The sequence below is a fragment of the Pseudomonas sp. GW821-FHT03E01 genome (assembly GCF_059420765.1).
In genome coordinates, this window is sequence record NZ_JBWKUI010000013.1 from 1 (window position 1) to 55,350 (window position 55,350).

A 55,350-nucleotide genomic window follows, 5' to 3' on the forward strand; every position below is an offset into this window, starting at 1 on the left:
GGCGATGGCGTTCTCAAGATCGCCATCGCCAGCAAGCCGGCTCCTACAGGGCGCGCGGCGCGATTTACTGCGGGCGCACGCGCAGGGTCAGGCCCTTGAGGAAGTTGCGCAGCAATTGATCGCCGCACGGGCGGTAGTTAGTGTGGCCGAACTTGCGGAACAGCGCGCTCAGCTCAGGCTTGGACACCGGGAACTCGGCGGCCTTGAGGATGGCGTGCATGTCGTCTTCCTTCAGTTCGAAGGCGACGCGCAACTTCTTCAGGATGATGTTGTTGGTCACCGGCACTTCGATCGGCTGCGGCGGACGGCTTTCGTCCTTGCCACGCTTGAAGATCACCAGGCCATCGAGGAAATGCGCCATGACTTCGTCCGGGCAGCGTACGAAACCTTCCTCGTCTTCTTCTTTCTTGTCGAGGTATGTCACCAGGTCTTCCAGAGTGACGTCCATGCCGCCGAGCTTGATGATCTCGATGACTTTCTTGTCGCTGATGTCGAGCATGTAGCGCACGCTGCGCAGTACGTCGTTATGAATCATGTGTGCAGTCCTGATATTTCGCTGTGGGCGCCGCATGAAGCTGCGGCGCCGAAATGTATGGCGGCGGGAAAAGCCTTAGAACTTCTCTTTGCCGGACAGGTAGCGCCATTGCCCCACGGGCACTTTGCCGATGGACACACCGCCGATGCGGATGCGGCGGATGGCGACGACCTTGAGGCCGACGGCCTGGCAGAACAGGGCGATCACGCCCGGTTGTGGGTTTTTCATGGCAAAGCGCAGACGGTTTTCGTTCTGCCAGCTGGCCTTGACCGGCGGCAGTTCCTTGCCCTTGTACGTCAGGCCGTGGTTCAGGCGGTTGAGGCCGTGAGCCACCATGTCGCCTTCGACCTCGACCACATATTCCTGCTCGATCTTGCTGGCATCGGCGGTGAGTTTGCGCAGAATCTTCCAGTCCTGGGTGAACACCAGCAGACCGCTGGCGTTGGCCTGCAGGTCGGCGCTGGCGGTCAGGCGCAGAAAGTGACCCTTGAGCGGACGTTTGCCGTAGCGGTGTTCTTCGCTCAGGGTCGCGGCGCTGAGGGTCGCCATGGCGCTGTCCGCGTCCATGCCCGCCGGGACGTTCATCAGGATGGTCACCGGCTCCGGCGCAGTGGCCTTGGCCTCTGGGTCGAGCTCGACTTTCTGGGTGTCGACCTTGAACTGCGGCTCGTCGATGACTTCACCGTCGACGGTGACCCAGCCGCCCTCGATGAACAGCTCAGCCTCCCGACGGGAGCAGCCGACGAGTTCGATGAGGCGTTTGGAGAGACGAATCGGGTCAGTCATGACAGGGCCGTAACAAAAAAGGGGTGGGCATTGTACCTGCCTGGCGCCGGTTAATCGCGGGTCCATTTGCCTCATGTGTTTTTAATGTGGGAGCGAGCAAGCCCGTTCCCACATGGCGCCATGGTGTGTCAGCCATTGCGCGCCAGTTGCTGGCCCTGGCGTAAACGCATGTGCAGCAACGGGTAAGGCTGGCCCATGCCGTCATGCTCCGAACGACCAATCACCTCGAAGCCCTGCTTGAAATAAAAACCCAGGGCCTGTGGGTTCTGCTCATTGACGTCCAGCTCATCGGCGTTCAGGTGTTCCAGGGCATAGCGCAGTAATTGCTTGCCCAGGCCTTGGCCACGGTGATCCGGATCGATGAACAGCATTTCGATCTTGCCCGCTGCCACGCCGGCGAACCCGGTGATGCGCTGGCGCGAGTCTTTGGTGCAGATCAGCATGACGGCGTCGAGGTAGCGGGTCAGGACCAGGTTCTTCAGCAGTTCGATGTAGCTGTCGGGCAGAAAGTCATGGGTAGCGCGCACCGAGGCTTCCCACACGCGGGTGAGTTCTTCGTAGTCGCTCTGTTTCGGTGTGTAAATGACCGAATGTTGGCGCATGGCCGCTTGCTCCTTCTGTTAAGAGCCGTTCCCGTAAGGCTGCGAGTTTTTTCTCCCACAAAACGATAGACGTAAAAAAGCCCCGCATCTCGTCAAGAGAGCAGGGCTTTTCGTATTTTTTGCGTTTAGATCTGTTCTGCCCACAGGTCGTATTCGTCGGCGTCAGTCACTTTGCACCAGACCTTGTCGCCCGGCTTCAGGTTGCTGCCGTTGTCGATGAACACGTTGCCGTCGATTTCCGGGGCATCGAAGAAGCAGCGGCCAACCGCGCCTTGCTCGTCGACTTCGTCCACCAGCACTTCGATCTCACGGCCGATGCGCATTTGCAGGCGTGCCGAGCTGATGGCCTGCTGGTGCGCCATGAAGCGATCCCAGCGGTCTTGCTTGACGTCGTCCGGAACGATCTCCAGGTCCAGATCGTTGGCCGGTGCGCCTTCGACCGGCGAGTACTGGAAGCAGCCGACGCGGTCCAGCTGGGCTTCGGTCAGCCAGTTCAACAGGTACTGGAAGTCTTCTTCGGTTTCGCCGGGGAAGCCGACGATGAAGGTCGAACGGATGATCAGGTCCGGGCAGATTTCGCGCCAGTTCTTGATGCGCGCCAGGGTCTTGTCTTCGAAGGCCGGGCGTTTCATGGCTTTGAGGACTTTCGGGCTGGCGTGCTGGAACGGGATGTCCAGGTACGGCAGGATTTTCCCGGCGGCCATCAGCGGGATCAGCTCGTCGACGTGCGGGTACGGATAAACGTAGTGCAGGCGAACCCAGACGCCGAGGGTGCTCAGGGCTTCGCAGAGTTCGGTCATGCGGGTTTTCACCGGCGCGCCGTTCCAGAAACCGGTGCGGTATTTCACGTCGACGCCATAGGCGCTGGTGTCCTGGGAAATCACCAGCAGCTCTTTGACGCCGGACTTGACCAGGCGCTGGGCCTCGTCGAGCACGTCACCGACCGGGCGGCTGACCAGTTTGCCGCGCATCGACGGGATGATGCAGAAGCTGCAGCTGTGGTTGCAGCCTTCGGAAATCTTCAGGTAGGCGTAGTGGCGCGGGGTCAGTTTGATCCCTTGCGGCGGCACCAGGTCGATCAGCGGGTTGTGATCCTGACGCGGCGGCACGACGTCGTGCACGGCGTTGACCACTTGCTCGTACTGCTGCGGACCGGTCACGGCCAGCACACTCGGGTGCACGTTACGGATATTGCCTTCTTCGACGCCCATGCAGCCGGTCACGATGACCTTGCCGTTTTCCTTGATGGCTTCGCCGATCACTTCCAGGGACTCAGCCTTGGCCGAGTCGATGAAGCCGCAGGTATTGACCACCACGACGTCGGCGTCCTGATAAGTGGACACAACGTCATAGCCTTCCATGCGCAGCTGGGTAAGGATGCGCTCGGAGTCGACCAGTGCTTTCGGGCAACCCAGGGATACGAAGCCAACCTTTGGATTGGCCGGCGCAGGAGTGGTGGACATGTCTAACCTCGGTATTTGTGACGCCTCCAGCCGATGACGGCAAGGCGACAGACGGGCGCTATGTTGCACCCTCTGGTCAAAAAGTGCGCAATTCTAACGATGGGCGGCGCACTTGACCAGCTTTATGCAGGGAAATACGACGAGTGCTGCGCTATGCTTCGCGCCTTTACGCTTTACCGATTTTTTACAGTCAATAAATCGTCTGTAACAACAAGTAAAACAGTGCATGCTGCACCACAAATCATAGTGCTTCTTTGAAGAAGCCCGGATCTGAGTAGTAGGAGTGATGGATGGGGCAGGCAAGTAGTCAGGCGATAGCCGGCGGACATTCGGCGGCGAAGCCGATCAGCATGCTGGTTGCGGCGGTCGGAGTGGTTTATGGCGACATCGGCACGAGCCCGTTGTACACCCTAAAAGAAGTGTTTTCCGGTGGCTATGGCGTGCCCGTCAACCATGACGGCGTGCTGGGCATTCTGGCGCTGATCTTCTGGTCGCTGATCTGGGTCGTGTCGATCAAATACATGATGTTCGTGCTGCGTGCCGACAACCAGGGCGAAGGCGGGATCATGGCCTTGACCGCGCTGGCACGACGAGCGGCGGGGGGGCATGCAAAATTGCGCACGCTGCTGGTGGTCTGCGGGCTGATCGGCACGGCGCTGTTCTACGGCGACAGCATGATCACCCCGGCGATTTCCGTTCTTTCGGCGATCGAAGGGCTGGGGCTGGCCTTCGAAGGCATCGACCATTGGGTGGTGCCGTTGTCGTTGATCGTGCTGGTGGCGCTGTTTCTGATCCAGCGTCATGGTACGGCCCGGATCGGCATTCTGTTCGGGCCGATCATGGTCACCTGGTTTCTGGTACTCGGCGCGCTGGGCGTGTACGGCATCAACCAACACCCGGAAGTGTTGCAGGCGATAAACCCGGTCTGGGGCGTACGCTTCTTCATGGACCATCCAGGCATGGGGATCACGATTCTTGGTGCCGTGGTGCTGGCGTTAACCGGTGCCGAGGCGCTGTACGCGGACATGGGCCACTTCGGGCGCAAGCCGATCGCTCGGGCCTGGTTCATCCTGGTGTTGCCCGCACTGGTGCTGAACTACTTCGGTCAGGGCGCATTGCTGCTCGGTGATCCGGAAGCGGCCCGCAACCCGTTCTATCTGCTGGCGCCAAGCTGGGCGCTGATCCCGTTGGTCGCGTTGTCGACCATGGCCACGGTGATTGCCTCGCAAGCGGTCATCTCCGGTGCATTCTCCCTGACCCGCCAGGCGATCCAGCTCGGCTACATTCCGCGCATGCGCATTCAGCACACCTCCAGTGCCGAACAAGGGCAGATTTATATCGGCGCGGTGAACTGGGCGCTAATGGTCGGCGTGATCCTGCTGGTACTGGGCTTCGAGTCCTCCGGCGCCCTGGCCTCGGCCTACGGCGTGGCGGTGACCGGGACCATGTTGATGACCACGATTCTGGTGTCGGCGGTGATGCTGCTGCTGTGGAAGTGGCCACCGGTTCTTGCGGTCCCGGTGTTGCTCGGCTTTCTGTTGGTGGACGGTCTGTACTTCGCCGCCAACGTGCCAAAAATCGTTCAGGGTGGCGCGTTCCCGGTGATCGCCGGTATCGCACTGTTCGTCCTGATGACCACCTGGAAACGCGGCAAGCAACTGCTGGTGGATCGCCTGGACGAAGGCGGGCTGCCGCTGCCGATCTTTATCAGCAGTATCCGTGTGCAACCGCCACATCGGGTCCAGGGCACCGCTGTGTTCCTTACCGCTCGCCCGGATGCCGTGCCCCACGCGCTGTTGCACAATCTGCTGCATAACCAGGTGCTGCACGAGCAAGTGGTGTTGCTGACAGTGGTGTACGAAGACATCCCGCGCGTCCCGCCGCAACGACGTTTCGAGGTCGATTCTTACGGCGAAGGCTTCTTCAGGGTCATCCTGCACTTCGGTTTCACCGACGAGCCGGACGTGCCGCAAGCACTGAAGCTGTGTCATCTCGATAACCTGGACTTCAGCCCGATGCGCACCACGTACTTCCTCAGCCGCGAGACAGTCATCGCCTCCAAGCTCGAAGGCATGGCCCGCTGGCGCGAGGCGTTGTTCGCCTTCATGCTGAAAAACGCCAATGGCAACCTGCGTTTCTTCAATCTGCCGCTGAACCGGGTGATTGAACTAGGTACCCAGGTCGAGATGTAAGCCCCCATGAAAAAGCCCCCGTTGCCATGAAGGTAGCGGGGGCTTTTTTGTGTCTGTGCCTTTACTTGCTTTCAGGCAATTCTTCTTCAGATTCGGTCTTTGTTCGGGCGGGTCGCGGTGTCAGCACCTTCACCACATCATCAATCACCGCCTTACTCATCGCCGTCAAATAATGCGCGGCCCAGGCGTGGCGGTCGGTGTCTTTTGCGTAGGCTGCATCCTCGGTAAATGATCTGGCGAGGAACAGCAGGTCGGAGGCTTGTGACAATGCATCAACGATGGGGACGCCGGCGCGGACGTTGAATAGCGCCTGATCCGAGCAGTAGATGAGAGGGGTGAAGCCGAGGGTTTTTAGTTCTGAAATCGCGGAAACATCAATTTTAGTCATAGTCAAAAATCCTAGTTGAGGAGCTGACTCATTCGTTTCCAAGCGAATGGGTGACAGCTGTACGCAGGTTGGAAACCGGGAACTAGGAAACCGGCACGCCCGAGGGCGTCCCACGCACAGCTGCCATAACTCATGATCACAAAAAACGCATGCAATCATGAAGGGGCGCTGTTGCGGCTAGTATCCGACGGGTTTCCAAGCCCGATCGCTGAATGGTCAGCGACGTCCGAGAGTATCCCGTCGAAGAAAAACGCAACAAGACGGCAAAGTGCCCAAAAAGAAAGATTCGGAGTTTGCCTACAAGGTCTGCGGGCGTCATCCGATATTGTGACACCTTCTGTAAACGAGACTAAACATGTCCCCATTTATCTGAGTTCAGCGCAGCCCCCTGTGGTGCGGTTAAATTGCGTGCTAATGAAAAAGCCCCCGCAACCATAAGGTGTCGGGGGCTTTTTTGTGTACGGGGACTCAGATCACTCCTGAGCCGCCGTCTCCTTCGCTTGACGCTTCACGATGGCATCCACCAATCGCTGCGCCAACGCCGGGTAGTTCTCGTCGAAGTGATGGCCGCCAGGCAGTTTCATCGCTTCGCCCACGGCGGTCTTGTCGGTGCAGCCGCTCTCGTCGACTTCTTCCTCTCCGTAGATGCACACCACTTTCGCCGGCGGCAGCTTGGCCATTTCCGGGCCGGTGGCGGCTTCTTTGCCGGCGTTGCCGAGCCAGCCTTCGACTTCGATCTCGAAGCTGCCGGTGCGGGCGAAGGCCAGCAGGATGATTGCGTCGACCCGCTGCTGTTCGGCTTCCGGCAGGCGGTTGTAGATGGCTGGCAGAACGTCGGCGCCGAATGAGTAGCCGGTCAGGATGAAGCGCTTGGTGCCCCATTTCTGCCGGTAGTGCTGCATCAGTTCGGTCAGGTCCAGGGCGCTTTGTTCCGGGCTCTTGTGCTGCCAGTAGTAGCGCAGGGTGTCGATGCCGACCACTGGGTAGCCGATCTTGGCCATCTCGCCGGCCACGTCGCGGTCCAGGTCGCGCCAGCCGCCGTCGCCGGAGAGGAATAGGGTCACGGTGTCCTTGGCTTGGCCGGCTGGCACTTCGACCACCGGAATCTGCAGGCCGCCAGCGGCTTTATCGCCACCGACGAGGGTTTTGCGCAGTTCGTTGTTCAGCACTTGCGGCAGGTTGATGTCGTAGTCGCTGATACTGGTTTCGGCGTTGGGCTGGTCACGCACGAAGCCGGCGCTGGTGTCGTCCGGGTTGTCGTTCCAGGCCACCAGCCAGTGACCGTGGGCGGCACTTTTTGGCAGCAGATGAGTGCAGCCAGGTTTTTCCAGGGCCAGGTCAACCGAAATGGCCTGGGCCTTGTCGTCCTTCTGCTCGGCCAGCCAGCGCCACGCCAGCACGGCGCCAGGGCCGATGCCGCTGACCAGGGTTGCCGGGCCTTTGAGCTCTCTGAGGCCTGCCTGCAGAGCGCGACTTTGCTGGATGCAGTCCTTGGGCAGGATCACCTGGACGATCTGCGCCGAGCCGCTGCGGCTCAGGGTCATCAATTGTTTATCGCTGAGCTTCTGCTCTTCATTGACCGCCACCAGCACCTGCGCGCGCGGCGTGGTGCCGGGGATGACGCGGGTCATCGCGGCGCCATCGGCTGGCGTCAGCAGTTCGAGGGTCGGTTCGGGTGCCGGGCGTTTCAGGTACCAGTAACCGCTACCGACAATCAGGGCCAGCACTACCAGTGTGGCCAGTACGTACCGCAGGGAGCGTTGAATCATCAGCGTTTCACCAATCCAGTCAAGCCGCCCGCAATCAGGGCGGCAGTGTCGGCCAGGGCCACCAGCGGATCGAGTCCGGCGGGCACGGCCATATAACGGGGTTCCCAGTCAGGCTGGAACTTGTCTTTGAAGCGGCGCAAACCTTGGAAGTTATACAGCTGCTCACCACGGCGGAACACCATCGAGCCCAAGCGCTGGGTCAGTGGTGCGCCGCGCCGGGGTTGCAACCCCGACAATGGCACCATGCCCAGGCTGAAGCGCGCGTATCCATGATTTTTATAATGTTGAATCAGGCCGACCATCATGAATTCCATGGTCAGCTTAGGGGCGTCGGGGTGTGCGCGCATCAGGTCGAGGCTGGCCAGTTCATGACCGTAGGTCTCGAGCAGGTTGGCGAACGCCACCGGGCGCCCTTCGAAACGAATCACCGCGACACGGAAGTGCTTGAGGTAGTCATCGCTGAAACGCCCAAGCGAGAAGCCTTTCTCGCGCACATTCTTGCCGGTCAGCCAGGCATCGGAAATCACCTTGAGCTCGTCCATCGGCGCTTGCCCCGGCTCATGGATCTCCAGCGAAAGGCCGTCACGGGTGCCACGGTTCCAGGTGTAGCGCAGGTCCTTCATCTCTTTGCCTTTGGCTTCGAGATCGAAACGCTTGAGGTCGACCCGGGCTTCTTCGCCGAGCTTGATCGCGGTCAGGCCGATGTCCATGTAGTACGGCAGGTTCTCGGCACGCACTTGATAAAACACAGGGCGAGCGTGATGGATATCGCACAGGTCACGGAACTGCCAGATCATTTCCGCCCGTTGCTGGGTCGGGCCGATCGGGTCATACAGCGCTACCAGGCTGCGGCCACGGCGGGCGTACATCAGGAACGCTTCGTCGTTGGGGTGAAACAGCAGCGCCTTGTCACCGGTCAGGGCCAGGCCGCCATCCGGTTGGGAGGAGGCCATGAGGATATTAGCCGCGCGCTCCAGTTCATCGGAGGTTGGCAGGTGGATTATCGGACGCGCGGTACGCAGCAGCCACGTCAGGGACACCACCACCAGCAGCACCGCGGCACCCAGCAACGAACGCAAACCTCGCGGGGCGTCGGCGTCGAGGGTGAACTGCCACCAGAGTTGATGGCTGTACGGAACGTCCTGATAGGCGAACAGCAGCAACCAGATCGATGCGCCGAGTACGCAAAGACTCGACACCAGATACAGCGGCGAAAACGGCAGCTCGGTCAGGCGGCTGGGACGGTAAAACGAACGCCGGAAAACCCCCAGCAAACTTGCTGTCAGGGTCATCAGGCTGGCTTCTTCCCAATCGAAGCCTTTGAGCAGAGAGAGCACGGCGCCGACCAACAACAGAATGGTGGTCAGCATCCACGCGGCCGACAGGCGGCGACGCAAGCCCTGAGCCAGCAGCAGGCAGAGCACGCCCACCAGGCTGGCGCCGAAGTGCGAGGCGTCGACCAGTCGATGCGGGATCAGAAAGCCGATGTGTTCAAGGCGCGTATCGATCTCCGGCGTTACGCCAGAGAACAGCAACACCACGCCGGACAGGAACACCAGCACCGCCAGAATCGGCGCGGCCAGGCCTGAGGCGGCGCGTAGCGTCTGGCGTGTCTGAAACAGGCGCTGGCCTTCGTTGATCAGCAGCAGTACGCAAGCCACCAGCAGCGGCAAGATCACGTAGATCAGGCGGTAGAGCAGCAGGGCGGCAGCCAGTGGCGCGGCACCGAGCTTGTCGGCGAAGGCCGCCAGCAAAATCGCTTCGAACACCCCGACACCGCCGGGTACATGACTGAGCACGCCAGCGGCCAGGGCCAATAGATAGACCAGCAGGAACGCACCGAAGGGTGGTGCTTCGGGCAGCAACAGATAGAGCACTGTCGCGGCGGCGGCCACGTCCAGGGCGGTGATGACCAGTTGCAGGAAGGTCAGGCGGCGGCCCGGCAGGCGCAAGGTGCGGCGGCCGACCTTGACCAGCAGGTTGTCCGGGTAAGGCTGTTCCGGCAAACGACGGCGGTAGATACCGATCGCCAGTACCGTGGCGAGCAGCAGCACGGCCCCTGCAATCGCACCCAGCAACGTCTCGGAGAAACCCAGGGCCAGCGAGGCGGCGGGCAGGTTGCTGAGGGTGGCGAGGGCGGCCAGGGGCGGGAGGGCGCAGCCGAGCGAGAGGCTGGCAAACAGCGTCATGTGCGCGACTTCCGAAGCCCCCACGCCATGCCGTGCATATAGACGGTAGCGAACCGAGCCCCCCGACAGCAGCGACAGACCGATGGCATTGCCGATGGCGAAGGCGGTGAAGCCCCCCAGCGCCACGACTCGCGGCGCCAGTGTCACGCCGGCATAACGGCTGGCCGACCATTCGTAACCCAGCAGAATGATGAAGCCGACGACGGTCGCGCCTAACGCTCCCAGCAAGGCCGGTCTCGGCACTTCCAGGATCGAGTCGTGCAGCGCGTACAGATCGAGTTCGCTCAGCAGGTGACGACAGGCAATCAGCGCGATGGCGAACAGCAGCAAAGTGACCGCCAGACCGATGGGTTGACGGTATTTGCTGATTCGATCCAGCAAGCGCAGACGCTCAGCTTTGATCGGTTGTGTCGCTGTGACGGTGTCTTGTGGATCAGACGAGTTGGCGCGCATCAATCACCTCTTGGATTGTGCGCGACAGGATGGGGGTATCCAGCCAAGTTACCAATCCCTGTAGAAAAAAATAATCACAAATATTAACGCGTCTCACCGGGTATCGGCGATGGCGCATCACCAGTCGTCGAGGGTTTTCCTTGCGGTTCAGCCTAGGTCTGAACTCACAGTCTGGCGACCCTGAACGGCTCACTGCACAGTGACAGATCATTGTTGCGAAAGGACTTTTTCAACAGATACAAAAAAGGCCACTCTTTCGAGTAGCCTTTTTTGATGTTTGGTTGCGGGAGCCGGATTTGAACCGACGACCTTCGGGTTATGAGCCCGACGAGCTACCAGACTGCTCCATCCCGCGTCTGTGTGGCGGCATTCTACAGGCGAACGCCGTAGTGTCAACCGTTAATCCAAGTATGGGTCAAATAAACCAGAATCAGCGCTGAACGGTCGCCGAGGAACGCTAAGTTTCGGAATCAGAAGGATTTCTCGTTTCTGCTCGGTAAAGCATGAAACGCTGATTTTTTATAAAACAGGCACGCACAAAAAAGGCCACTCTTTCGAGTGGCCTTTTTCGATGTTTGGTTGCGGGAGCCGGATTTGAACCGACGACCTTCGGGTTATGAGCCCGACGAGCTACCAGACTGCTCCATCCCGCGTCTGTGTGTCGGCATTCTACAGAGGATCGCCGGGCTGTCAACCTTCAATCTCGGTAAAATCTGTTCCTGTTCAATCGCTTAGGTGAAAACAGAGGGTGTGGATCGGGCTGAAACGCAGGCAGGGCAAGGCTTTTGGCTCTATCGGTAGGTGGCTTTCGATTGAGAAAATAAATTCCTCCGGTACTTTTCCTACCGCTTGAAAAGAAGATTCAGACTACTGGTGCTATATACAGGTGTCAGTGAGATACTGCCGGTACGACACGCCGATACTTCATTTCTTCGCCATGAACACCGCTTTTATATGACGCAGCGAAAAATCATCCACGTCGATTGTGATTGCTTCTATGCCGCCATCGAGATGCGTGACGACCCGCGCCTGGCCGGTAAGCCTTTGGCGGTGGGCGGCTCGGCGGATCGGCGTGGGGTGATTGCTACCTGTAACTATGAAGCGCGGGCGTATGGCGTGCGCTCGGCCATGTCTTCCGGACATGCCTTGAAACTGTGTCCGGACCTGACCATCGTCAAGCCGCGCATGGAGGCCTATAGAGAAGCGTCGAAGGAAATACATACGATCTTTCGCGATTATACCGACCTGATCGAGCCGCTTTCCCTGGACGAGGCTTACCTCGACGTGTCGGAGAGTGCGCATTTTGGTGGCAGCGCCACGCGAATCGCCCAGGATATTCGTCGCCGGGTGTCCAATCAGTTGCACATCACCGTGTCGGCCGGTGTGGCGCCGAACAAGTTTCTTGCCAAGATCGCCAGCGACTGGAAGAAGCCCAATGGCCTATTTGTGATCACGCCTGATCAGGTGGACGACTTTGTCAGCGGCTTGCCGGTGAGCAAACTGCATGGTGTTGGCAAAGTGACCGCTGACAAACTGGGCAAGCTCGGCATCATCGATTGCGCGCAATTACGCGAGTGGAACAAATTGGCGCTGGTGCGTGAATTCGGCAGCTTCGGCGAGCGACTCTGGAGCCTGGCCCGTGGGATCGATGAGCGGTTGGTGCACAACGACAGTCGTCGGCAGTCGATCAGCGTTGAAAACACCTATGACGTGGACCTGCCGGATCTGGTGAGTTGTCTGGATAAATTGCCGGAGCTGCTGGAGTCCCTGAATGGCCGAATGGCGCGGATCGACAGCAGCTATCGCCCGGGCAAACCGTTCGTCAAAGTGAAATTCCACGATTTTACCCAGACTACGTTGGAGCAGGCCGGGGCAGGGCGGGATCTGGGGAGTTATCAGCTGTTGTTGACCCAGGCCTTCAATCGCGGCGGGAAACCGGTGCGGTTGTTGGGGATTGGGGTGAGGCTGGAGGATTTGCGGGGCGGGTTCGAACAGTTGGAGTTGTTTGAGCGGTGAGATTTTAAAATCAAAAGATCGCAGCCTTCGGCAGCTCCTACAGGGTGTACTCCATCCAATGTAGGAGCCGTCGAAGGCTGCGATCTTTTAATAGGCCTTAATTCGGCCCCGGATCCGCCACCAGTCGCCCGGCATCCTTGGTCAGTGACTTGAGAAACTCAGCCTGCAACTCGGGATCGTTGCGGGTCAGTTCGATCAGGCTCTGTTCCAATTCGCTGGCTTCTTCTTCCAGGCCCAGTTCCGACAGGCGCTTGACCCGGTGCACCCACTGGCTCACCTCGTCGTCTTCGAGATCGTCGTAAATCAGCCCATGGGCTTCGAGCAGCTTGCCGCGCAAGTTGTTACTGATCGCCAGTGACGAGTCGGTGTGCACATCGTCCTTGTTGTCCTCGACACTGATCTGCAGCTTGCCCAGATGATTGAGGTCATGTTCGGCGAACGGGCTGTCCAGCAGGTTCAGGCGCAACACACCGTTGCGGTCGGTGCTCAGCTCGAACGTGTCCTTGCCGGCCTTGACCTGCACCGGACGCTCGCTCCAGGGCAGACTCGAGTATTCCGTGCGCTTGTCACGCTGGACTTCGTCGATGCCCGCCAGGTTCTGCTGCGCGCGACCGTGAGACTGCACGTTCATGAACGGGTTGAGCCCGGCAAAACCATAGCTGAGCCAATCCTTCGTCACGCTGTCCGGCAGATTACCGAGGGCGAACACGTTGACCACGTTCGCACCGATGCCGGCCACTACGGCCACCGCCCCCAGCGGGATCTCATAGATCTCCCTCCAGGGTTGGTAAGGCGTGTAGCGGTCATAGTGGCGTGTGACTTCGAACTCGGTGACTTCGAAGGTCTTCTGCTCGTGGATTTTCACCCGGCGTTGCGGCAGCTCCAGCACTTTGGGCTCGCCGACATCGATCTGCAGGCTGTGATCGAGCAACTTACGCTCGACCCGCTCCTCGTGCTCGCTGCGTTGTGACATGTGATTGGCACAGCCGCTGACCAGCAGGGTGCCGCACAGGGCGGCACCACCGAGGCCTAAGGTGTTTCGCTTGAACATGACGTCTCTATCTGGTGTCAGCGGCGGATACGGGCCTGGAGGAAAGACAGCACGTCAGCAACCGGCAGCGCTTGCGCCTCGGCTTCGGTACGGCTCTTGTATTCCAGATTGCCGTCGGCGAGGCCGCGGTCACTGACCACGATCCGGTGTGGAATGCCGATCAGCTCCATGTCCGCGAACTTGATGCCCGGGCTGGTTTTCTTGTCGCGGTCGTCCAGCAGCACGTCGAAGCCGGCGGCAGTCAGTTCTGCGTAGAGCTTGTCGGTGGCTTCGCGAACCTGTTCGGTTTCGTAGCGCAGCGGTACCAGAGCAATCTGGAACGGGGCCAGAGCGTCGCTCCAGATGATCCCGTTCTCGTCGTTGTTCTGTTCGATGGCGGCAGCTACTACGCGGGATACACCAATGCCGTAGCAGCCCATTTCCAGGGTGACCGGTTTGCCGTTCTCGCCCAGCACTTCGCACTTCATCGCTTTGCTGTACTTGTTGCCCAGCTGGAAGATGTGCCCGACTTCGATGCCGCGCTTGATTTCCAACGTGCCTTTGCCGTCAGGGCTTGGGTCGCCGGAGACAACGTTGCGCAGGTCGGCAACGGTCGGAACCGGCAGATCGCGCTCCCAGTTCACGCCGAAGTAGTGCTTGTCGTCGATGTTGGCACCGATGCCGAAGTCGCTCATCAGCTCGACGGAACGGTCGATGATGATCGGCAGCGGCAGGTTCAGCGGGCCGAGGGAACCGGCGCCGGCGCCAATGGCGTCGCGCAGTTCGGCCTCGGAAGCCATGACCAGTGGGCTGGCAACGCCAGGCTGGTTGGCGGCCTTGATTTCGTTCAGTTCGTGGTCGCCACGGATGATCAGGGCAATCAGCTTGCCTTTCTCTTCAGCGTGCACCACCAGGGTCTTGATGGTTTTTTCGATCGGCAGGTTGAAGCCTTCGACCAGTTGCGCAATGGTCTTGGCGTTCGGCGTGTCGACCAGACGCAGCTCTTCGGCAGGCAGTGGACGAGAGGTTTCCCGCGGTACGGCTTCGGCTTTCTCGATGTTCGCGGCGTAGTCGGAACCGTTGCTGAAGACGATGTCGTCTTCGCCGGACTCGGCCAGTACGTGGAACTCGTGGGAACCGGCGCCACCGATGGAGCCGTTGTCGGCTTCAACCGGACGGAATTTCAGGCCCAGGCGGGTGAACACGTTGCAGTACGCCTGGTGCATGCGGTCGTAGGTGACCTGCAGCGATGCCTGGTCGGCGTGGAACGAATAGGCGTCCTTCATGATGAATTCGCGGCCACGCATCAAACCGAAGCGTGGGCGGATTTCGTCACGGAACTTGGTCTGGATCTGATACAGGTTGATCGGCAGCTGTTTGTAGCTGCTCAACTCGTTGCGCATCAGGTCGGTGATGACCTCTTCGTGAGTCGGGCCGGCGCAGAAGTCGCGACCGTGGCGATCCTTGAAACGCAGCAATTCAGGGCCGTATTCTTCCCAGCGACCCGATTCCTGCCACAGCTCAGCCGGTTGAGTGCTCGGCATCAACACTTCGAGAGAACCGGCGGCGTTCATTTCTTCACGCACGATGGCTTCGACCTTGCGCATCACTCGCAAGCCCATCGGCAGCCAGGTGTACAGGCCCGAGGCGAGTTTGCGGATCATGCCGGCGCGCAGCATCAGCTGATGGCTGATGACGACCGCGTCGGAAGGCGTTTCTTTCTGTGTGGCGAGCAAAAATTGACTGGTGCGCATGGTTGGCCGTTGTCGGTTGCTGATAACGAGAAGTAATGGGGCATTGTACGGGCGAGATCTGCTGGCGTACAGGCGTGCGGCCGGCTGTGTGGCTGGAGGGCGAGAATCTGCTCGCCCTCTGCGTCCTGTATCAAAGAGGCTGCGATTCTTCCGTGACCGGGGTCTGAGCCGGTTCAGGTGTCGGGGTCGGACCGGCACGGCGGTTTTCCTGGAACCAGTGCAAGGCGATCAACAGCAGCGTCGGAACGCCCAGCAGGGCAGTGATCAGGAAGAAGTTGTGGTAGCCGAATTTTTCCACCATGACCCCTGAATAGCCGCCGATCAGGCGAGGCAACAAGAGCATGATCGAGCTGAGCAGGGCGTACTGGGTCGCGGAGAATTTGAGGTTGGTCAGGCTCGACAGGTAAGCGACGAACGCCGAAGTCGCCAGGCCCGAGCTGAAGTTGTCCAGGGAAATGGTGACGATCAGCATCCGCAGATTGGCGCCCATGTCCGTGAGCATCAGGAACAGCAGGTTAGTGGCCGCCGATGCGGCACCGCCGATGAACAGAATGGGCAGAATGCCGAAGCGCACGATGAGCAGGCCGCCCATACCGGCGCCGACCAATGTCATGATCAGGCCGAAAATCTTGCTGACACTGGCAATCTGATCCTTGGTGAACCCTTGGTCGATGTAGAACACGTTGGCCATCACGCCCATGACCGTATCGGACATCCGGTAGGTGGCGATCAGCCCAAGCAGCAGCAGGGCTTGCCAGCGGTAACGCAGAATGAAGTCGTTGACCGGCGTCAGCACCGGCGCCAGGCCACGGCGGCCCATGGCCGACAAGCACAGGGCGGTGAGCGTGGTATAGAGGATTGCCCGCAGGAATGCGCGGTCTTCGAGCAACAGGTCGAGCAGGCTGACGCCGTTGAATAGCACGCTGGCGAAGTCGGTGTTGTAGAACTGGGTGAACATGGCCGGTACGGACACCAGCAGTACGATCAGCACGAACACCGACGCCAGCTGGTGCACGAAGCTGTAGCGTCCGGCCTGAAGCTGAGTGCGCAGTGGCACCGGCGGTTCGCGCATGAAGAAGGAGGTCAGCAGCGCCGGGATCATCAAGATGCCGAACAGCAGATAGGTGCCAGTCCACGCCGCATGTTTGTAGTTGAAACCGGTGGAGCCGAAGCCTTCGGCAAAAAACAGCGCGCCCGCCGTTGCCAGCAGGGCCGCGACCCGATAACCGGCCATGTAGCTGGCCGCCAGTGCAGCCTGGCGGGTATCGTCGACGATTTCCAGGCGATAGGCGTCGATGGCAATGTCTTGCGTTGCCGAAGCAAAGGCGACTACCACAGCGATGGCGATCAGCCAGGACAGGTGTTTTTGCGGGTCGCAGAAACCCATGCCGATCAGGCCGAGGATCACCAGTGCCTGGGCCAGCACCAGCCAGGAGCGTCGTCGGCCCAGCTTGCCGAGCAGGGGTAGGCGCCACTGGTCGAGCAGCGGGGACCAGACCCATTTAAAGGCGTAGGCCAGGCCGATCAGGCTTGCATAGCCGATGGTTTCGCGGGCAACACCGGCCTCGCGCAGCCAGACTGAAAGCGTCGAAAACACCAGCATGTAGGGCAGGCCGGCGGCGAAACCAAGCAGCAACAGCACGAGCGTCGAGGGGCTGGCATAGGCGGCGAGCGCGGCGCGCCAGGTTTTACGGGGCATGGGCTGGAGTCTGCCTCAAGAATTACGGAAACAAAGCGCGCACTCTAACCGCTGTGCTCTACCGGGCGCCAGCCATGGCGCTGAATATCAACACGATTGTTCAGAACACTGATGCCTTCCATGCGCAATCGGGCCCGCTGTTCATCCCCTGAAGGGCTGCCTGCAGGCAGGCTGATCCGACCGCCGGCACCCAGCACGCGATGCCAGGGCAATTTAGTGTCACCGGGCAGTTGGCTCAATGTTCGCCCGACCCAGCGGGCGGCGCGACCCAGTCCCGCCAGTTCGGCGAGCTGACCGTAACTCACGACTTTGCCCTCGGGCACTTGTGCCAGGGTCAGGTAGAGCGCCGTGCGTCGGATTTGCGCTGCGCTTTCGGTTTCAGCGGTTGAGTCGGTCACGTCCGGGTTCCTGAAAAAAATACGCATTGACCGTCTGTAGGGTAAATCCTGGATTGTCAGTTGAGAAATGAACTCAATAGAAATAGCCGGGTCAGTCCTTGCCAGGGCCTTATTTCCAAGAATAATGCCGATTTTTTTTCGCAAAGTTGAGCTTTTGATTCGCTTATGTTGCCCAGAACCTTACTGTGCCTCGCTGTCGTCAGTGCATCCACTCCCTTGCTCGCCGATACGGTCTGGTTGAAGAACGGTGACAAGCTGAGCGGCAAGATTACGCTCTTCGATGGCGGCAAGCTGTTGATCCAGACCCCGTATGCCGGTGCGGTTCCGATTGACTGGAAAGAGGTCAAAACCCTGGAAAGCGATCAGCAAATGTTGGTCAAACAGGATGCTTACACTGGCGAGAAGGCCAAGTCGCTGCATGCGGCGGAGGACGGCAAGGTCATCCTGGCCAACGGCGATGGCCCCAAGACTGTGGAGTTGGCCAGCATTCAGCAGATGCTCAAGCCCAAGCCGGTGGTCGAGGATTTGGTGTGGAAGGGTAATGTCGACATGGCCCTGGATTATCGGCGGGCCGAAAAAGATACCGATGATTATGATGTCGGCTTCAAAACCAGCGCGCGTCATGGTCGGTGGCGTCATACGGCGGAAGGTGAGTACAACCGCGAGTTCCAGGATAGCGTCGTTACCACTGATAACTGGCGTGCCGAGTATTCTCTGGACCGATTCCTTACCGATAAGTGGTTCTGGCAAGGTCGTTTGAATTACAAGCGCGACAAGGTCGAAGAGCTGTCCCGGCAGCGCACCATCGGTACCGGCCCCGGTTATCAGTTCTGGGATGACGAACTGGGCGCCTTCTCCCTAGGGTCGCTCTTGAATAACACCGACTATGAGTATTCCAATGGCCGCAAGGAAAATTTCTATTCCTTGGCGATGAAGTGGGACTACAACCGTTATCTGGTCGGCAAGAAGGTTGAGTTCTTCACCAAGGGTGAGGTGGGTAAGCCTTTGTCGGGTGTCGCGGATTACGCCCTCGATGCCGAGGTCGGTCTGCGCTACAAAGTCACTGATTGGGCATCGCTGAATCTGAAGGCTGAGAGAGACATTATCAGCGGCAGCGATGAGGCTGACCTGAGCAAGACCCGATATACCGCAGGGTTTGGCGTGGCCTGGTAACACGCTGGAAGATCAAAAGATCGCAGTCTTCGGCAGCTCCACACTTGTGGGTGCCGCCGAAGGGTGCGATTTTTTGTTGCCTCACAAAACACACAGGCACAAAAAAGCCCCGCTTTTAAGGGCGGGGCCTTTTACTAAAGCAAGTACAAGTTAGATAACTTGAACTTCTTCAGCTTGCATGCCTTTCTGACCGCGGGTAGCGATGAAAGAAACCTGTTGGCCTTCTTTCAGGCTTTTGAAGCCGTCGGATTGGATAGCTTTGAAGTGAACGAACAGGTCGTCACCGGATTGTGGAGTGATGAAGCCGAAGCCTTTTTCATCGTTGAACCACTTAACGGTACCGGTTTGGCGATTAGACATGGTGTAACTCCTTGAACAAAGATAACTGCGACTCAGGAAGAACCCTGGCCGAGACTGAGTGCAAAGAGCAGGAAAAATTCTTGTAGATGGTTGGATCGAAATTCAACATATCGTGTAGAGATTCTCAGTGACACAAGCAGCACAGTGGCGCCACCTTAACCCTTTTTCCGGAACGTGCCAATGGTTCTTGCGAAGGTTTCTCTTTTTTAATGACTGACGGTTAATAACATGGCGGTGAGGCCCCGGAATTCACGGGGGAACGGCGAGAATTGTCTCCCAGACTTTGAACCCGGAGCGCCTGCCCGGTAAGATGCCGGACAGAATTTTTCCGCCTCGCTATTCAGGACACCCGCCATGAGCATCAAATCGGACAAGTGGATTCGCCGCATGGCGCAAGAGCACGGCATGATCGAGCCTTTCGTGGAACGTCAGGTGCGCGGCAGTGACGACAGTCGTGTGATCTCCTATGGTGTGTCGAGCTACGGCTACGATGTGCGTTGCACCAATCATTTCAAGGTGTTCACCAACATCAATTCGGCCATCGTCGATCCGAAAAACTTCGACGCTGGCAGCTTCGTCGACATCCACAGCGACGTGTGCATCATCCCACCAAACTCTTTCGCCCTGGCCAGTACCGTCGAATACTTCCGCATTCCGCGCAACGTATTGACCATCTGTCTGGGCAAGAGCACCTACGCCCGCTGCGGCATCATCGTCAACGTGACTCCGCTCGAGCCCGAGTGGGAAGGCCATGTGACCCTGGAGTTCTCGAACACCACCAACCTGCCGGCGAAGATCTACGCCAACGAAGGCGTGGCGCAGATGCTGTTCCTCGAGTCCGACGAGGAATGTGAAGTGTCCTACAAGGACCGTGGCGGCAAGTATCAGGGGCAGCGTGGCGTGACCTTGCCGCGTACCTGAGTCAACCGTCTGACAAACCGTTGGAATTCCTGGGCGGGCGTACACTCTATGGGGTGTACCGCTCCGATTCGCGCAAGGCGGATCGGGCCATCGCTCAGGAGTGCTTCATGAAGATCGATCCGCGAATAAGTGCCGAACTGGCAAGGCTCGAGCCCAATCAGGTTGGTGTGCTGGCCTGGTCCTTGTTGGCGCATCCGCCAGTCAGCATGGCAGGGGGCATCCCCCATCAGCCTGATCCCGACACCCCCAATGAAGATCCGACAGAACCCGGAGAGCCCACCCTGCCGGATGAGCCACCTCCCGCACCTGTGGTCTGATACCCGCTTTTGTGGGCGCGAGCATCGCTCGCTCCCACGGGAAGGTGGCGTTTTACTTGAGGTTGCCGCTCAAGAACTGCTTCAACCGCTCACTCTTCGGATTGCCCAGCACGTCTTCCGGCGCGCCTTCTTCTTCCACCAGCCCCTGATGCAGGAACAGCACCTGGCTCGACACTTTGCGGGCGAAGCTCATTTCATGGGTGACCATGATCATGGTCCGGCCTTCCTCGGCCAGGCCCTGAATTACCTTGAGCACTTCGCCCACCAGTTCCGGGTCGAGTGCTGAGGTTGGTTCGTCGAACAGCATGACTTCAGGTTCCATGGCCAGCGCACGGGCAATGGCCACCCGTTGTTGCTGACCGCCCGACAGGAACGCCGGGTACTGATCCGCCACACGCGGCGCCAGGCCAACCTTGTCGAGGTAACGTCGGGCGCGGTCCTCGGCTTCTGCCTTGGTGCAACCGAGCACCCGCCGCGGGGCCATGGTGATGTTTTCCAGCACCGTCATGTGGCTCCACAGGTTGAAGTGCTGGAACACCATGGCCAGGCGGGTGCGGATCCGTTGCAGCTCATCGGGGTCGGCCACATGGATGCCGTGACGGTCCTTGGCCATGCGGATGTTCCGGCCGTCCATGCTCATGGTGCCGTCGTTGGGTTGCTCTAGAAAGTTGATGCAGCGCAAAAAGGTGCTTTTGCCCGAGCCGCTGGCGCCGATCAGGCTGATAACGTCGCCGGTTTTGGCCTTGAGCGAAACGCCTTTGAGCACCTGATGATCGCCATAGCTTTTATGCAGGCCTTCGATGGTCAGTTTGTACATGGGGCATGCATCCTCAAGGCGAAAGTAGATAGCCGCTGCGATAGGCTTCGGTGCCCGCGACGTGGGCGATTACCATGCCGGCAGTGGCCATGCGCCGCAGCGAACGGGCGTACATCAGCCCGGCGACGGTGCAATGAACAGGGGTGACGCGATCATTGATCGGGTCGATGACTTCGGCGATCAGCTGCCCGGCCTCCAGGTATTCCCCGGGCAGGACCGTAAACACCAGCAGTCCGCCCACGGGTGTCGCGACCGGTTCGACGCCGGCCAGCGGCGTGGCCGGGTAGGGCAGTTCCGGTAAGGGCGCCGGCTCACCGGCAATCGCGCCGAAGTGAATCAGATAATCGATAAGCGCTTGGCAGTCGAGGCTGGCCAACGGGTGATTAACGTCGCCCTGACCGCGCAATTCGACGGTGACCGAAAAGCTGCCCAGCGGAATATCGAAATGCTCGCCGAAGCGTTCTTTCAACTGCCACCAGAGCAGGGTGAAGCATTCATCGAATGACTGGCCACCAGAGTCGGTGGCCAACAGGCTGGCTTCGGCACCGATGTAACGCGCCAGCGGCTCGACCTGAGGCCAGGCTTCGGGCGTGGTGTAGAGGTGTGCCACGGCTTCGAAATCGCAATGCAGGTCCAGCACCATGTCCGCATCGCAAGCCAGTCGTTGCAGGGTCAGGCGTTGGGATTGCAGTTGCGTGCTGGCGGTATGGCGCGCCAATACGTCGCGCAGGCTGCTGCGGATCAGTTCGAGGTTGCGTTGTGGATTGTCGCCCAGCAAGCCTTCGATCTCGTTGCCGACTTCTTCACTCAAGTCGACGAACCAGCGATTGAAGTTCTGCCCGCTTTCCAGCTCGTAACGGCCCAATGGAACGTCCATCAACACTTGTTCCAGGCCGACCGGGTTGGCCACGGGCACCAGCACGATTTCGCTGCGCAGCCGGCCGGCGGCTTCCAGCTCCGCCAGACGCTGTTTGAGGTGCCAGGCCACCAGCATGCCGGGCAGTTCATCGGCGTGCAGGGAGGACTGGATGTAGATCTTGCCTTTGGCCGCCTGGGGGCCGAAGTGAAAGCTGTGGATCTGTCGCACGGTCCCCGGCAGTGGGGCCAGCAGGTCATGAATCTGGTGGCGCATGTACGAATTGTCCTAGTGAGTCGGCCCGAGGAAGGCCAGCCATCGGCGTTCGGCGAGGCGGAACAGGCCGACCAGCGCAAAGGTAACGGTCAGGTAGATCAGCGCGGCGATGCCGAACGACTGGAAGGTCAGGAAGGTCGCCGAGTTGGCGTCGCGCGCGACTTTCAGGACATCCGGGATGGTCGCGGTGAACGCCACGGTGGTCGAGTGCAGCATCAGGATCACTTCGTTGCTGTAGTAAGGCAGCGAGCGACGCAGCGCCGACGGCATGATCACGTAGGTGTACAGCTTCCAGCCGGTCAGCCCGTAGGCTTTGGCCGCTTCGACTTCACCGTGGTTCATGCTGCGAATCGCCCCGGCGAAGATTTCCGTGGTGTAGGCACAGGTGTTCAGGGCAAAAGCCAGGATCGTGCAGTTCATCGCATCGCGAAAGAACGCATCAAGGACGGGCTGCGCGCGCACGGCCGCCAGACTGTAGATGCCGGTGTAACAGATCAGCAGCTGAATATAGAGCGGCGTACCCCGAAACAGATAGGTGTAGAACTGCACCGGCCAGCGCAGGTAGAGCTTGGGGGAAACCCGGGCGATGGACAGCGGGATCGACACCAGAAAGCCGATGAAGATCGACGCACTGAGCAGCCACATGGTCATGGCCAGGCCGGTGATGTTGTAGCCGTCGGTATAAAGGAAGGGTTTCCAGTATTCCTGCAAGAGTTCGATCATCGTACGGCCTCCCGGGCACCGGCGGCGTAGCGGCGTTCGAGCCAGCGCAGGACGACGTTGGAGGCACTGGTGATCAGCAAGTAGATCAATGCGGCCAGCACCAGGAAATAGAACAGTTGATAGGTGCTTTTACCGGCGTCCTGCGCCGCCTTGACCAGGTCGGCCAAGCCGATGATCGAGACCAGCGCGGTGGCCTTGAGCATCACCATCCAGTTGTTGCCGATGCCCGGCAGGGCGAAGCGCATCATTTGCGGGAACACCACGAAACGGAAACGCTGGCCACGTTTGAGGCCATAGGCGGTGGCGGCTTCGACCTGGCCCCGTGGCACGGCGAGGATCGCCCCGCGGAACGTTTCGGTGAAGTACGCGCCATAAATGAAGCCCAGGGTGATGACCCCGGCGCTGAACGGGTTGATCTCGATGTATTCCCATTCCATGAGGTCGGTTAACGAGGTCAGCCAGGTTTGCAGGCTGTAGAAGATCAGCAGCATCAGCACCAGGTCTGGTACCCCGCGAATCAGCGTGGTGTAGATCTGCGCCGGCACGCGCAGCAGTTTGACTTTTGACAGCTTGGCACTGGCGCCCAGCAGGCCGAGCAACACGGCCACCAACAGCGACAACACCGATAATTTGATGGTCATCCAAGTGCCTTCCAACAGCAACGGACCGAAGCCCTGAAGGCTGAAGGCTGAGAGCCCCAGGTTTTGTAATAGGTTTTCAAACATAAATCAGCAACCTGATCGGGTGAAAAAAGCGCCCATCGCGAGATGGGCGCCGGGCATTACTTGCCGCTGTACAGATTCAGATCGCCAAAGTGTTTCTTCTGAATGGTGGCGTAGGTGCCATCGTCGTGTAACGCTTTGATACCTTTGTCCAGAAGTGCCTTGAGGTCTTTGTTACCTTTCGAGATACCGACAGCAGTTTTGGCTGGCAGCAATTCGCTGTCGACAGGCTTGCTGACTTCGTAATCGGCGCCTTTTGGCGACTTCAGGAAGCCCAGTTCGGCTTGCAGCATGTCCTGGATCGCGGCGTCGAGACGACCGGAAGTCAGGTCGGAATACACCTGATCCTGGTTGGCGTAGGCCTGGGTTTTCACGCCGGCCTTGTCCAGCACGGCTTTGGCATAGGCTTCCTGAATGGTGCCTTGCTCGTAACCGACGGTTTTACCCTTCAGCGTGGCGACGTCAGTGGTGAGGCCGGAGCCCTTCTTGAACACGTAGGCGGTAGGGCCGGAGAACAGCTCACTGGAGAAGTCGATGACTTTTTCGCGAGCCGGCGTGACGGTCATCGAAGAGATCACACCGTCGAATTTATTGGCCTTGAGGCCTGGAATCATGCCGTCGAAATCGCTTTCGACCCATTTGCACTTGACCTTCAGCTCGGCGCAGATTGCATTGCCCAGGTCGATGTCGAAGCCCACCAGGCTGCCGTCGGCTGCCTTGGATTCGAACGGCGCATAGGAAGGGTCAACACCAAAACGCAATTCTTTGTATTCCTTTGCCAGCGCGGAGCCGGCAGCCATGCACAACGCCAGTGCAGAAAGGGTCAGCAATGCTTTTTTCATTATTCAATCCCTAAGAACCAATATGAGCGCTTGTGGCGCAGAAGTACTGTTACTGAAAAGCGTAAGACCTATTAAAAGTAGCAATTTCCGAACCAGAGTCCCGAACAAGCGTTTTAAAAGGTGACACAGGAAATGGCAAAGCGCGATTTGTGCACGAAAACGGGCGCTGCCAGATTCTTGCGTCTGGATGGTGCACAGGGAAGCTGATACCCATTAAATCTTGATGCTATTTGTGTAGCAGCTGTCGAGCCTGCGAGGCTGCGTTCGGCTGGGCAGCAGTCGCAAAATCAGAACTTGCGGTGCGTCAGGCGGACCGCATCAGCTGGATGCACGACGGCTGCGCCGCCGAACGCAGGCTTCGCCAGCTGCTACAAAGGCAGGGCCACAAGAGTCGGGTCAAGCCAGTAAATCCCGCAACGTCGCCAGGCTGTCAGCTTCTTCCACCGACTTGTCCTGCCGCCAACGCAATATCCGGGGAAACCGCACTGCAATCCCGCTCGGGTGCCGTTTCGACGGGGCAATGCTCTCGAATCCCAGCTCAAACACCAGGCTTGGTTTCACACGGATCACAGATCCGGACTTTTCCACCGTGGTCTTGCGCACGAGGCTGTCGATCTGGCGGATTTCTTCGTTGGTCAACCCGGAGTAGGCCTTGGCGAAAGGCACCAGTGTCCGCTCGCAGGCACAGGGTGGGCCGTCCCAAACGGCGAAAGTGTAATCAGTGTAGAGACTGGCCTGGCGGCCATGACCCTGCTGCGCATGGATCAGCACCGCATCGACACTGAACGGGTCGACTTTCCATTTCCACCACACACCCGTTTCTTTGTTCCGCCCGACGCCATACTGCGCATCGCGGGCCTTGAGCATCATGCCTTCGACCTTCAGTTTGCGAGAGGCTTCCCGTTGGCGGGCGAGGTCGAACCAGTCTTCGCCGATCAACATGGGCGAGGCAAGTAACACCGGGTTTGCGCAGGTGGTGATGAGGTGTTCCAACTGAGTGCGGCGCATGGCCTGAGTCTGGTTGCGCAAATCCTGGCCCTGCCATTCGAGCAGGTCAAAGGCCTGAATGACCACGGGCACCTCATCGAGGATTTTCTTGTCCAGCGTGTGACGGCTGCTGCGTTTTTGCAGCAGGGCGAAAGGCTGCACCGCCAGCGACGCAGGCGATTGCCGCTCGCAAGCGTTCCCAGAGCCCGAGGGCGCGGTTTTCCAGGCGACGATTTCACCGTCGATCACCGTGCCGTCGGGCAAGTCGTGAATCAGGCTGCCCAGTTCGGGGAACCGTTCGGTCACCAGTTCTTCGCCTCGCGACCAGACCCACAAGCGCCCATCGCGCTTGACCACTTGGGCGCGGATGCCGTCCCATTTCCACTCCACTTGCCATTGGCTGGCCGGGCCGAGCAGCGCTTCGAACTGCTCAACCGGTTGCGACAACGCATGGGCAAGGAAGAACGGGTAGGGTTGGCCACCCCGTTGGTCGTGTTCATCGGGTGCTTCGGGGGCAATCAGCTTCAGGTAACTGGCGGCATTCGGGCGGTGCGACGGGTCGGTGTAACCCACCAGTCGCTGGGCCACGCGTTTGCCGTCGAGCCCGGCCATTGCTGCCACGGCGCGGGTGACCAGCGATTTGGAGACACCGACACGGAAACTGCCGGTGATCAGTTTGATGCACAGCATCAGGCCCTGGCGATCCAGTTGCGCCCACAGCGCGGGCAGGCGTTCAGCGAGGACCCGCGGGGGCGCGCTGCGCAGTGGCAACAGTTTGTCCTCAATCCACACCGTCAGTCTGTCGGTAGACGTGTGAGGCGTTTCGGGCAGCACCAGCGAAATGGTTTCCGCCAGATCACCCACCGCCTGGTAGCTTTCCTCGAACAACCAGGGCGAGAGCCCGGAACACGCGATTGCCATGTCGCGCAGCACCCGTACCGGCACCCATTGCCGAAGCCGCCCGCCGGCCAGCAAATACACCGCCCAGGCGGCATCTTCGGGCGTGGCCTGGGCGAAGTAATGCTGCATCGCCGCCAGTTTGGCGTCGCTTGAGGTGGTGGCATCGAGTTCGGCATACAGCTCGGCGAAGGCTTTCATGCCTGCACCTCGGCGCTCTCGGGTTCGAAGGCTGCATTGTTCTCATCGTCGCCGTATTCGGTGCGCAACCCCATGGCATCGAGGCCCTGTTCGCGCAGATGCCGTACCAGCACTCCGATCGATCCATGGGTGACCTTCACCCGTTCGGCCCCGGACTGTTCGATGGTCCAGAGCAGGCCGGGCCAATCGGCGTGATCGGACAACACGAAACCACGATCCACGCCATGCCGCCGCTGCGTGCCGCGCAAACGCATCCAGCCGCTGGCGAGGCCATCGCTGTAGTCGCCGAAGCGCCGTACCCAATTGCCGGTACCCGTTGCAGGCGGCGCGAGGACCAGAGCTTTGCGCATCATCGGGTCCTGCTTTTTTACTTCGCTGGCATAAATCGTTGGCGGTAAATGAATGCCGCTCTGACGATAAAACTGATTGATCGGCTCAACCGCACCATGCACCAGGATGGGGCCCAGGCCGGCATCGAGGCCATGAAGAATCCGCTGAGCCTTGCCGAAAGCATGACAGAGCAGCACGCTGGTTTTATCGACTGCGGCGTTGGACTGCCACCACTGATTGATCTCGGCAAGGATCTGCGCCTGGGGTTGCCAACGGTAAATTGGCAGGCCGTACGTCGATTCTGTGATGAAGGTGTGACAGCGCACCGGTTCGAACGGTGCACAGGTGCCGTCGGGCTCTGTTTTGTAATCACCGGAGGCGACCCAAACCTCACCGCCGCATTCCAGCCGCACCTGGGCTGAGCCGAGCATGTGGCCTGCGGGGTGAAAACTCAGTTTTACGCCATGGTGCAGCAATGGCTCGCCATAGGGCAGCGTTTGCAGGTTGATGTCCTGGCCCAGCTGCGCGCGCAGAATGCCCGCACCCGGTGCCGCCGCCAGATAGTGTTGGTTGCCACGGCGAGCATGGTCGCTATGAGCGTGGGTGATGATTGAGCGCTCGACGGGGCGCCACGGGTCGATATAGAAATCCCCGGGCGGGCAGTACAAACCTTCAGGACGTGCGATAACAAGGTCCATATTGTTACCAGAATGGAGAGGCCTATTAGCTAGGAGGTTTGCCCGAAACGAGAAGTTCTATTTATTTTCACAGAGATTAATAACAAAAGATCGCAGCCTGCGGCAGCGCTTACAGATGGGTGCGAATCCCCTGTAGGCGCCGCCGCAGGCTGCGATCTTTTGATGTTACTTGCCAGGCGTCAGCGTCAACCGCGTCTTGCCATACACCTTGTCAAAGTTCTGCGGCTGCATCGGCAGGCTCATGTATTGACCCTTGAGCCATGGATCGACGCTGTCGAGATAGTGCGGGCTGGCCGGGTTGCCGGATTGGCCGGTAGCGTTCTGGCCCATCAGCGGTTCGGCCTGGCCGAAGTCGACAATAAAGCGCATGGCCGGGGCCTGCGTGGTGTTGAAGTCCTGACCCCAGGCGAACGAGGCGGTGTTGAGCGTAGTGTGATCGCCGCCGGCCGCCAGCGGACCGCGCACGGTCTGGCCGCTGGCGTTTTTCCACTCGTAGCGGTGCAGTTTGCCCCACTGCCAGGCTTTGTGATCGCCGCCCAACTGGCTGTCACCCGCGCTGATCGCAGCCGCCAGGCTACGGGCCAGGATCGCCGGTTTGTCTTCTTTCTGCGCGGTGCGCACGTCATCCCAGAACGGACTGTCCTCACGCCCAAGCAGATGATCGGCCTGGGCCGCGTAGGATAATTTGCCGTTGGCGATAAAGGCTTTCCACGCCGGGCTGCTTTCCGGGCCCAGTTCGTCGAGGAAAATCTGTTTGGTGCTTTCCTGCAGGAACAGCTCGTAAATCGCCGCGTCGGCGGAGGTCGGGCTGAGTTTGCCGTCGAAGGCCATCAAGCGGGTATACGCCTCGCGAGCCTTGCCGCGATCGGCCACCGGCAACGCTTCGATGGCCTGCTTGAGTGGCTGGGCCATGCCCGGCGCTTCAAACATCTTCTTCAGCTTGGCGGCGAAGGTGGTGGTCTGGTCGTATTGCATGGCGATCAGGCTGCGGGTGTCGTGTTTGCCCACGCCCGCCAGTTCGGCCATGCGTTCGCCACGCTCCGGCGCCGCCCAGGAATTGGACAGCTGCATGCCGTAGCCATGGGGAATGACCCGCTGGTTGGCGGTGCCGAGCCAGCCCTGCGCCGGGTCCTGGTCATACGGATGGAGCATCGGGTCGGCGTAACCGTCCCAGTCGTAGCGACCTTCCCAGCCCGGCGACGGCAGCAAGCCTTCGCCTTCGCGACGGTTCGGGTAGCGACCGGTGACTTGCCAGCCGATATTGCTGGCATCGGCAAACACCAGATTCAGGGCGATGGCGCGGATTTCACGGCTAGCGTCCGACGCTCTCTCGGTACTCTGCGCCCGGGACAGGTCGAAAAAGGCGTCCAGGGTTTTGTCATCGGTGAAGTCCGGCGCCTGCAGGGCCAGGCCGAAACCATTCGCCAGCGCCGTGCCCTGGGCGCTGTTGAGCAGTGGCCCATGGCGGGTTTCGTACACCGCTTCGCGAATCGGCCGCTGGCCTTTGACGAAATAGGTTTCGTTGCGCACGATCGCCGGCTGCCATTTGCCGCCCACTTCGTAGGAAAGGCCATTGCCCTGGCGTTTGATTTTTTCCAGGAACACGTCCTGGTTGTCGCCCATGACCGAGGTCATGCTCCACGCCACTTTGCCGTTGAAACCAGCGAGCACCATCGGTAACCCGGCAATGGTTACGCCGGAGGCCTGGTATTTCGGCGCGCGAATCTGCACGTAACTGAACAGCGACGGGACGCCCAACGGTCCATGGCTGTCGCTGGCCAGCAGGCTCTTACCGCTGCGGCTGCGTTGCGGGGCGATCGCCCAGTTGTTCGAGGAGGTAGCGCTCAGCAGATTCAGATCCGACAGTTGACCAGTGGCTTTGCTGATTTCGCTCAGCCCCGGGATTTGCCCGGTGAGTTTGATGCCCTGAAGTTTATCCGCTTCAGCCACCGGCAGTTTTTCGTCGGGAGCGGACGGGGTCAGCCACGCCAGTTTGTCGGTGCTGACAGTCTGGGCCAGCATCAGCGAGGAAATTTCTTCCGGCAGGTTCGCCGACTGGCTGAAGTTCAGCAGGCAGAACATCAGCGCCGAATCTTCCGGTTTCCAGTACTCAGGCTTGTAGCCGGTGGCCGCGAGGTCCGCCGGCAGCTTGTCGCGGTAGCGGAACAGGTAGGCGTTGACCCCGCGGGCATAGACTTCGAAGAAACGCTTGAGGCGTGGCGACGAGGCCTTATACAGCTCATCCGCGCTTTTCTTCAGGTTGACCGCACGCATGTAGCGGTCGGCATCGAGCAGGTCCGCGCCGGACATTTCCGCCAGACGGCCCTGGGCCAACAGGCGCAGAGTGACCATTTGGCTGATGCGGTCGCTGGCGTGCACGTAGCCGAGGGTGAACAGCGCATCGTGGAAGCTGTTGCTCTCGATCAGCGGCATGCCCATGGCATTGCGGCGAACCGAAACGTTTTGCGCCAGGCCCTTCAGCGCTTGCACGCCGGAGGTGGGCGGGAGGGTGTCCTGGGCGTTCCATGTCTGACAACCGGTCAGGCTCAAAACACCGGCCACTGCTGCGGCAACGCCGAACCGGGGAAGAAAATGTGTAAGGGCTGGCGAGGCCATGGCAAAGCTCCTGCGGGGGTAGTGACGCGACAAAGGCGCTACGTTAGTGAGCAGGAGGTGGACGCGCAAGCGGCGGCTGGGTTATTTCTTTTCGGTGATCGCCGGCATCAGGTCGTCCTGTTTGCGTTTGATGGCTTGCCGGTAGCAAGAGGCGATGCTGAAGTGCGGCAAATTCAATGGCCTCGCATGGGAAAAGTCGGCATGGAACTTAAGACAAACGCGGCGCTGATCATCATCGATCAACAAAAAGGCATCCTGCATCCCAAGTTGGGCCGTCGAAACAACCCTCAGGCCGAAGAGCGCATCCTGGAGTTATTGGGGCATTGGCGTCGCACCGGGCGGCCGGTGATTCATGTGCAGCACCTGTCCCGCTCTGTGGATTCGGTGTTCTGGCCGCAGCAATCGGGGGTGGAGTTTCAGGAGCGCTTCCAGCCATCGATCGGTGAGTGGCTGATACAGAAACAAGTGCCGGATGCGTTTTGCTCGACCGGGCTGGAAGCGAGTTTGCGCGAGGCGGGGATCGATCAGTTGATCATCGTTGGCGTGGCGACGCACAACTCGGTGGAATCCACGGCGCGAACGGCTGGGAATCTGGGGTTTGAGGCGTGGGTTGTGGAGGATGCGTGCTTTACCTTCGACAAGGCGGACTTTTTCGGCAATGCCCATTCAGCTGAAGAAGTGCATGCGATGTCGCTGGGGAATCTGCATGGGGAATATGCGACGGTCGTTAGCGCCGCGAGCATTCTCATGAACGACTGAAACCTTGAACTGACCCCAAAATTAGGATTGGTGTCCAACTTTTGGGGTGCAGATCAACTTGTAGGAGCGAGGCTTGCCCGCGAAGAACGATGACGCGGTTTTTCTGATTGATCGTGGCGCCCTTTTCGCGGGCAAGCCTCGCTCCTACAGGGATTGGCGATTCAACAGGCGAAGAAGTTATTCGCCCGAATCCTCAAGCCCCGTGGCACTTCTTGAATTTCTTGCCGTTGCCGCAGGGGCAAGGGTCGTTGCGACCGACGTCTTTCAGGGCGTTGCGCACCGGTTCCTGGTGGGCGTGGCCGCAGTTTGGGCCGTGGACATGGCCATGGTCGTGATCATGGTGGTCGTGATGGTCATGATCGTGGTTGCAGTCAGGGCCATGGACGTGGGGTTGCTGGGTCATCGGGGTCACTCCGGAATTAAATCGGCGGCGATTATCACGCCATTGCGCGCCAGGTGCACGTAGTGCGCGATGAATAAACCGGTTTCAAGTGTGCCTTCCAGACGATAGGGAATCGGTTGCTCGGGTTTTTTCAGCAGTTTCACCACATCCCGAACCCTGGGCCACAGGTTGGTTCGGATCGGCACCTTGAAGTAGGCACTGTGCTTGGGGCCGACGGTGAACCAATGTTCGTGCTCGCCTTCGGTCAGCAGGACGTCCCCCAGATGAATGCGATATTCCAGGGCGCGCACCGTCAGGTCTTCGTCATTGGGGTTGTCGACGCGAAAATGCAGCAGGAATTTCTGCTCCAGCAACTTGGCCCGGACCACCTCGACCTTGACCAGATGCACTTGCGGGTCTGGCAAGTCGTTGCTGAACCATGAGGCGCAGCCGCCGACTCCTGAAAACAGAAGCAGCAAAGTGAACAGATAGAGCGCGAATCGTCCGGTGATCATGGTCGTGTTTCTCCCTTTGTAGCAGCTGCCTCGCTGTAGCAGCTGCTACGGCCGAACGCAGCTTTCGGCAGCTGCTACAGGGGGCACCTCAAGCGCCGAAATAACTCGCGCAGCACTTCTTGAACTTCTGCCCGCTGGCGCACGGGCACGCATCGTTGCGCCCGGCCTTGAGCGGCACCGTAGGGTCGATGAAGTACCAGCGGCCGGCGTTCTGCACGAATGACGAACGTTCGCGGTGGCTGTGTTCGCCGCTGCCGTCGTGCCAGCGAGCGGTGAAGGTGACGAAGGCGTGCTCCGGCTGGCCGCCGAAGACCTCGGCGCCTTCCACTTCCAGGCCCAGCCAGGTGCTCTGGGCGCTCCAGTCGCTGATCGACTGGCGATCCAGGCCGGCCTGTTGCGCGGGCAGGGTGGTGGCCACCAGATAGTCGACCAGCCCCAGCACATAGGCGCTGTAGCGCGAACGCATCAGGACTTCGGCGCTGGGGGCCGGATGGCCGGCATGGTAATGACCGCAGCAGGCATCGAGCAGCGTGCCGCTGCCGCAAGGGCAAATGGATGTACTCATTGCGTTACCACCAGTATTTCCCGAAGTTTTCCGGATTGGCCCAGAAGCGTGAGTTGAGCCAGTCGGGTACCTGTTTGTAGTCAAGCAGATCGTAGGTAAACAACGTCAACACTTGATCGTCGCGCTGGAAGCGTTCGCTGGCTTGCAGGGCCAGGGAGAAAAAATCCGTCTCCTGCCAACCGCTGGCGGGCAAGTCGGCCAACACCGCAATGCGACTGGCATTGAGGTTGCGTATCCCGCCGAGCAGATTCAGGCCGTCGCGCTTGGGTAAGTGTTCGAGGCAATCGACCACCAGCGCCAGATCAAACCGCTGCGCCGCCAGTTCGGCCGGCAATGCTCCGGGTGCGGCAAAAGCCACGATGCTATCCGGGTGCGCGAGTTTGAATGCCTCGAGCGCGGGGAACTCACTGGCGCCAATCAGCAACAGACGCGTCGGGGCGTAACGATCAAGCAATGCGGCCAACGCCTGCTGGGGCGTGCGCGAAGAAATACTTGCAGTCATCGAAGATCCTCAATCAGAACGCCAAGATTAACGTGTCTTGTCGAGCGTGTTTAAGCAAAAAGCGCCGATCTTCCGTGAACATAAGGCAAAACAGCAATGGCCTATTGCTGGCGGAGATTAAAAGTCCGGTCTTTACTCCTTGAAATCGGTTATTAGCCGATCCCTCAGGAGAAAACTAGATGAGCATAGTTCGGACAGCATTACCTTTGGTTCTGCTAACCAGTGTGTTAACTGGTTGCGCAGGTTTGCAGAAAACCGACTGGCCGACCTGTGCGGCGGTCGGTGGTGTCGTCGGTGCAGGGCTCGGTGCGACAGAGAGCTCTTCATGGGCGGGGTATGGCGCACTGCTGGTCGGCGGCACGGCAGCGGCTTATTGCTGGGTGCATGGCGATGGCGACGAAGACGGCGATGGTGTGCCGGACAGCCGCGACAAGTGCCCTCACACACCGAGAGGCGTGCGAGTCGATGCCGACGGCTGTCCTCCACCCGCGCCTGCGCCGGTGGTCGAAGAGAAGGCGGTGGTCAAGGAAGAAGTCATCGTTATCCGTGATGTTCACTTCCAGTTCGACTCGTCCAAGCTCACTCCTTCCGATAAAGAGGTACTCAACACCGTTGCTACGCGCCTGAAACAGGAGCCCGCCAGCGCCCGGTTGACCGTGACCGGTCATACCGACAGCGTCGGCAGCGATAAATACAACCAGAAACTGTCGGACAAACGCGCCCATTCGGTGGTGGAGTACCTGATTTCCCAAGGCGTGCCACGCAGCAGTTTCGTGTCTGTGACCGGTGCCGGTGAAAGCCAGCCGGTGGCCGATAACAAAACCGCTGAAGGCCGTGCGCTGAACCGGCGTACGGAAATCAAAATCGACCGCTAACCCCCTTGTATTCCGCGGCTTGTGCAGTCGCGGATGCGGGTCTTTACTCCTGTGTGACCGGTATGGGCCGGTGACACAGGAGCATTCACAATGAGCGTTCTCACAAGGACCGTCTTGCCGGTTCTACTGCTTGGTAGTCTTCTGACCGGCTGCGCGACTCACAGCGATGGCACCGCCCCCTTGAATCAACGTACCTGGCCGATCTGCAGTGTCATTGGCGGACTGGTTGGCGGCGGTCTGGGCGCGATCGAAAGTGGCGGTTGGGCGGCAGGTGGAGCGGCGCTCGGTATCTTGACCGGTGGCTTGGTCTGTTACGCCCAGGATGGCGACGAGGACGGTGATGGTGTTTTCGATCGACGCGATCGTTGCCCCGATACGCCTGCCAATACACCTGTCGATCATCACGGTTGCCCGCTACCGCAATATCCGGCCAGCGTAAAACCTGCTGAACCGCCGGTATCCGAAGTCATCACGCTGAGTAGTAATGTGTTGTTCGCGTACAACAAATCCGACCTGACGCCCGAGGCACGCAGCGAGCTGGATTCGTTGATGCCCAAATTGCAGAGTGCCGATGTGGTAAGCGTCAAGGTCGTCGGCCATACCGACAGTCAGGGTTCGGACGCCTATAACCAGAAGTTGTCGGAACGTCGTGCCAGCAGCGTGGCGGCCTACCTGTTGAGCCGGGGGCTGGCGCCGAACAAACTCACCAGCGAAGGACGGGGTGAAACCCAGCCGGTGGCTGACAATGATACGGAAGAAGGGCGGGCAAAAAACCGTCGTGTGGAGTTGCACATCAATCGCTAGGCTCCGTGATCAAGAGGCCCGTGATAGAGCCGTCGGATGGCCGTCAAGGTTGACCCGGCGGCCATTCGATGCCTTTCGGAAGAATTTTCCGTTGCCCTCTGGCTTATCCCGCGTGTAAGCCGTTATGGTGCGTGCAAATAATAATTCTCGACGGGGGAGCGTATGAAGGTGTTTTGGGGGCTGGGGAAGTTGTTGACCCTGCTGTTCTGGTTGGTGGTGCTGGTCAATCTGCTCATACCGTTTGTTCGTCCACTGCACCTGTTGGTCGATCTGGCTGGCAGCCTGTTGGCGCTGGCTCATCTTCTGGAGCTGGTGTTCTGCAATCGTAGCCTCAAAGGTCGAGCCCACCCCTGGCGTGATCGCCTGAAGATTGTCTTTTTCGGCGTTTTCCACCTGCAAACCATTCCGGCCCCGGCCACTGCGAAGGCTTCCCATGCGTAAACTCTGTCTGCTCGCCGCACTTATCAGCCCATTGGCCTGCGCTCAGGTGGTGAGTGTTGAAACCAACTCGCTGATGCGCTTGCCCAACACCGCCAGCTCCCTGCAACTGGAACGACTGGAAGTCGCCGATTACGGCACCTTGCTGATTCCCTCGAACGTGACCGAAGTGACGGTCGGCGAGCTGCACCTGGGACGCGAAGCGCGGATCGCCATTGTGCCGAGCGAACAGGCTCTGGCGTTGAAGGTCAGCCGGGCCGAGTTGGCCGAAGGCAGCCAGATCACCGCGCGGGGCGCCCCCGGGACTTATCTCAAGGCTGCCCGCTCCGGGCGCAATCTGAATCTGCAGATCAAAGCGCTGAAGGCGCCGCAATTGTCGGTAGACGCTCGCGGTGGCGCGGGCGCCCCGGGTTTTGTCGGTCTTGACGGGGCCAACGGCCAAGCACCGGGTTGCACCTGGGGCCAGGCCGGTCGCGGCTTCGATGGCAGTGACGGCAGCGACGGCCAACCCGGTGCGCCGGGGGCGCTGGTTCGACTGGAAGTGCCGCGTGACTATCCGGCGGAGCAGATCAAGGTCGAGGTGGCGGGCGGAGTCGGTGGCGCGGCCGGACCGGGTGGCAAACCGGGGGCGGGCGGCAAGGCCAAGGGCTGCATTGTCTATAAAGCCGATGGCGGCAAGAGCGGTCGCCCCGGTGCCGATGGCCAGCCTGGGCCTGCCGGGGCGGCAGGCTCGGTGAGCATTCAGCGGTTGTAAGAACGACCGAGAACCCCTGTGGCGAGGGAGCTTGCTCCCGCTGGGTCGCGAAGCGGCCCCAAAGCCGGCGACCCTGTTTTTTCAGAACGTGCGCAGTGATCGATTACGACTGCTACGCAGCCGAGCGGGAGCAAGCTCCCTCGCCACAGAGACTATGCATTGCTCAGAACATCGGCCGAGCCGCAGCAATCGCCACCAGCACCAACCCGACCATCAGGTTAATCCCCACCAACCGGCGAATCTTGCCCAGCGTCGCCGCGCCCGTCGGCCAATCCTCAGCCGCTACCGCCGTGCGCAGTTCCGGCAGCAGCAACGCCTGAATCCGGATAAACAACGCGGTCATCACCACATACAATCCCATCATCGCCTGCACATACCGCGGTGCCGCTTCAAACCCGGTGAACTGCAAATGAATCATGCCCACACCGCTGATCGGCAAAAGCACCACCGCGACCCAGACCCAGCGGAAAAAACCTTGAAACACTTCCACCCACAGCTTCAACCGGGCAGGGCCTTCCAGCGCCTTCATCGCAGCGGGGCGAAGGACCATCCAGGCGAAAAACATGCCGCCGACCCAGACCAGGGCGGCCAGGACATGCAGGGTATAAACGATGCCAAAAGGTGTCATTGGGGTACTCCGTTCTGCGCGGGATTAATTAGCGGGGTATGATAGCGGCCGATCCGAACCACTGAAAATTTATCCAGCGTTTTTTGCGCCCGACAATCAATGATCAGCACTGAACTCAAAACCACGATCCAGGGCGCCTACTCGCGTTTTCTCGAAGCCAAGAGCCTCAAGCCACGCTACGGCCAACGCCTGATGATCGCCGAAATCGCCAAAGTCCTCGGTGACATCGACACCGACGACGAAGGCCGGCGCAGTGGCGACCCCGCGATTGTCGCGGTGGAAGCCGGCACCGGTACCGGCAAAACCGTGGCCTACAGCCTGGCAGCGATCCCCGCCGCCAAGGCCGCTGGCAAGCGTCTGGTGATCGCCACGGCCACCGTGGCCCTGCAAGAACAGATCGTCTACAAGGATTTGCCCGACCTGATGCGCAATAGCGGGCTGAATTTCAGCTTCGCCCTGGCCAAGGGGCGGGGGCGCTACATGTGCCTGTCCAAGCTCGACATGTTGCTCCAGGAAGGTCACGCGCAAACCGCTACCGCACAGCTGTTCGAAGAAGAAGGCTTCAAGATCGAGGTCGATGAGGCCAGTCAGAAGCTGTTCACCAGCATGATCGAGAAACTTGCCGGCAATAAGTGGGACGGCGACCGCGACAGTTGGTCCACCGCGCTCGAAGACGCCGACTGGGCGCGCCTGACCACCGATCACAGCCAGTGCACCAACCGCCATTGCCCCAACTTCGGCCAGTGCGCCTTCTACAAGGCCCGCGAAGGCATGGGCAAGGTCGACGTGATCGTCACCAACCACGACATGGTCCTGGCCGACCTGGCCCTGGGCGGCGGCGCGGTTCTGCCGGACCCGCGCGACACAATCTACGTGTTCGACGAAGGTCATCACCTGCCGGACAAGGCCATCGGCCACTTCGCCCATTACACACGCTTGCGCTCCACCGCCGACTGGCTGGAGACCACCGCCAAGAACCTCACCAAATTGCTCGCCCAACACCCGCTGCCGGGGGATCTGGGCAAGTTGATCGAACAGGTGCCGGAACTGGCCCGGGAAATCAAGACCCAGCAGCAGTTCATGTTCAGTGCCTGTGAGCAAGTCGCCGACTTCAAGCCCGGCGAAGACGTCGAAGGTCGCGAGCGGCCGCGTCACCGTTTCGTCGGCGGGGTGATTCCCGAACATATGCGTGAGATGGGCATCGAGTTGAAGAAGGGCTTTGCCCGACTGACCGACCTGTTCACCCGGCTTACCGAACTGCTCAAGGAAGGCATGGACGGCGAGGTCAACATTGGCATCGCCAGCAACCAGGCCGAAGAGTGGTATCCGCTGTTCGGTAGCCTGCTGTCGCGCTCTTCGGGAAACTGGGAGTTGTGGACCGCCTTCACCGTCGAAGACCCGGAAGATAACCCGCCCATGGCCCGTTGGCTGACGCTGGCCGAAAGCGGTTCGTTGTTCGACATCGAGGTCAATGCCAGCCCGATCCTCGCGGCGGAAATGCTCCGGCGCAACTTGTGGAACGTGGCTTACGGGGCGCTGGTGACCTCGGCGACCCTGACCGCTCTCGGCACCTTCGACCGTTTCCGCATGCGCGCCGGCCTGCCGAAAACCGCCGTGACCGCCGTGGTCCCGAGCCCGTTCCATCATGCCGATGCCGGCGTATTACGGGTGCCGGACCTGAAAGCCGACCCGCGCGATGCACCGGCCCATACGGCGGCGATCATTCGCGACTTGCCGGAACTGGTCGAGGGCTCCCGTGGCACCCTGGTGCTGTTCTCCTCGCGCAAACAGATGCAGGACGTGTTCGACGGGCTGGATCGCGACTGGCGCAAGCAAGTGTTCATTCAAGGCAACCTGTCGAAGCAGGAAACCCTGAACAAGCACAAGGCGCGGGTCGATGGCGGGGATTCCAGCGTGCTGTTCGGCCTGGCGAGCTTTGCCGAAGGCGTGGATTTGCCCGGTGCCTACTGCGAGCACGTGGTGATCGCCAAGATCCCGTTCTCGGTGCCCGACGATCCGGTCGAAGCCGCGCTGGCTGAGTGGATCGAAGCCCGTGGCGGCAATCCGTTCATGGAAATCTCCGTACCGGACGCCTCGTTGAAACTGGTCCAGGCCTGCGGTCGCCTGCTGCGAACCGAAGAAGACCGCGGCACCATCACCTTGCTTGACCGTCGTTTGGTCACACAGCGCTACGGCAAAGCTATTCTCAATGCGTTGCCGCCATTTCGTCGTGAAATTTCCTGATGCGCCGGTGGGCAAATTTGCCCACCGCGTTGTCTACCTCACTGCCACTGCCTTTCCACTGGCCCATTGATGGTCGTTAGGGAGAACCACGTTCTTATGATTCGCCGTTCGTTGCCCGCCGTTTTTGCCTTGATGTTCGCAGCCCCTTTGCTGGCGGCCCCCGCCGGCCAGCAGACGCTGTTCAACTTTGTGCGTCCCGCCGACGTGGTTCAGGTGGCGACCCAGGACGCCAGCCTGCCGCAATCCAATGCGGAGCAAACGGCCGAAGGTGAAGTGTTGCGTCGCGTGACCTTCAACCCGGCTGCCCAGCCGACCTTGCGCCTGACACCGCAGACCGGTGCCTGGGACTGGTCGCAGTCGGGCGTCATGAGCCTGCGGATCCAGAGCGCGATGAACTGGGCCGTGACCTTGTACGTGAAAATCCAGAGTAACGACGGCAAGACTCTGGTCAGCCGTGTCGATCTGCCGGCCGGCCCGGCGCAGACCTTACTGGTACCGCTGCAGCCGAGTTCACCGCTGAGCCAGGGCATGAAAGCCGGCCCGCCGATGCCGATCAATTTCGAAGGGCAGCGTGTATTGCTGGCCAGCAGTACCGGTGAGCTGGACCGTAGCCAGGTGGTGTCGGTGACCTTGTCGATGGATCAGCCGAAAGTCGCCCAAAGCATTCTGCTCGAGCGCTTCGGCGTGCAGGACGGCGAGGCCGTGACCAAAGCCGCTTATGGCGGCCTGGTGGACGCTTACGGTCAATCGACCCGGGCCAAATGGCCGGAGAAGATCAGCAGCGACGAACAACTGAAATCCGCCGCTGGCAAAGAGCAGCAACAACTGAAAACCTGGCTGGCGGAGCGCGAGAAGGCGCCTCTGGACAAGTTCGGCGGCTTGAACAAAGGCCCAGAGTTCAAGGCCAGCGGCTTTTTCCGCACCGAAAAGCGTGATGGCCGCTGGTACCTGGTGACTCCGGAAGGGCATCCGTTCTATTCCCTCGGCGTCAACACCGTGACCCCGAGCGTCAACCAGACCTACGTCGCCGGGCGCGAGTGGATGTTCGAGTCCCTGCCTAAACCCGACGAACCCTTGGCCAGTCACTATGGCGAAGGCGATAACCGTGGCGGCAACGGTGTTGATCAGGGCCGAGCCTACAACGCCGGTCGTTGGTACGATTTTTATGGCGCCAACCTGCAGCGGCTGTACGGCAAACCTTGCGCACCGGGCGGAGACATTAAGGCTGGTGTTGCCGAAGCAGCCAAGGCCGAGGCGGTAGAGGCGACGGCTGAAAAGGCCGCCGAGCAATCAGCCGCGCCTGCGCCTACCGAGTCTGGAGCCGGTGTTGCCGAGGCGGCCAAGACCGGGGCTGTTGAAGCGACGGTCGAAAAGGCGGCCGCCGAACCCTGCAAAGTAACTGTCGACGAACAACGCTGGGCCAGTCATACCCTCGATCGCCTGCAAGCCTGGGGGTTCAACACCCTCGGCAACTGGAGCGCACCGGTGTTGGGTAACGCTGACCGTGTGCCGTACACCTTGCCGCTATCGATCGTCGGCGATTACGCCAGCATCAGCACTGGCACCGATTGGTGGGGCGGCATGCCTGACCCGTTCGATCCGCGTTTCGCCATGGCCACCGAACGCGCCGTGGCCATCGCCGCTCGCGACCATCGCGACGATCCGTGGCTGATCGGTTACTTCGCCGACAACGAACTGGCCTGGGCCGGTCCCGGCGATGACCCGAAGGCCCGCTATGCGCTGGCCTACGGCACCTTGAAAATGACCACCGACGTGCCGGCCAAACGCGCCTTCCTCAAGCAACTGCGCGACAAGTACCGCAACCAGGCGGGGTTGTCGAAAGCCTGGGGCATTGATCTGCCTGCCTGGGAGTTGATGGAAGACCCAGGCTTCGTGCCGCCGGAGCCGAGCGCCGAACACCCGGAAATCGAAGCCGACTTCAAATACTTCCAGAAGGTCTTCGCCGACACCTACTTCAAGACCGTTTCCGATTCGCTCAAATGGCACGCGCCGAACCAGTTGTTGCTGGGTGGTCGCTTTGCCGTCAGTTCCCCGGAGGCAGTCGAGTCCTGTGCACAATACTGCGACGTGTTGAGCTTCAACATGTACACCCTGCAACCCCAGGACGGTTACGACTTCGCCAAACTGCGCAGTCTGGACAAACCGGTGCTGATCACCGAATTCAACTTCGGCTCGGCAGATCGGGGCCCGTTCTGGGGTGGCGTGACGCAATTGGCGAAGGAGGAAGACCGCGGCACGGCTTACGCTCACTTCCTCAAACAGGCAATGAGCGAACCGTCGATTGTCGGGGTGCACTGGTTCCAGTACCTCGACCAGCCGGTGACCGGTCGTCTGCTGGATGGCGAGAACGGGCACTTCGGTCTGGTGGGCATTACTGATTTGCCGTTCCAGGGCTTTGTCGACAGTGTGCGTAAAAGCAATGTGCAGATCATCGATCAGCTTGGCAAAGAGGCGGAGAAGGCCAGCGCTGAGGCGGAAAAAGCCAGTCACGATGTCGAGGGTGGCAGGAAGGGCGAGGCAGGCAAAGGCCCGGGCAAGGGCGCAGGGCATGCGGGTGGGCATTCGGGCAATGGCCATTGATTCCTGATACACCTGTGGCGAGGGGGCTTGCCCCCGTTGGGCCGCGAAGCGGCCCCCATGCCTACAGATGCACCGCAAATACAGGTTTTTGCGACCGCTTCGCAGTCGAACGGGGGCAAGCCCCCCTCGTCACGGGGATCGCATCGTTGATGTCTGCGGCATTTCCATAACCGGGCGACCATCCGACCCGATCCTGTTCCAAATCCCTCAAGGGCTGGAACAATGCGGGCCACTTTGTAGAGCGTTTATCCGGGAGAGTTGCGGGTGCAGATTCAGGGTCATTACGAGCTTAAGTTCGAAGCGGTGCGTGAAGCGTTTGCAGCGCTGTTCGACGATCCTCAGGAACGCGGCGCGGCGTTGTGCATCCGGATCGGTGGTGAAACCGTCCTCGACCTTTGGGCCGGTACCGCCGACAAGGACGGCCATGAGGCTTGGCACAGCGATACCATCGCCAACCTGTTCTCCTGCACCAAAACCTTCACCGCCGTGACGGCGCTGCAATTGGTGGCTGAAGGCAAGCTGCAACTCGATGCCCCGGTCGCCCGCTACTGGCCCGAATTTGCCGCCGCCGGTAAAGAATCCGTGACGCTGCGCCACTTGCTCTGCCATCAGGCGGGTCTGCCGGCCTTGCGCGAGTTGCTGCCTCCTGAGGCACTTTACGACTGGCAGACCATGGTCAATGCTTTGGCCGCCGAAGCACCCTGGTGGACGCCGGGCCAAGGTCACGGTTATGCGGCAATCACCTATGGCTGGCTGATCGGTGAATTGCTGCGGCGCGCCGACGGTCGTGGGCCGGGCGAGTCCATCGTGGCGCGGGTTGCCAAGCCCTTGGGGCTGGATTTCCACGTCGGCCTGGCCGATTCAGAGTTCCATCGCGTGGCGCACATCGCCCGCAGCAAGGGCAACGTCGGCGATGTCGCGGCCCAGCGCTTGCTGCAGGTGACCATGCGCGAACCGACGGCCATGACCACTCGGGCCTTCACCAACCCGCCGTCGATCATGACCAGCACCAACAAACCGGAATGGCGGCGCATGCAGCAGCCGGCCGCCAATGGCCACGGCAACGCCCGCAGCCTGGCCGGTTTCTACGCAGGACTGCTCGATGGCAGCCTGCTGGAAAGCGAAATGCTCGACGAGCTGACCCGCGAACACAGCGTTGGCGAAGACAAGACTTTATTGACCCGGACCCGCTTCGGTCTGGGTTGCATGCTCGATCAACCGGACGTACCCAACGCCACCTACGGCCTCGGCCCACGGGCGTTCGGTCACCCGGGTGCTGGCGGCTCCATCGGTTTTGCTGATCCGGAACATGATGTGGCCTTCGGTTTTGTGACAAATACGCTGGGGCCGTACGTCTTGATGGATCCACGAGCGCAAAAGCTTGTGCGAGTACTGGCCACTTGTCTGTAAATCACGCTTAAGGGGGCCAGGGCTGGAACCCGAAAGCCTTTGTGGTTTCAAAGCGTCTGTTTAGCCGGGGGCGCCCCGGCTGACTTTTCATTACCTCATTTTGTGGATACCCAATGTCGTCCAATAAAACCCTCGCCCTGGCCCTGTGCTTCGCTATCACCGGTTGTGCACAAACCCCACAAAATGATGCCGCAGGTGGCAGCAGTTGGTGGCCGTTCGGTTCATCCGACAAGGTCGCGACTAAAGAACCCGCCCCGTCCCCGGCACCCCTGAAACCTGCTGCCGCAGTACCCGTCGCCAAGGCTGAAGCCGATGCCGGAGGCAAATGGTGGTGGCCGTTCGGCGGTAAGGAGCAGAGCACCAGCACTGCCAAAGCAGCCGTGCCGATGCCCGATCCGAAAATCACCCAAGCCTGGCTTGACGACTATGAGCCGCGCCTGCGCGAGGCGGTCAAGGGCAGCAACCTGCAACTCGAGCGCCGTGAAAATGTGCTGGTCGTCACGGCTCCGGTGGAAGGCTCGTTCAACCCGGACCGCCCGGCCATGCTGCTGCCGGTGACCCTCGCTCCGTTCACCCGTGTCGCGAAAATCCTCGAAGCCGATCCAAAGACTGCCGTGCTGGTACTCGGCCACAGTGATACGTCGGGTGCCGCACCGGCCAACGTGAAACTGAGCCAGGAACGCGCCCAGGCGGTGGCAGCGATCTTCCGTCTCAGCGGTCTGCAGCGTGATCGCCTGATGTTGCGCGGCATGGGCGGTGACGCACCGCGCGCCGCCAACGACAGTGCTGAAGGTCGCGCCTTGAACCGTCGCGTCGAGCTGTTGTTGACGCCGCAAGACACCATGGCCGCGCTGCTGAGCAAGTACAATATGCCGGCTCCGGCACCGGTAACCAAAGTCGTCGCGCAAGACGTCAAGCCAGTGGCCAAGCCTGTGACCCCGGAACCGGCTGCGAAAAAAACCGCTGCCTCGTCGAAGAAAAAGGCACCGGCCAAGAAAGCGGCCGCCAAGGCTCCAGCCAAAAAGGCACCCGCGAAAAAGACCGCACCGGCTAAAACCGCTGTCGATTCGAAGAGCGCCACCGCCACCGATGCCACAAAGCAGTGATTCATTAACCAAAAGGAATGCGCCATGACCCGGCCCTTGGCAGATATGCGTCGCGATTACACCCGAGATGGCTTGACCGAGGCGCAAGCCCCGGCCGAGCCGTTCGCACTGTTCCATCAGTGGTTTGCCGATGCGGTGAAAACCGAGCAGGTACCGGTGGAGGCGAATGCCATGACGTTGGCCACCGTCGATCAGGACGGTCGGCCGCATTGCCGCATTCTGCTGCTCAAGGGCCTGGACGAGCAGGGCTTCACCTTCTTCACCAACTACGAGAGCGACAAGGGGCAGCAATTGGCAGCCAATCCATTTGCAGCCATGACGTTCTTCTGGCCGGCCCTGGAGCGCCAGGTGCGCATCGAAGGGCGGGTGGTGAAGGTCACGCCTGAAGAGTCCGACGCCTACTACCAGGTTCGCCCTCTGGGCAGTCGTCTCGGTGCCTGGGCGTCGCCCCAGAGCCGGGTGATCGCCGATCGCGGCGAACTGGAGGCGCTGCTCAAGGACACGGAGCAGCGTTTCAGCGATAGCCAGCCGCACTGCCCCGAACACTGGGGCGGTTATCGTTTGCTACCGGAGCGCATCGAATTCTGGCAGGGCCGTCCGAGCCGTCTGCACGATCGCCTCAACTACCGCTTGCAGGGTGCTGACTGGGTGCGTGAGCGCCTGGCCCCGTAAACGGTCTACCGATCGGGATACCCTGCCGCAGCGGCCTCTAGCCACTGTGGCAGGTCCCGACGCTTGATCTTCTGCGCTTGAGCGTTCGCCAGTTGCTGGAGCATGAAGGCTCTTTTTTGTTCGTCTTTACCCGCCAGTGACAACGCCAGATCGCGGTCCCCCCAGCGTTTTATCCGCACGTACAACCACCAATGGAAGTACAAACCGGCGATGGTCGTGACGACAATGATGAAGTAATCCATGATATTCCTTGGGTCAGCGGCGCAGATTTCGTAATGTGACGCTACTGTATGGTGAGTTCGCAAAGTGCCTGTACCAGGCCTGAATGAAACCAATTTTATCCGGGCGATGCCGTGACAGGCGTCAAGCTGCGGGTTTTAATGGATACCTGTCCTATGGAGTTTGATGCTATGCGTAAGTCTGTTTTGCTGGTTGCTTCCTTTTCCACGATGGCGATGTTGCTCTCCGGTTGCCAATCGAGCCTGACCGGTGACTCCTACTCCCGTGACGAAGCGCGTCGCGTGCAGACGATTCGCATGGGCACCATCGAATCCCTGCGTCCGGTGAAAATCGAAGGCACCAAGACCCCGATCGGCAGCGCTGCGGGCGCAGTCGTGGGTGGCGTCGGCGGTAGCGCCGTCGGCGGTGGTCGCGGCAGCATCGTTGCAGCGGTCATCGGCGCTGTAGCGGGTGGCCTGGTGGGGTCGGCTGCCGAAGAAGGCCTGACCCGCACTCAAGGCGTCGAAATCACCGTGCGCGAAGACGATGGCAGCATGCGCGCCTACGTGCAGGAAGTTCAGCCAAACGAAGTGTTCCGTGTGGGGGAGCGTGTGCGGATCTCCACTGTGGGTGGGACCAGCCGCGTTTCGCACTAAGCGGGAATGTAGGGTAAAAGAAAACCCCGATCAGGTGAGCTGGTCGGGGTTTTCTTTTGGGCTGTGGAGTTGAACCAGAGCATTTACTTGCTTGCATAACAACCGAGCTGAAAATCGTATTGTGGATCGTAAAATGATCGACCGACTAATGTTTCCAGTTTTGTTATCTGCTGGGAATCAAGGTCATAGCCATAGATTTCTTCTTCAGCCTCAGTCCAACTCATTATCGCCCTCAGCTGTGCAATGCCGTCTGCCGGGACAGGCACTTCGAATACCAGCGCTTCTGTTTCTTTATCAAAAGCATAAATTACGTGGTTCACGGTTCTATCCTTCTTTTCGGATCCGCCGGCTTGTTTTGATTACCTGTTTCAGCGTCAAACTCACCCAGATGGCGACCTCGTTTGTCATACATTTCTACTGCTCCATGCTGATAATCCCATTCTAGAATTCGCCCTTCAGCCGTTCTCCAGCGCATTCGGGTGCCTCTACCTTTGACCCGAGTCTTCTGTTTTGCCGGTGTGGCATCAGGAAAAGCGGTAAGCCCGTTTGGCGCCGGATGATATTTGTGGTCCGCAACACTCACCACAATATAAACCGGCAACACCCCCGAATCCGCCGGAAACACAAGAATGAAATCCTTGTACTCCGGCGGATAAACCGGATTCACGATGATGCTGTCAGCCGCCTTCGTCGGCGGGTAAACCCAGATGTGCGGCGCTTGTGGCGCAGCTTCCAAAGCGGGGATGCCGAGGGTGCTTGAACCGTTCTCGGCCGGCGTCCAGATCAGCTCAATGCCGTCCCCGAGATCAGCCACCTGCTGACTGCCGCGCAAGGTGAACTGCACGACATCGACCATTTCCCAATCGCGGTTTTTGCCAGTGTAAAAACCGTATCCCTTGAGACGGCCATCAGCCTGTTGCTCTACCCGCAGACGCACGCGAGTGCGCGCCTGTTTGAGGGATCGCAGTTGGTCTTCGGTGTAGAGCGAGCTGTCGCCAAGGCTCGACGGCATGACCAGGGCCACCAGACCTGCCAGGGTGGCCGCAGCGGTGCTGACTGCGACGGCGGGTAATGCGGCGAACGCTGGGCCACTCAGGGCGAAGCTGCCGAAACCCACCGGAATGGCCGTACCACTGATTTTCTTCAGCGGCACGACACCGCTTTCATCGGCCTCGCGAGCGCCGAGCAGAACCAGTTCGCCGTAGTCTTTCAGGCTGTCGGTCGGAACAACGCCGGAGGGATTCGTGTAGTCGATGATTGCATCGGGCAGTTTGCAGGACTTGGCGAACACGCATCCCGCGCGGACAACGTCGTCTTTTTTCGTCGGGACCAGAACGCTGTCTTCGAAGGCCTGCTGCCTTGCGAGCATGGCGTCGTAGGCGTTTTGTCTGGCATCACGCTCGGCCAATTCGGTGGCCGTCATGAATCGGTGAGTGACGTGATGCCCCGTCACCTGACGGTGGGTTTTGTACCCGGGGGATGTCCTTGTGGCCAGCCACTGATTGTCCTTTCGCTCGTCCATCGGCAACCCCCAAAGAGGGGGCTGCGCGACGTTAACGAACGTGGCTAATCGTGACTGTAGGACGAATCCTCAATGTTGCTAAGAGTGTTCTCTATCGTTCAGGAAGGCAGCGCAGCACTCTTGCGGCTCGCCGCCGCCGTCACCGCATAACCGATCAATGCCGCCAGGATCGAGCCGGTCAGAATACCCATGCGGTCCATCCCGGCATATTCACTGGCGCCCGGCACGAAGGCCAGGGAACCGACGAACAGGCTCATGGTGAAGCCGATGCCGCAAAGGATCGCCACCCCCAAAATCTGGCCCCAGTTGGCGCCTTGGGGCAGGGCGGCGATGCCGATTTTTACCGCCAGCCAGGTCAGGCCGAAGACACCGACGGTCTTGCCCAACAGCAGGCCGACGGCGATGCCCATAGGTACATGATGGGTGAAGCTTTCGACGGTCACGCCGCTCAGGGACAAGCCAGCGTTGGCGAAGGCAAACAGCGGCAGGATGCCGTAGGCCACCCACGGATGCAGGGCATGCTCCAGGATCAGCAGCGGCGAAGGCTCGGCGTTTTTCGTGCGCAGTGGAATGCAGAAGGCCAGGGTCACACCCGCCAGCGTCGCATGCACGCCGCTCTTGAGTACGCAGACCCAAAGGATCAGCCCGATGATCATGTACGGCCCGAGTTTCACCACACCAAGTCGGTTCATTCCGATCAAGGCCGCGATGCAGGCCGCGGCCAGCGCCAGGGACAGGGTCGACAGAGCGCCGGAATAGAAGATCGCAATGATGATGATTGCGCCAAGGTCATCGATGATCGCCAGGGTCATCAGGAACAGTTTCAGCGACACTGGCACGCGTTTACCCAGCAGGGCCAGCACGCCAAGGGCGAAGGCAATGTCGGTAGCCGTCGGGATGGCCCAGCCGCTCAGGGCGGACGGGTTATCGCGGTTGAGGAACCAGTAGATCAGCGCCGGCACCACCATGCCGCCAATTGCGGCCGCGCCGGGCAGGACGATCTGCGACGGTTTCGACAGTTGGCCGTCGAGGACTTCGCGCTTCACTTCCAGGCCGATCAACAGAAAGAACAGGGCCATCAGGCCGTCGTTGATCCACAGTAGCAATGGCTTGGCGATTTTCAGCGCGCCGATCTGAGCCACCACGGGGGTGTCCAGCAGGCCGTTATAGAGCCACGACAGCGATGAGTTGTTGATGATCAGGGCCAGGACAGCTGCGGCGATCAATAGCAGACCGCTGGCAGCTTCCAACTGAAAGAAACGCGTGAACGTGCTACGCAGAGGCAAGGTCGCTCTCCATCGATGAATTCAAAAGGTGGCACACCCTAACCCGTACCGTTGGTTGTTAAAACAAAAGTTATATTCTTTTTTGTTATATACCGTTACAACGTGTCCGGTCAGCAAAGGCCTGAGCCTAGCAGTTGCCGGACGTATTGAACCCCAGCTGTATCTGTGCGTGATGTAGGTTTTTTCCTAAGCTTGTGGACTGAGCCTTGCGACAAGGCCGACTCTTGCCTGATTCAACGAGAAAACCATCATGAGCGACAACCGACAGTGGGCCCGCGAAGCCATCCGGATCATCGAAGCCGACTTCCAGCGCAGCGCTGATACCCACCTGATCCCCTTGCCGCTGCCGGGGTTGCCGGGCATCGAGTTGTACTTCAAGGATGAGTCGAGCCATCCCACCGGCAGCCTGAAACATCGGCTGGCGCGCTCGTTGTTCCTCTATGCGCTGTGTAACGGCTGGCTCAAGCCCGGTGCGCCGGTGATTGAAGCGTCCAGCGGTTCGACCGCGATTTCCGAGGCGTACTTCGCCCGGCTGCTGGGTTTGCCGTTCATTGCGGTGATGCCCGCGAGCACGTCCAAGGAAAAGATCGCGCAAATCGCTTTCTACGGTGGCAAGAGCCATCTGGTGGACGATCCGACGCAGATTTACGCTGAGTCCGAACGCCTGGCTCACGAACACGACGGGCATTTCATCGACCAGTTCACCTACGCCGAACGCGCCACCGACTGGCGAGCGAACAACAACATCGCCGAATCGATCTTCCATCAGATGCGCTTCGAGCAGCACCCGGAACCGAGCTGGCTGATTTCCAGCCCTGGCACCGGCGGCACCACCGCGACGCTGGGCCGTTACGTGCGCTATCGCCAGCATTGCACCCGTGTGCTGTGCGCCGATGCCGAGCGTTCGGTGTTTTTCGATTACTACAAGACCGGCGACGCCAGCCTGCGCCTCGATCACGGGTCACGGATTGAAGGTATTGGCCGGCCGCGTGTCGAGGCGTCGTTCCTGCCCAAAGTCATCGACGCGATGGTCAAGGTGCCGGACGCCTTGTCACTGGCAGCCATGCATTACCTGGCACAACGTTTGGGGCGACGGGTGGGTGGTTCGAGCGGGACCAACCTGATCGGCGCCTTGATGGCGGCCCAGCAGATGGCGACGGCGGGGGAGTCGGGGTCGATCGTGGCGATTCTGTGCGATGGCGGCGAGCGCTATGCCGACACCTATTACGATCAGGCCTGGCTGAAGGCCCAGGGGTATGAGTTGAGTGGTCTGATGGATGCCGTGGCGGCCAGCGTTGAGCGCGGAGAGCCGCTGCCGGCCAGCGTGTTGCGCGCCAATATCTGAGATATTTGATCGTTCCCACGCTCTGCGTGGGAACGATCATCTGGGTCAGGCTTCTAGGCCAAGGATATCCCGGGCAACCGCTTCAGCAATCCGAATCCCGTCGACACCCGCCGACAGAATCCCGCCCGCATAACCCGCGCCTTCACCCGCCGGGAACAACCCCTTCACGTTCAGGCTCTGCATCGACTCGTTACGGGTAATGCGCAGCGGCGAAGAGGTGCGCGTCTCGATCCCGGTCAACACGGCGTCGTGCAGCGAGTAGCCACGAATCTGCTTCTCGAACGCTGGCAGGGCTTCGCGAATCGCTTCGATGGCGAACGCCGGCAGGGCCAGGGCCAAATCACCCAAGGCAACGCCCGGTTTGTAGGACGGCTCGACGCTGCCCAATTCGGTGGACGGCTTGCCGGCAATGAAGTCGCCGACCAGTTGCGCCGGTGCTTCGTAGTTGCTGCCGCCCAGCACAAAGGCGTGGGATTCCAGGCGTTCCTGCAACTCGATGCCGGCCAGTGGGCCGCCCGGATAATCGACTTCCGGGGTGATGCCGACGACGATCCCGGAGTTGGCGTTGCGCTCGTTACGCGAGTATTGGCTCATGCCGTTGGTGACCACGCGGTTCGGCTCGGAGGTCGCCGCCACTACGGTGCCGCCCGGGCACATGCAGAAGCTGTAGACCGATCGACCGTTCTTGGCGTGGTGCACCAGTTTGTAGTCGGCAGCGCCGAGTTTCGGGTGGCCGGCGTATTTGCCAAGGCGCGCGCGGTCGATCAGCGACTGCGGGTGTTCGATGCGGAACCCCACCGAGAACGGCTTGGCTTCCATGTACACACCACGGCCGTGCAGCATGCGGAAGGTGTCCCGGGCGCTGTGGCCGAGGGCCAGAATCACGTGCTTCGAATGGATCTGTTCGCCGCCATGGAGTTCGACGCCCACCAGTTGGCCGTCGTCGATCAGCACATCGGTAACCCGCTGCTGGAAGCGCACTTCGCCGCCCAGGGCGCGAATCTGCTCACGCATGTTTTCCACCACACCGGTCAGACGGAACGTCCCGATGTGCGGCTTGCTGACGTAGAGGATTTCTTCCGGCGCACCGGCCTTGACGAACTCATGCAGAACCTTGCGACCGAGGAATTTCGGGTCTTTGATCTGGCTGTAGAGCTTGCCGTCGGAGAACGTTCCCGCGCCGCCTTCACCGAATTGCACGTTGGATTCGGGGTTGAGCACACTTTTACGCCACAGGCCCCAGGTGTCTTTGGTGCGCTGGCGCACTTCGGTACCGCGTTCGAGGATGATCGGCTTGAAGCCCATCTGCGCCAGCACCAGGCCGGCGAAGATCCCGCACGGGCCGAAGCCGACCACGATCGGACGCTGGCTCAGGTCGGCCGGCGCCTGGCCGACCACTTTGTAGCTGACATCCGGCGCCACGTTGACGTTACGGTCATCGGCGAACGTGCGCAGCACCGCCGCCTCATCGCGAACGTTGAGGTCGATGGTGTAGATGAAACACAGTTCGGAGGACTTTTTGCGCGCATCGTAGCTGCGCTTGAACAAGGTGAAGTCGAGCAGGTCATCACTGGCGATGCCCAGGCGCTGCACGATGGCAGGGCGCAGGTCTTCTTCGGGATGGTCGATCGGCAACTTGAGTTCGGTGATTCGTAACATGGCGGGATCCGGTTCGCGGGGCGCACAACTGCGCCAAGGCGTTTGAAGCCCGCGATTATAAGCCTCAAAGGATGATTCCCGTGAGGCTAAAACGATCAGTCGTTACGCGATCCGCCAAAATACCCGCAGCCGCGTTGCACCTGGCCGTCGATACGCAACTCGGCGCTCATGTGCTGCACGCTGCCGGTGCTGCTGTCGACGCAACGTCGCGGCGCGACCCAGAGCTCGATGCGCTGATTATTGGCTTCGGTACTGAGGTTGAAGCGGCCATCGCCCAGTTGTTCTTCAACGTACGGCAGGGCCAGGGGCGGCTGACCAGCGCGGTCGACGATCATGCCCTTGCCACTGACCTTGACGTTCCACTCCGGGCCATGGCCGGCGGCGCGCAGGATCAGCTGCTTGAAATTGGGATCGTCGCACGCCGTGCCCGAGCGCTCGACGCGGTACAGCTGCGTAAGGTCGAGTTGGCTGTCAGCACCACTGGCAACGATCCGGCCGCGCACATCGGCGAACAGCTTGCCCTGATCATCGGCCAGGGTCGCGGCCTCTTGCAGGATGCTGGTGCCAGCGATGTCATTGACCACGAAACTGCGCTGCTCATTACACGGCTGGAACAGCAGCTTGCCGTCGGCCGCCGTCAATTGGCCCTGCATGCGGGTCTGGCCCACATGGGAAGCACTTTGCCGTGGGCCATCGAGCAGTTGGCAAGCGGCGAACAACGGAAGCAGGGCAACAAGTACCAGGGAACGGGCAACACGCATCTTTGAGTCTCCAGACAAGTGTCGCCACGTTACTCAGCCTGACCGTTCATCACAACCCTGCGATGTTCTCGCTTTCCTGTGTGCGAGTCTGGTTTAGCCGACGCGGTAGGTCTGGCCGGTCTGCAGGCCTTCCACGCTTTTGGCGTAGGCCAGCGCCACCTCGGCGGCGGGAACCGGTTTGAAACCACGGAAGTACGGCGCATAGCTCCCCATGGCTTCGACCAGCACGTTCGGGCTGACCGAGTTGATGCGCAGACCGCGTGGCAGTTCGATCGCCGCCGCACGGACGAAGGCGTCGAGGGCGCCGTTGACCAGGGACGCGGAGCTGCCGGTACGAATCGGATCGTGGCTGAGGATGCCGGTGGTGAAGGTGAAAGACGCACCGTCATTGGCGAATTCCCGGCCGATCAGCAGCAGGTTGACCTGGCCCATCAGCTTGTCCCGCAAGCCGAGTTCGAAGTCTTGTGCGGTCATGGTGGCCAGCGGCACGAAGTTGACACTGCCGGCGGCGCAGATCAGTGCATCGAAGTTGCCGGTCTGTTCGAACAGTTTGCGGATCGAGGCGCTGTCACTGATGTCGACCTGGAAATCACCGCTTTTACGGCCGATACGGACGATTTTGTGGCGCTGGGACAGTTCATGGTCAATGGCCGAACCGACGGTGCCGGAGGCGCCAATCAACAGAATTTTCATCGTGCAGTTCCTCAAGTGGGTTGGATTTAAAGTTAAGTCTAGTGTGGTTTTTTTTATAAATAAGCGTGCTAATGGGCAACCTTTGGTTTTCAAATGGAAACAATCCATGAGTGAAATGGACGATCTGGCGGCGTTCGCGGTATTGATCGAGGCGGGCAGTTTCACCCTGGCCGCCCAGCAACTGGGGTGCAGCAAGGGGCAACTCTCCAAGCGCATCAGCCTGCTGGAAACGCGCTTTGGCGTGGTGTTGCTGCAACGCACCACACGTCGCTTGAGCCTGACGGCGGCGGGTGCGGCGTTGTTGCCGCAAGCCCAGGCGCTGGTGGTGCAGGTGGAGCGTGCGCGTCAGGCATTGGCACGGCTGAAAGACGACATGGCCGGCCCGGTGCGGATGACGGTGCCGGTTTCATTGGGGGAAACGTTCTTTGATGGCGCACTGCTGGAATTTTCCCGGCAGTACCCCGAGGTGCAGATCGAGCTGGAACTCAACAACCACTACCGCGACTTGTCCCGGGACGGTTTCGACCTGGCGATCCGCTCGGAAGTGGCCAACGACGAACGTCTGGTGGCCCGACCGTTGCTGGCCTGGCACGAAATGACCTGTGCCAGCCCCGCGTATCTTGAGCGATTCGGTGAGCCGCTGACGCCTCAGGCACTGGCCGAACACCGCTGCCTGCTCAACAGCCATTACAGCGGTCGCGAAGAATGGCTCTATCACCAACAGCACGAATTAACGCGGGTGCGTGTGTCAGGTCCGTTCGCCAGCAACCATTACAACCTCTTGAAGAAAGCTGCACTGACCGGTGCGGGCATTGCGCGTTTGCCGTCGTATCTGTTGCAAGAGGAATTGGCTGATGGACGTTTACGCTGGCTCCTGCGTGATTATCAGACCCGCAGCATGCCGATGTATCTGGTGCATCCGTATCAGGGCGGGTTGCCGAAGCGTACCCAAGTGCTGGCGGACTATTTGATCGGTTGGTTCAAGCGCAGTGGTGAGGCGTTGGATCGGCTTCAACGATAACGTCTCACCACACTACCTTTATGGGAGTTCTGAGGTTGGTATCAGCGGGCGTAACGCCGGGCAAGCAGGTGATCGATCGACAACTTGCCAGGTCCAGTCGCCATCAAGTACAGCAACACCGCCGCCCAGGTGCCGTGGGTCGGATACGCATCGGGGTACACGAACAGTTGAATGGTCAGGGTCATGCCCAGCAGCGCCAGGGCCGAAAAGCGCGTGGCGAAGCCGATCAGGATCAGTATCGGAAAGAAATGCTCGGCGAAGGCCGCCAGGTGCGCCGCCAGTTCCGGGGAGAGCAACGGCAGGTGATATTCGCTCTGGAATAACGGAATGGTCGAGTCCGCCAGCCTTGGCACACCGAGTTCAACGGTGCCGTCGATCAAGTCGATGGCCAGGCCTTCCACCTTGGTTTGCCCGGACTTCCAGAACACCGCGGCAATGGAAAAACGCGCGATAAAGGCGATCAGGCTGTGGGGGATTTTTTCCAGCAGCGTGATGGCGCGGGTAATGGGGTTTGTGTTCATGGCGATACCTGGTTGTGGTGTAAATGAGTGATGGCGTTGTGGCTGATCAGCAGCGCCAGGGTTTGGCTGAGATCGAAGGCCGGCGCGTTTTCCAGCGCTTGGCTCAGGGGCTGGCCGAGTCGCAGGTTCTGAATGAAGATTCTGGCGCCGTGGTCGATGGCGAAGACCTCAACCTCCAGTTCGTTACGCAGCACCAGCGCGTTTTGCCCGTGGCCGAGGTCGATCCCGGCCAGCGTCGCGTCCTGTTGATGCGCCGCCCAGATTGCGACCACGGCGAAGGCTGAAGTCAGCAGATTGAGGGAGGGATGAAGCCCAAGCGTCAGCTCGCTCAATGCCTGTGGGTCCGACAGCACGGCGGCGATTTGCTCATGGCCCAAAGGCTGCGCATCAGCGGCGTGATAGGCCTGAACGCGCAAGCGCTCCAGCCGCGCCACATCGGCCAGATAAGGCACGCTGGCTGCCGGTTCAAAATTGTCGATGAACTCGGCGAAGTCCTTGCCGTAGTCGTTGATGAGCGGGCTTTGCGGTGGGCAACTTTGCACATACAACCCTGTCATCGCCCGGAAAAATTCATCACCGACCAACTGCGTAACCACCGGATAGCTGTCGGCCAAGGCGTTGATCAGCGAGCTCTGCACATTGTTGCGATACACCGCGAAACGGCTGGCCGGATCGGCACCGTTGGCACTGAACACGCCCTCGGGGCAGGGCCGTTGCGGATCGAGCAGGGCGGCGGAAAAAGCGGCTTGAGTGCTCATGGCCGGCTCCCTGCGCGGTGCAGCAACTCATCGGCATGACGGGCTTCGGCGTGCAACACACTGAAGGCCGGTAACCGGTTGTCGCGTTCGATCAACGTGGCGATCGGGCCGACCCGCTCCAGCACCTGCGAGTACAGCGCCCACACCGCGTTATCGACGGGCGCACCGTGATCGTCGATCAGTAGTCGGTCACCAAGGCTGTCGGTGTCTTCGGCAAACCCCGCCAGATGAATCTCTCCCACCGCGTGCAGCGGCAGGGCGTCGATGTAGGCCAGCGGATCTTTTTGGTGATTGGTGCAGGAAACGTAAACGTTGTTGACGTCCAGCAGCAGGCCGCAGCCGGTGCGGTGAATGACTTCACCGATGAAGTCGGCTTCATCGATTGTCGAGTTCTGGAACGCCAGGTATGTCGCCGGGTTTTCCAGCAGCATCGGGCGTTTGAGGGTGTTCTGTACCTGATCGATGTGCTCGCAGACACGGTTCAGCGTCGGCGCATCGTAGGCCAGGGGCAGCAGGTCATTGAGAAACACCGGGCCATGGCTGGACCAGGCCAGGTGTTCGGAAAAGGAGTGGGGTTGATAGCGCTCGATCAGCGCGGCCAGCCTTTGCAGGTGCTGACCATCCAGCGGACCTTCGGCACCGAT

52 protein-coding genes, 2 tRNA genes and 1 pseudogene (1 of these 55 only partly in view) are annotated in these 55,350 nt (G+C 60.2%); 18 read left to right on the forward strand and 37 right to left on the reverse strand.

Annotated features, from left to right (window positions below; translation table 11 throughout):
• Positions 1 to 64: 64 nt before the first annotated feature.
• The 4 genes from AC07VO_RS21260 to rimO form a co-directional block, all read right to left on the reverse strand.
• Positions 65 to 535: a YehS family protein gene (locus AC07VO_RS21260; protein WP_018926949.1), complete on the reverse strand. Its 471-nt coding sequence runs from the start codon at positions 533 to 535 to the stop codon at positions 65 to 67.
• Positions 536 to 610: 75 nt separating this feature from the next.
• Entirely contained in the window at positions 611 to 1,321 is a 711-nt protein-coding gene (locus AC07VO_RS21265) for an rRNA pseudouridine synthase (protein WP_019647851.1), read from the reverse strand.
• Positions 1,322 to 1,449: 128 nt separating this feature from the next.
• Positions 1,450 to 1,923 carry a GNAT family N-acetyltransferase gene (locus AC07VO_RS21270; protein WP_018926947.1) on the reverse strand — a complete coding sequence of 158 codons (474 nt, stop codon included), beginning with the start codon at positions 1,921 to 1,923 and terminating at the stop codon, positions 1,450 to 1,452.
• A gap of 125 nt (positions 1,924 to 2,048) precedes the next feature.
• The gene (gene rimO, locus AC07VO_RS21275; RefSeq protein WP_018926946.1) at positions 2,049 to 3,386 is read right to left on the reverse strand and encodes a 30S ribosomal protein S12 methylthiotransferase RimO; all 1,338 of its coding nucleotides are present in this window, start codon (positions 3,384 to 3,386) and stop codon (positions 2,049 to 2,051) included.
• 290 nt (positions 3,387 to 3,676) lie between these two features.
• Here rimO and AC07VO_RS21280 point away from each other — a divergent pair, with 290 nt between their 5' ends.
• Positions 3,677 to 5,578 (forward strand): potassium transporter Kup, encoded by a 1,902-nt coding sequence (locus AC07VO_RS21280; protein WP_018926945.1) that lies wholly within the window; start codon positions 3,677 to 3,679, stop codon positions 5,576 to 5,578.
• A gap of 61 nt (positions 5,579 to 5,639) precedes the next feature.
• Here AC07VO_RS21280 and AC07VO_RS21285 read toward each other — a convergent pair whose 3' ends face one another.
• The 5 genes from AC07VO_RS21285 to AC07VO_RS21305 all read right to left on the reverse strand — a co-directional run bounded on the left by AC07VO_RS21285 (position 5,640) and on the right by AC07VO_RS21305 (position 11,030).
• Positions 5,640 to 5,966: a DUF3077 domain-containing protein gene (locus AC07VO_RS21285; protein ID WP_086944782.1), complete on the reverse strand. Its 327-nt coding sequence runs from the start codon at positions 5,964 to 5,966 to the stop codon at positions 5,640 to 5,642.
• Between the two features lie 473 nt (positions 5,967 to 6,439).
• A complete protein-coding gene (locus AC07VO_RS21290; protein ID WP_064619969.1) occupies positions 6,440 to 7,735 on the reverse strand; it encodes a virulence factor family protein in 1,296 nt (431 codons plus the stop codon).
• A complete protein-coding gene (gene mprF / locus AC07VO_RS21295) occupies positions 7,735 to 10,377 on the reverse strand; it encodes a bifunctional lysylphosphatidylglycerol flippase/synthetase MprF (RefSeq protein ID WP_018926943.1) in 2,643 nt (880 codons plus the stop codon). The genes AC07VO_RS21290 and mprF overlap by 1 nt, the downstream gene beginning before the upstream one ends.
• Before the next feature lie 278 nt (positions 10,378 to 10,655).
• Positions 10,656 to 10,732, reverse strand: a tRNA-Met gene (locus AC07VO_RS21300).
• 221 nt (positions 10,733 to 10,953) lie between these two features.
• A tRNA-Met gene (locus AC07VO_RS21305) sits at positions 10,954 to 11,030 on the reverse strand.
• A 301-nt stretch (positions 11,031 to 11,331) separates the two neighbouring features.
• Here AC07VO_RS21305 and dinB point away from each other — a divergent pair.
• Complete coding sequence (dinB, locus tag AC07VO_RS21310) at positions 11,332 to 12,393, forward strand: DNA polymerase IV (protein ID WP_018926942.1); 1,062 nt, start codon at positions 11,332 to 11,334, stop codon at positions 12,391 to 12,393.
• A gap of 97 nt (positions 12,394 to 12,490) precedes the next feature.
• On the opposite strand, the gene AC07VO_RS21315 is transcribed toward dinB, so the two are convergent.
• The 4 genes from AC07VO_RS21315 to AC07VO_RS21330 all read right to left on the reverse strand — a co-directional run bounded on the left by AC07VO_RS21315 (position 12,491) and on the right by AC07VO_RS21330 (position 17,301).
• Entirely contained in the window at positions 12,491 to 13,444 is a 954-nt protein-coding gene (locus tag AC07VO_RS21315) for a hypothetical protein (protein ID WP_018926941.1), read from the reverse strand.
• A gap of 17 nt (positions 13,445 to 13,461) precedes the next feature.
• The gene (locus AC07VO_RS21320; protein ID WP_018926940.1) at positions 13,462 to 15,177 is read right to left on the reverse strand and encodes a proline--tRNA ligase; all 1,716 of its coding nucleotides are present in this window, start codon (positions 15,175 to 15,177) and stop codon (positions 13,462 to 13,464) included.
• Between the two features lie 130 nt (positions 15,178 to 15,307).
• Complete coding sequence (locus tag AC07VO_RS21325) at positions 15,308 to 16,876, reverse strand: AmpG family muropeptide MFS transporter (RefSeq protein ID WP_018926939.1); 1,569 nt, start codon at positions 16,874 to 16,876, stop codon at positions 15,308 to 15,310.
• A 44-nt stretch (positions 16,877 to 16,920) separates the two neighbouring features.
• Entirely contained in the window at positions 16,921 to 17,301 is a 381-nt protein-coding gene (locus AC07VO_RS21330; protein WP_219731186.1) for an MGMT family protein, read from the reverse strand.
• A gap of 138 nt (positions 17,302 to 17,439) precedes the next feature.
• Between AC07VO_RS21330 and AC07VO_RS21335 the strand changes: the two genes are divergently transcribed.
• A complete protein-coding gene (locus AC07VO_RS21335; protein ID WP_018926937.1) occupies positions 17,440 to 18,447 on the forward strand; it encodes a DUF481 domain-containing protein in 1,008 nt (335 codons plus the stop codon).
• A 150-nt stretch (positions 18,448 to 18,597) separates the two neighbouring features.
• Here the strand turns inward: AC07VO_RS21335 and AC07VO_RS21340 are convergent, their stop codons facing one another.
• Positions 18,598 to 18,807 (reverse strand): cold-shock protein, encoded by a 210-nt coding sequence (locus tag AC07VO_RS21340; protein ID WP_002554837.1) that lies wholly within the window; start codon positions 18,805 to 18,807, stop codon positions 18,598 to 18,600.
• Positions 18,808 to 19,161: 354 nt separating this feature from the next.
• Between AC07VO_RS21340 and dcd the strand changes: the two genes are divergently transcribed.
• Complete coding sequence (gene dcd, locus AC07VO_RS21345; RefSeq protein ID WP_007904652.1) at positions 19,162 to 19,728, forward strand: dCTP deaminase; 567 nt, start codon at positions 19,162 to 19,164, stop codon at positions 19,726 to 19,728.
• 107 nt (positions 19,729 to 19,835) lie between these two features.
• A complete protein-coding gene (locus tag AC07VO_RS21350; protein WP_019580966.1) occupies positions 19,836 to 20,045 on the forward strand; it encodes a hypothetical protein in 210 nt (69 codons plus the stop codon).
• A 52-nt stretch (positions 20,046 to 20,097) separates the two neighbouring features.
• Here AC07VO_RS21350 and AC07VO_RS21355 read toward each other — a convergent pair whose 3' ends face one another.
• The 8 genes from AC07VO_RS21355 to AC07VO_RS21390 form a co-directional block, all read right to left on the reverse strand.
• Entirely contained in the window at positions 20,098 to 20,862 is a 765-nt protein-coding gene (locus AC07VO_RS21355; protein ID WP_086944783.1) for an ABC transporter ATP-binding protein, read from the reverse strand.
• A 13-nt stretch (positions 20,863 to 20,875) separates the two neighbouring features.
• Positions 20,876 to 21,994: a succinylglutamate desuccinylase/aspartoacylase family protein gene (locus AC07VO_RS21360; RefSeq protein ID WP_064619966.1), complete on the reverse strand. Its 1,119-nt coding sequence runs from the start codon at positions 21,992 to 21,994 to the stop codon at positions 20,876 to 20,878.
• 12 nt (positions 21,995 to 22,006) lie between these two features.
• Positions 22,007 to 22,717 carry an ABC transporter permease gene (locus AC07VO_RS21365; protein ID WP_018926932.1) on the reverse strand — a complete coding sequence of 237 codons (711 nt, stop codon included), beginning with the start codon at positions 22,715 to 22,717 and terminating at the stop codon, positions 22,007 to 22,009.
• Positions 22,714 to 23,442: an ABC transporter permease gene (locus AC07VO_RS21370; RefSeq protein WP_018926931.1), complete on the reverse strand. Its 729-nt coding sequence runs from the start codon at positions 23,440 to 23,442 to the stop codon at positions 22,714 to 22,716. The genes AC07VO_RS21365 and AC07VO_RS21370 overlap by 4 nt, the downstream gene beginning before the upstream one ends.
• 56 nt (positions 23,443 to 23,498) lie before the next feature.
• On the reverse strand, positions 23,499 to 24,281 hold the full coding sequence (locus tag AC07VO_RS21375) for a transporter substrate-binding domain-containing protein (RefSeq protein ID WP_018926930.1): 783 nt from the start codon (positions 24,279 to 24,281) through the stop codon (positions 23,499 to 23,501).
• 396 nt (positions 24,282 to 24,677) lie between these two features.
• Positions 24,678 to 26,366: an ATP-dependent DNA ligase gene (locus tag AC07VO_RS21380; protein ID WP_086944784.1), complete on the reverse strand. Its 1,689-nt coding sequence runs from the start codon at positions 26,364 to 26,366 to the stop codon at positions 24,678 to 24,680.
• Positions 26,363 to 27,394 carry a ligase-associated DNA damage response exonuclease gene (locus AC07VO_RS21385; protein WP_086944785.1) on the reverse strand — a complete coding sequence of 344 codons (1,032 nt, stop codon included), beginning with the start codon at positions 27,392 to 27,394 and terminating at the stop codon, positions 26,363 to 26,365. The genes AC07VO_RS21380 and AC07VO_RS21385 overlap by 4 nt, the downstream gene beginning before the upstream one ends.
• A gap of 165 nt (positions 27,395 to 27,559) precedes the next feature.
• Positions 27,560 to 30,010: a penicillin acylase family protein gene (locus tag AC07VO_RS21390; protein ID WP_064619958.1), complete on the reverse strand. Its 2,451-nt coding sequence runs from the start codon at positions 30,008 to 30,010 to the stop codon at positions 27,560 to 27,562.
• Between the two features lie 201 nt (positions 30,011 to 30,211).
• On the opposite strand from AC07VO_RS21390, the gene AC07VO_RS21395 reads away from it, so the two are divergent.
• The gene (locus AC07VO_RS21395; protein ID WP_018926925.1) at positions 30,212 to 30,769 is read left to right on the forward strand and encodes a cysteine hydrolase family protein; all 558 of its coding nucleotides are present in this window, start codon (positions 30,212 to 30,214) and stop codon (positions 30,767 to 30,769) included.
• A 193-nt stretch (positions 30,770 to 30,962) separates the two neighbouring features.
• Here the strand turns inward: AC07VO_RS21395 and AC07VO_RS21400 are convergent, their stop codons facing one another.
• The 4 genes from AC07VO_RS21400 to AC07VO_RS21415 all read right to left on the reverse strand — a co-directional run bounded on the left by AC07VO_RS21400 (position 30,963) and on the right by AC07VO_RS21415 (position 32,733).
• The gene (locus AC07VO_RS21400) at positions 30,963 to 31,172 is read right to left on the reverse strand and encodes an SEC-C metal-binding domain-containing protein (RefSeq protein WP_007906737.1); all 210 of its coding nucleotides are present in this window, start codon (positions 31,170 to 31,172) and stop codon (positions 30,963 to 30,965) included.
• A gap of 5 nt (positions 31,173 to 31,177) precedes the next feature.
• Positions 31,178 to 31,666, reverse strand: coding sequence for an LEA/WHy family protein (locus AC07VO_RS21405; RefSeq protein ID WP_064619955.1), 489 nt, complete (start codon positions 31,664 to 31,666; stop codon positions 31,178 to 31,180).
• A gap of 88 nt (positions 31,667 to 31,754) precedes the next feature.
• Positions 31,755 to 32,231 carry a YchJ family protein gene (locus tag AC07VO_RS21410; protein ID WP_018926923.1) on the reverse strand — a complete coding sequence of 159 codons (477 nt, stop codon included), beginning with the start codon at positions 32,229 to 32,231 and terminating at the stop codon, positions 31,755 to 31,757.
• A 4-nt stretch (positions 32,232 to 32,235) separates the two neighbouring features.
• The gene (locus AC07VO_RS21415; protein ID WP_018926922.1) at positions 32,236 to 32,733 is read right to left on the reverse strand and encodes a DUF6231 family protein; all 498 of its coding nucleotides are present in this window, start codon (positions 32,731 to 32,733) and stop codon (positions 32,236 to 32,238) included.
• Between the two features lie 179 nt (positions 32,734 to 32,912).
• On the opposite strand from AC07VO_RS21415, the gene AC07VO_RS21420 reads away from it, so the two are divergent.
• From AC07VO_RS21420 to AC07VO_RS21435, 4 genes are all read left to right on the forward strand, one after another.
• Positions 32,913 to 33,608, forward strand: a complete 696-nt coding sequence (locus AC07VO_RS21420; protein WP_026286483.1) for a PA1041 family peptidoglycan-binding anchor lipoprotein — start codon at positions 32,913 to 32,915, stop codon at positions 33,606 to 33,608.
• Positions 33,609 to 33,698: 90 nt separating this feature from the next.
• Positions 33,699 to 34,412 carry a PA1041 family peptidoglycan-binding anchor lipoprotein gene (locus AC07VO_RS21425; RefSeq protein ID WP_028939242.1) on the forward strand — a complete coding sequence of 238 codons (714 nt, stop codon included), beginning with the start codon at positions 33,699 to 33,701 and terminating at the stop codon, positions 34,410 to 34,412.
• A gap of 162 nt (positions 34,413 to 34,574) precedes the next feature.
• Entirely contained in the window at positions 34,575 to 34,853 is a 279-nt protein-coding gene (locus AC07VO_RS21430; protein WP_018926919.1) for a DUF1145 domain-containing protein, read from the forward strand.
• On the forward strand, positions 34,846 to 35,604 hold the full coding sequence (locus AC07VO_RS21435; protein ID WP_064619944.1) for a collagen-like triple helix repeat-containing protein: 759 nt from the start codon (positions 34,846 to 34,848) through the stop codon (positions 35,602 to 35,604). The genes AC07VO_RS21430 and AC07VO_RS21435 overlap by 8 nt, the downstream gene beginning before the upstream one ends.
• A gap of 163 nt (positions 35,605 to 35,767) precedes the next feature.
• On the opposite strand, the gene AC07VO_RS21440 is transcribed toward AC07VO_RS21435, so the two are convergent.
• The gene (locus AC07VO_RS21440) at positions 35,768 to 36,232 is read right to left on the reverse strand and encodes a CopD family protein (protein WP_064619942.1); all 465 of its coding nucleotides are present in this window, start codon (positions 36,230 to 36,232) and stop codon (positions 35,768 to 35,770) included.
• 99 nt (positions 36,233 to 36,331) lie between these two features.
• Between AC07VO_RS21440 and dinG the strand changes: the two genes are divergently transcribed.
• From dinG to pdxH, 5 genes are all read left to right on the forward strand, one after another.
• Complete coding sequence (dinG, locus tag AC07VO_RS21445) at positions 36,332 to 38,476, forward strand: ATP-dependent DNA helicase DinG (RefSeq protein WP_007935913.1); 2,145 nt, start codon at positions 36,332 to 36,334, stop codon at positions 38,474 to 38,476.
• A gap of 96 nt (positions 38,477 to 38,572) precedes the next feature.
• Complete coding sequence (locus AC07VO_RS21450; protein ID WP_086944786.1) at positions 38,573 to 41,077, forward strand: beta-galactosidase; 2,505 nt, start codon at positions 38,573 to 38,575, stop codon at positions 41,075 to 41,077.
• A 264-nt stretch (positions 41,078 to 41,341) separates the two neighbouring features.
• Complete coding sequence (locus tag AC07VO_RS21455; RefSeq protein WP_086944787.1) at positions 41,342 to 42,487, forward strand: serine hydrolase domain-containing protein; 1,146 nt, start codon at positions 41,342 to 41,344, stop codon at positions 42,485 to 42,487.
• 113 nt (positions 42,488 to 42,600) lie between these two features.
• A complete protein-coding gene (locus tag AC07VO_RS21460; RefSeq protein ID WP_086944788.1) occupies positions 42,601 to 43,593 on the forward strand; it encodes an OmpA family protein in 993 nt (330 codons plus the stop codon).
• Between the two features lie 24 nt (positions 43,594 to 43,617).
• Positions 43,618 to 44,265 (forward strand): pyridoxamine 5'-phosphate oxidase, encoded by a 648-nt coding sequence (pdxH, locus tag AC07VO_RS21465; RefSeq protein WP_018926913.1) that lies wholly within the window; start codon positions 43,618 to 43,620, stop codon positions 44,263 to 44,265.
• 5 nt (positions 44,266 to 44,270) lie between these two features.
• Here the strand turns inward: pdxH and AC07VO_RS21470 are convergent, their stop codons facing one another.
• A complete protein-coding gene (locus AC07VO_RS21470; protein WP_064619929.1) occupies positions 44,271 to 44,507 on the reverse strand; it encodes a hypothetical protein in 237 nt (78 codons plus the stop codon).
• Between the two features lie 168 nt (positions 44,508 to 44,675).
• Here AC07VO_RS21470 and AC07VO_RS21475 point away from each other — a divergent pair, with 168 nt between their 5' ends.
• Positions 44,676 to 45,140, forward strand: a complete 465-nt coding sequence (locus AC07VO_RS21475; RefSeq protein WP_018926911.1) for an outer membrane lipoprotein — start codon at positions 44,676 to 44,678, stop codon at positions 45,138 to 45,140.
• 83 nt (positions 45,141 to 45,223) lie between these two features.
• Here the strand turns inward: AC07VO_RS21475 and AC07VO_RS21480 are convergent, their stop codons facing one another.
• From AC07VO_RS21480 to nhaA, 3 genes and pseudogenes are all read right to left on the reverse strand, one after another.
• The gene (locus AC07VO_RS21480; protein ID WP_018926910.1) at positions 45,224 to 45,460 is read right to left on the reverse strand and encodes a DUF7683 domain-containing protein; all 237 of its coding nucleotides are present in this window, start codon (positions 45,458 to 45,460) and stop codon (positions 45,224 to 45,226) included.
• Positions 45,457 to 46,639, reverse strand: a pseudogene (locus AC07VO_RS21485) (S-type pyocin domain-containing protein). Before AC07VO_RS21485 ends, AC07VO_RS21480 begins: the two are co-directional and overlap by 4 nt.
• Positions 46,640 to 46,760: 121 nt before the next feature.
• A complete protein-coding gene (gene nhaA / locus AC07VO_RS21490; protein ID WP_192350781.1) occupies positions 46,761 to 47,948 on the reverse strand; it encodes a Na+/H+ antiporter NhaA in 1,188 nt (395 codons plus the stop codon).
• 247 nt (positions 47,949 to 48,195) lie between these two features.
• Here nhaA and AC07VO_RS21495 point away from each other — a divergent pair, with 247 nt between their 5' ends.
• Complete coding sequence (locus AC07VO_RS21495) at positions 48,196 to 49,293, forward strand: PLP-dependent cysteine synthase family protein (RefSeq protein ID WP_173861174.1); 1,098 nt, start codon at positions 48,196 to 48,198, stop codon at positions 49,291 to 49,293.
• A gap of 45 nt (positions 49,294 to 49,338) precedes the next feature.
• Here AC07VO_RS21495 and AC07VO_RS21500 read toward each other — a convergent pair whose 3' ends face one another.
• The 3 genes from AC07VO_RS21500 to AC07VO_RS21510 all read right to left on the reverse strand — a co-directional run bounded on the left by AC07VO_RS21500 (position 49,339) and on the right by AC07VO_RS21510 (position 52,406).
• On the reverse strand, positions 49,339 to 50,952 hold the full coding sequence (locus AC07VO_RS21500) for an NAD(P)/FAD-dependent oxidoreductase (protein ID WP_018926906.1): 1,614 nt from the start codon (positions 50,950 to 50,952) through the stop codon (positions 49,339 to 49,341).
• 95 nt (positions 50,953 to 51,047) lie between these two features.
• Entirely contained in the window at positions 51,048 to 51,713 is a 666-nt protein-coding gene (locus AC07VO_RS21505; RefSeq protein WP_086944790.1) for a COG3650 family protein, read from the reverse strand.
• 93 nt (positions 51,714 to 51,806) lie between these two features.
• Positions 51,807 to 52,406 (reverse strand): short chain dehydrogenase, encoded by a 600-nt coding sequence (locus AC07VO_RS21510; RefSeq protein ID WP_018926904.1) that lies wholly within the window; start codon positions 52,404 to 52,406, stop codon positions 51,807 to 51,809.
• 106 nt (positions 52,407 to 52,512) lie between these two features.
• Between AC07VO_RS21510 and AC07VO_RS21515 the strand changes: the two genes are divergently transcribed.
• The gene (locus tag AC07VO_RS21515; protein WP_019580939.1) at positions 52,513 to 53,427 is read left to right on the forward strand and encodes a LysR family transcriptional regulator; all 915 of its coding nucleotides are present in this window, start codon (positions 52,513 to 52,515) and stop codon (positions 53,425 to 53,427) included.
• A gap of 41 nt (positions 53,428 to 53,468) precedes the next feature.
• On the opposite strand, the gene AC07VO_RS21520 is transcribed toward AC07VO_RS21515, so the two are convergent.
• The 3 genes in view from AC07VO_RS21520 to bufB are tightly spaced (each overlapping or abutting the next) and all read right to left on the reverse strand, a layout consistent with a single transcriptional unit that may run on beyond the window.
• On the reverse strand, positions 53,469 to 53,948 hold the full coding sequence (locus tag AC07VO_RS21520) for a DoxX family protein (RefSeq protein ID WP_086944791.1): 480 nt from the start codon (positions 53,946 to 53,948) through the stop codon (positions 53,469 to 53,471).
• Entirely contained in the window at positions 53,945 to 54,706 is a 762-nt protein-coding gene (locus AC07VO_RS21525; RefSeq protein WP_086944792.1) for an HvfC/BufC N-terminal domain-containing protein, read from the reverse strand. The genes AC07VO_RS21520 and AC07VO_RS21525 overlap by 4 nt, the downstream gene beginning before the upstream one ends.
• A protein-coding gene (gene bufB / locus AC07VO_RS21530) for an MNIO family bufferin maturase (protein ID WP_086944793.1) crosses the window boundary here: on the reverse strand, positions 54,703 to 55,350 show its 3' portion. 207 nt of this gene lie beyond the right edge of the window; only the last 648 of its 855 coding nucleotides appear in the window; its start codon lies off the right edge, out of view; the stop codon is at positions 54,703 to 54,705. The genes AC07VO_RS21525 and bufB overlap by 4 nt, the downstream gene beginning before the upstream one ends.

What these genes read in the sequence shown, in the direction of transcription:
- AC07VO_RS21520 (WP_086944791.1), bottom strand. Translation starts at nt 53,948, where the DNA reads ATGAACACAAACCCCATTACCCGCGCCATCACGCTGCTGGAAAAAATC.
- AC07VO_RS21280 (WP_018926945.1), top strand. Translation starts at nt 3,677, where the DNA reads ATGGGGCAGGCAAGTAGTCAGGCGATAGCCGGCGGACATTCGGCGGCG.
- dinB (WP_018926942.1), top strand. Translation starts at nt 11,332, where the DNA reads ATGACGCAGCGAAAAATCATCCACGTCGATTGTGATTGCTTCTATGCC.
- AC07VO_RS21410 (WP_018926923.1), bottom strand. Translation starts at nt 32,231, where the DNA reads ATGAGTACATCCATTTGCCCTTGCGGCAGCGGCACGCTGCTCGATGCC.
- AC07VO_RS21510 (WP_018926904.1), bottom strand. Translation starts at nt 52,406, where the DNA reads ATGAAAATTCTGTTGATTGGCGCCTCCGGCACCGTCGGTTCGGCCATT.
- AC07VO_RS21515 (WP_019580939.1), top strand. Translation starts at nt 52,513, where the DNA reads ATGAGTGAAATGGACGATCTGGCGGCGTTCGCGGTATTGATCGAGGCG.
- AC07VO_RS21335 (WP_018926937.1), top strand. Translation starts at nt 17,440, where the DNA reads ATGTTGCCCAGAACCTTACTGTGCCTCGCTGTCGTCAGTGCATCCACT.
- mprF (WP_018926943.1), bottom strand. Translation starts at nt 10,377, where the DNA reads ATGCGCGCCAACTCGTCTGATCCACAAGACACCGTCACAGCGACACAA.
- rimO (WP_018926946.1), bottom strand. Translation starts at nt 3,386, where the DNA reads ATGTCCACCACTCCTGCGCCGGCCAATCCAAAGGTTGGCTTCGTATCC.
- AC07VO_RS21405 (WP_064619955.1), bottom strand. Translation starts at nt 31,666, where the DNA reads ATGATCACCGGACGATTCGCGCTCTATCTGTTCACTTTGCTGCTTCTG.
- AC07VO_RS21285 (WP_086944782.1), bottom strand. Translation starts at nt 5,966, where the DNA reads ATGACTAAAATTGATGTTTCCGCGATTTCAGAACTAAAAACCCTCGGC.
- AC07VO_RS21425 (WP_028939242.1), top strand. Translation starts at nt 33,699, where the DNA reads ATGAGCGTTCTCACAAGGACCGTCTTGCCGGTTCTACTGCTTGGTAGT.
- AC07VO_RS21370 (WP_018926931.1), bottom strand. Translation starts at nt 23,442, where the DNA reads ATGTTTGAAAACCTATTACAAAACCTGGGGCTCTCAGCCTTCAGCCTT.
- AC07VO_RS21470 (WP_064619929.1), bottom strand. Translation starts at nt 44,507, where the DNA reads ATGGATTACTTCATCATTGTCGTCACGACCATCGCCGGTTTGTACTTC.
- AC07VO_RS21450 (WP_086944786.1), top strand. Translation starts at nt 38,573, where the DNA reads ATGATTCGCCGTTCGTTGCCCGCCGTTTTTGCCTTGATGTTCGCAGCC.
- AC07VO_RS21390 (WP_064619958.1), bottom strand. Translation starts at nt 30,010, where the DNA reads ATGGCCTCGCCAGCCCTTACACATTTTCTTCCCCGGTTCGGCGTTGCC.
- AC07VO_RS21315 (WP_018926941.1), bottom strand. Translation starts at nt 13,444, where the DNA reads ATGTTCAAGCGAAACACCTTAGGCCTCGGTGGTGCCGCCCTGTGCGGC.
- AC07VO_RS21380 (WP_086944784.1), bottom strand. Translation starts at nt 26,366, where the DNA reads ATGAAAGCCTTCGCCGAGCTGTATGCCGAACTCGATGCCACCACCTCA.
- AC07VO_RS21505 (WP_086944790.1), bottom strand. Translation starts at nt 51,713, where the DNA reads ATGCGTGTTGCCCGTTCCCTGGTACTTGTTGCCCTGCTTCCGTTGTTC.
- AC07VO_RS21420 (WP_026286483.1), top strand. Translation starts at nt 32,913, where the DNA reads ATGAGCATAGTTCGGACAGCATTACCTTTGGTTCTGCTAACCAGTGTG.
- pdxH (WP_018926913.1), top strand. Translation starts at nt 43,618, where the DNA reads ATGACCCGGCCCTTGGCAGATATGCGTCGCGATTACACCCGAGATGGC.
- AC07VO_RS21525 (WP_086944792.1), bottom strand. Translation starts at nt 54,706, where the DNA reads ATGAGCACTCAAGCCGCTTTTTCCGCCGCCCTGCTCGATCCGCAACGG.
- dcd (WP_007904652.1), top strand. Translation starts at nt 19,162, where the DNA reads ATGAGCATCAAATCGGACAAGTGGATTCGCCGCATGGCGCAAGAGCAC.
- AC07VO_RS21415 (WP_018926922.1), bottom strand. Translation starts at nt 32,733, where the DNA reads ATGACTGCAAGTATTTCTTCGCGCACGCCCCAGCAGGCGTTGGCCGCA.
- AC07VO_RS21500 (WP_018926906.1), bottom strand. Translation starts at nt 50,952, where the DNA reads ATGTTACGAATCACCGAACTCAAGTTGCCGATCGACCATCCCGAAGAA.
- AC07VO_RS21385 (WP_086944785.1), bottom strand. Translation starts at nt 27,394, where the DNA reads ATGGACCTTGTTATCGCACGTCCTGAAGGTTTGTACTGCCCGCCCGGG.
- AC07VO_RS21395 (WP_018926925.1), top strand. Translation starts at nt 30,212, where the DNA reads ATGGAACTTAAGACAAACGCGGCGCTGATCATCATCGATCAACAAAAA.
- AC07VO_RS21365 (WP_018926932.1), bottom strand. Translation starts at nt 22,717, where the DNA reads ATGATCGAACTCTTGCAGGAATACTGGAAACCCTTCCTTTATACCGAC.
- AC07VO_RS21320 (WP_018926940.1), bottom strand. Translation starts at nt 15,177, where the DNA reads ATGCGCACCAGTCAATTTTTGCTCGCCACACAGAAAGAAACGCCTTCC.
- AC07VO_RS21325 (WP_018926939.1), bottom strand. Translation starts at nt 16,876, where the DNA reads ATGCCCCGTAAAACCTGGCGCGCCGCGCTCGCCGCCTATGCCAGCCCC.
- AC07VO_RS21440 (WP_064619942.1), bottom strand. Translation starts at nt 36,232, where the DNA reads ATGACACCTTTTGGCATCGTTTATACCCTGCATGTCCTGGCCGCCCTG.
- AC07VO_RS21330 (WP_219731186.1), bottom strand. Translation starts at nt 17,301, where the DNA reads ATGCGTATTTTTTTCAGGAACCCGGACGTGACCGACTCAACCGCTGAA.
- AC07VO_RS21270 (WP_018926947.1), bottom strand. Translation starts at nt 1,923, where the DNA reads ATGCGCCAACATTCGGTCATTTACACACCGAAACAGAGCGACTACGAA.
- AC07VO_RS21430 (WP_018926919.1), top strand. Translation starts at nt 34,575, where the DNA reads ATGAAGGTGTTTTGGGGGCTGGGGAAGTTGTTGACCCTGCTGTTCTGG.
- AC07VO_RS21360 (WP_064619966.1), bottom strand. Translation starts at nt 21,994, where the DNA reads ATGCGCCACCAGATTCATGACCTGCTGGCCCCACTGCCGGGGACCGTG.
- AC07VO_RS21355 (WP_086944783.1), bottom strand. Translation starts at nt 20,862, where the DNA reads ATGTACAAACTGACCATCGAAGGCCTGCATAAAAGCTATGGCGATCAT.
- AC07VO_RS21350 (WP_019580966.1), top strand. Translation starts at nt 19,836, where the DNA reads ATGAAGATCGATCCGCGAATAAGTGCCGAACTGGCAAGGCTCGAGCCC.
- AC07VO_RS21400 (WP_007906737.1), bottom strand. Translation starts at nt 31,172, where the DNA reads ATGACCCAGCAACCCCACGTCCATGGCCCTGACTGCAACCACGATCAT.
- AC07VO_RS21290 (WP_064619969.1), bottom strand. Translation starts at nt 7,735, where the DNA reads ATGATTCAACGCTCCCTGCGGTACGTACTGGCCACACTGGTAGTGCTG.
- AC07VO_RS21265 (WP_019647851.1), bottom strand. Translation starts at nt 1,321, where the DNA reads ATGACTGACCCGATTCGTCTCTCCAAACGCCTCATCGAACTCGTCGGC.
- AC07VO_RS21475 (WP_018926911.1), top strand. Translation starts at nt 44,676, where the DNA reads ATGCGTAAGTCTGTTTTGCTGGTTGCTTCCTTTTCCACGATGGCGATG.
- dinG (WP_007935913.1), top strand. Translation starts at nt 36,332, where the DNA reads ATGATCAGCACTGAACTCAAAACCACGATCCAGGGCGCCTACTCGCGT.
- AC07VO_RS21340 (WP_002554837.1), bottom strand. Translation starts at nt 18,807, where the DNA reads ATGTCTAATCGCCAAACCGGTACCGTTAAGTGGTTCAACGATGAAAAA.
- AC07VO_RS21460 (WP_086944788.1), top strand. Translation starts at nt 42,601, where the DNA reads ATGTCGTCCAATAAAACCCTCGCCCTGGCCCTGTGCTTCGCTATCACC.
- AC07VO_RS21260 (WP_018926949.1), bottom strand. Translation starts at nt 535, where the DNA reads ATGATTCATAACGACGTACTGCGCAGCGTGCGCTACATGCTCGACATC.
- AC07VO_RS21375 (WP_018926930.1), bottom strand. Translation starts at nt 24,281, where the DNA reads ATGAAAAAAGCATTGCTGACCCTTTCTGCACTGGCGTTGTGCATGGCT.
- AC07VO_RS21435 (WP_064619944.1), top strand. Translation starts at nt 34,846, where the DNA reads ATGCGTAAACTCTGTCTGCTCGCCGCACTTATCAGCCCATTGGCCTGC.